The sequence below is a fragment of the Paenibacillus sp. MSJ-34 genome (genome assembly GCF_018918005.1).
In the GTDB taxonomy this organism is placed as follows: domain Bacteria; phylum Bacillota; class Bacilli; order Paenibacillales; family Paenibacillaceae; genus MSJ-34.
Genome location: NZ_JAHLPR010000006.1, coordinates 57,672 through 115,342, shown reverse-complemented (window position 1 = coordinate 115,342; position 57,671 = coordinate 57,672). Strand labels below are relative to the sequence as shown.

At 53.0% G+C, this 57,671-nt stretch carries 49 protein-coding genes (2 of these 49 cut by a window edge); 19 read left to right on the top strand and 30 right to left on the bottom strand.

From position 1 onward, the window contains the following. From KQI79_RS04635 to KQI79_RS04625, 3 genes are all read left to right on the top strand, one after another. Positions 1-462, top strand: the end of a protein-coding gene (locus tag KQI79_RS04635; protein WP_216537054.1) for an FAD-dependent oxidoreductase. Its footprint begins 2,070 nt before the window's first position; only the last 462 of its 2,532 coding nucleotides appear in the window; the start codon falls outside the window, past its left edge; its stop codon occupies positions 460-462. A gap of 117 nt (positions 463-579) precedes the next feature. Continuing rightward, positions 580-1,386, top strand: coding sequence for a pyridoxine/pyridoxal/pyridoxamine kinase (gene pdxK, locus KQI79_RS04630; RefSeq protein WP_216537053.1), 807 nt, complete (start codon positions 580-582; stop codon positions 1,384-1,386). 15 nt (positions 1,387-1,401) lie between these two features. After that, positions 1,402-1,815 carry a sigma-70 family RNA polymerase sigma factor family protein gene (locus KQI79_RS04625; protein ID WP_216537052.1) on the top strand — a complete coding sequence of 138 codons (414 nt, stop codon included), beginning with the start codon at positions 1,402-1,404 and terminating at the stop codon, positions 1,813-1,815. A 230-nt stretch (positions 1,816-2,045) separates the two neighbouring features. Here the strand turns inward: KQI79_RS04625 and KQI79_RS04620 are convergent, their stop codons facing one another. From KQI79_RS04620 to KQI79_RS04565, 12 genes are all read right to left on the bottom strand, one after another. Next, positions 2,046-3,128 (bottom strand): acyl-CoA dehydrogenase family protein, encoded by a 1,083-nt coding sequence (locus KQI79_RS04620; protein WP_356711075.1) that lies wholly within the window; start codon positions 3,126-3,128, stop codon positions 2,046-2,048. Between the two features lie 37 nt (positions 3,129-3,165). After that, positions 3,166-4,038, bottom strand: coding sequence for an SDR family oxidoreductase (locus tag KQI79_RS04615; RefSeq protein WP_216537051.1), 873 nt, complete (start codon positions 4,036-4,038; stop codon positions 3,166-3,168). Between the two features lie 18 nt (positions 4,039-4,056). Continuing rightward, positions 4,057-5,211 carry a GNAT family N-acetyltransferase gene (locus KQI79_RS04610; protein ID WP_216537050.1) on the bottom strand — a complete coding sequence of 385 codons (1,155 nt, stop codon included), beginning with the start codon at positions 5,209-5,211 and terminating at the stop codon, positions 4,057-4,059. Next, the gene (locus KQI79_RS04605; RefSeq protein ID WP_253297948.1) at positions 5,201-6,541 is read right to left on the bottom strand and encodes a F390 synthetase-related protein; all 1,341 of its coding nucleotides are present in this window, start codon (positions 6,539-6,541) and stop codon (positions 5,201-5,203) included. The genes KQI79_RS04610 and KQI79_RS04605 overlap by 11 nt, the downstream gene beginning before the upstream one ends. After that, positions 6,526-7,509 (bottom strand): NAD-dependent epimerase/dehydratase family protein, encoded by a 984-nt coding sequence (locus KQI79_RS04600; RefSeq protein WP_216537049.1) that lies wholly within the window; start codon positions 7,507-7,509, stop codon positions 6,526-6,528. Before KQI79_RS04600 ends, KQI79_RS04605 begins: the two co-directional genes overlap by 16 nt. Next, positions 7,506-8,729 (bottom strand): ATP-grasp domain-containing protein, encoded by a 1,224-nt coding sequence (locus KQI79_RS04595; protein ID WP_216537048.1) that lies wholly within the window; start codon positions 8,727-8,729, stop codon positions 7,506-7,508. Before KQI79_RS04595 ends, KQI79_RS04600 begins: the two co-directional genes overlap by 4 nt. Continuing rightward, entirely contained in the window at positions 8,719-9,717 is a 999-nt protein-coding gene (locus KQI79_RS04590) for a beta-ketoacyl-ACP synthase III (protein ID WP_216537047.1), read from the bottom strand. The genes KQI79_RS04595 and KQI79_RS04590 overlap by 11 nt, the downstream gene beginning before the upstream one ends. 161 nt (positions 9,718-9,878) lie before the next feature. Continuing rightward, the gene (locus KQI79_RS04585; protein ID WP_216537046.1) at positions 9,879-10,949 is read right to left on the bottom strand and encodes an AI-2E family transporter; all 1,071 of its coding nucleotides are present in this window, start codon (positions 10,947-10,949) and stop codon (positions 9,879-9,881) included. Positions 10,950-11,074: 125 nt separating this feature from the next. Then, positions 11,075-12,457, bottom strand: a complete 1,383-nt coding sequence (locus tag KQI79_RS04580; protein WP_216537045.1) for an ABC transporter substrate-binding protein — start codon at positions 12,455-12,457, stop codon at positions 11,075-11,077. Between the two features lie 320 nt (positions 12,458-12,777). Next, positions 12,778-13,602, bottom strand: coding sequence for a carbohydrate ABC transporter permease (locus KQI79_RS04575; RefSeq protein ID WP_216537044.1), 825 nt, complete (start codon positions 13,600-13,602; stop codon positions 12,778-12,780). After that, entirely contained in the window at positions 13,599-14,504 is a 906-nt protein-coding gene (locus KQI79_RS04570; protein WP_216537043.1) for a carbohydrate ABC transporter permease, read from the bottom strand. Before KQI79_RS04570 ends, KQI79_RS04575 begins: the two co-directional genes overlap by 4 nt. 196 nt (positions 14,505-14,700) lie before the next feature. Next, positions 14,701-15,183, bottom strand: coding sequence for a DinB family protein (locus KQI79_RS04565; protein WP_216537042.1), 483 nt, complete (start codon positions 15,181-15,183; stop codon positions 14,701-14,703). Between the two features lie 146 nt (positions 15,184-15,329). Here KQI79_RS04565 and KQI79_RS04560 point away from each other — a divergent pair, with 146 nt between their 5' ends. Then, a complete protein-coding gene (locus tag KQI79_RS04560) occupies positions 15,330-15,890 on the top strand; it encodes a CGNR zinc finger domain-containing protein (protein ID WP_216537041.1) in 561 nt (186 codons plus the stop codon). A gap of 323 nt (positions 15,891-16,213) precedes the next feature. On the opposite strand, the gene KQI79_RS04555 is transcribed toward KQI79_RS04560, so the two are convergent. The 9 genes from KQI79_RS04555 to KQI79_RS04515 form a co-directional block, all read right to left on the bottom strand. Continuing rightward, positions 16,214-16,468 carry a YuzB family protein gene (locus tag KQI79_RS04555; protein ID WP_216537040.1) on the bottom strand — a complete coding sequence of 85 codons (255 nt, stop codon included), beginning with the start codon at positions 16,466-16,468 and terminating at the stop codon, positions 16,214-16,216. 40 nt (positions 16,469-16,508) lie between these two features. Continuing rightward, positions 16,509-16,787, bottom strand: a complete 279-nt coding sequence (locus KQI79_RS04550) for a HesB/YadR/YfhF family protein (protein ID WP_216537039.1) — start codon at positions 16,785-16,787, stop codon at positions 16,509-16,511. A gap of 185 nt (positions 16,788-16,972) precedes the next feature. Beyond that, positions 16,973-17,290, bottom strand: a complete 318-nt coding sequence (locus tag KQI79_RS04545; protein WP_216537038.1) for a cupin domain-containing protein — start codon at positions 17,288-17,290, stop codon at positions 16,973-16,975. Positions 17,291-17,427: 137 nt separating this feature from the next. After that, positions 17,428-17,937 (bottom strand): mismatch-specific DNA-glycosylase, encoded by a 510-nt coding sequence (locus tag KQI79_RS04540; RefSeq protein ID WP_216537037.1) that lies wholly within the window; start codon positions 17,935-17,937, stop codon positions 17,428-17,430. A 95-nt stretch (positions 17,938-18,032) separates the two neighbouring features. Continuing rightward, positions 18,033-19,046 carry a siderophore ABC transporter substrate-binding protein gene (locus tag KQI79_RS04535; RefSeq protein WP_367398135.1) on the bottom strand — a complete coding sequence of 338 codons (1,014 nt, stop codon included), beginning with the start codon at positions 19,044-19,046 and terminating at the stop codon, positions 18,033-18,035. 42 nt (positions 19,047-19,088) lie between these two features. Continuing rightward, the gene (locus KQI79_RS04530) at positions 19,089-19,847 is read right to left on the bottom strand and encodes an iron ABC transporter ATP-binding protein (protein ID WP_216537036.1); all 759 of its coding nucleotides are present in this window, start codon (positions 19,845-19,847) and stop codon (positions 19,089-19,091) included. After that, positions 19,841-20,791 (bottom strand): iron chelate uptake ABC transporter family permease subunit, encoded by a 951-nt coding sequence (locus tag KQI79_RS04525; RefSeq protein WP_216537035.1) that lies wholly within the window; start codon positions 20,789-20,791, stop codon positions 19,841-19,843. The genes KQI79_RS04530 and KQI79_RS04525 overlap by 7 nt, the downstream gene beginning before the upstream one ends. Further along, entirely contained in the window at positions 20,781-21,734 is a 954-nt protein-coding gene (locus KQI79_RS04520; protein ID WP_216537034.1) for an ABC transporter permease, read from the bottom strand. The genes KQI79_RS04525 and KQI79_RS04520 overlap by 11 nt, the downstream gene beginning before the upstream one ends. 395 nt (positions 21,735-22,129) lie before the next feature. Beyond that, positions 22,130-22,885, bottom strand: coding sequence for an AraC family transcriptional regulator (locus KQI79_RS04515; RefSeq protein ID WP_253297947.1), 756 nt, complete (start codon positions 22,883-22,885; stop codon positions 22,130-22,132). Between the two features lie 119 nt (positions 22,886-23,004). Between KQI79_RS04515 and KQI79_RS04510 the strand changes: the two genes are divergently transcribed. Beyond that, positions 23,005-25,302, top strand: coding sequence for a glycoside hydrolase family 65 protein (locus tag KQI79_RS04510; RefSeq protein WP_216537033.1), 2,298 nt, complete (start codon positions 23,005-23,007; stop codon positions 25,300-25,302). 692 nt (positions 25,303-25,994) lie between these two features. After that, a complete protein-coding gene (gene pgmB / locus KQI79_RS04505) occupies positions 25,995-26,681 on the top strand; it encodes a beta-phosphoglucomutase (RefSeq protein ID WP_483311366.1) in 687 nt (228 codons plus the stop codon). Positions 26,682-26,735: 54 nt separating this feature from the next. Here pgmB and KQI79_RS04500 read toward each other — a convergent pair whose 3' ends face one another. From KQI79_RS04500 to KQI79_RS04480, 5 genes are all read right to left on the bottom strand, one after another. Next, positions 26,736-27,785, bottom strand: a complete 1,050-nt coding sequence (locus KQI79_RS04500) for an ABC transporter substrate-binding protein (protein WP_216537032.1) — start codon at positions 27,783-27,785, stop codon at positions 26,736-26,738. Between the two features lie 199 nt (positions 27,786-27,984). Then, entirely contained in the window at positions 27,985-28,947 is a 963-nt protein-coding gene (gene yjfF / locus KQI79_RS04495) for a galactofuranose ABC transporter, permease protein YjfF (protein WP_216537031.1), read from the bottom strand. After that, positions 28,940-29,968, bottom strand: coding sequence for an ABC transporter permease (locus tag KQI79_RS04490; RefSeq protein WP_216537030.1), 1,029 nt, complete (start codon positions 29,966-29,968; stop codon positions 28,940-28,942). The genes yjfF and KQI79_RS04490 overlap by 8 nt, the downstream gene beginning before the upstream one ends. Before the next feature lie 4 nt (positions 29,969-29,972). Further along, positions 29,973-31,484 (bottom strand): sugar ABC transporter ATP-binding protein, encoded by a 1,512-nt coding sequence (locus KQI79_RS04485; protein ID WP_216537029.1) that lies wholly within the window; start codon positions 31,482-31,484, stop codon positions 29,973-29,975. 88 nt (positions 31,485-31,572) lie between these two features. Beyond that, entirely contained in the window at positions 31,573-32,643 is a 1,071-nt protein-coding gene (locus KQI79_RS04480; RefSeq protein WP_216537028.1) for an ABC transporter substrate-binding protein, read from the bottom strand. A 244-nt stretch (positions 32,644-32,887) separates the two neighbouring features. Here KQI79_RS04480 and KQI79_RS04475 point away from each other — a divergent pair, with 244 nt between their 5' ends. The 3 genes from KQI79_RS04475 to KQI79_RS04465 are packed head-to-tail and all read left to right on the top strand — an operon-like array spanning position 32,888 to position 37,313. Beyond that, positions 32,888-34,699 carry a sensor histidine kinase gene (locus tag KQI79_RS04475; RefSeq protein WP_216537027.1) on the top strand — a complete coding sequence of 604 codons (1,812 nt, stop codon included), beginning with the start codon at positions 32,888-32,890 and terminating at the stop codon, positions 34,697-34,699. Continuing rightward, positions 34,696-36,330, top strand: coding sequence for a response regulator (locus KQI79_RS04470; protein ID WP_216537026.1), 1,635 nt, complete (start codon positions 34,696-34,698; stop codon positions 36,328-36,330). Before KQI79_RS04475 ends, KQI79_RS04470 begins: the two co-directional genes overlap by 4 nt. Positions 36,331-36,332: 2 nt before the next feature. Then, positions 36,333-37,313 carry a sugar ABC transporter substrate-binding protein gene (locus KQI79_RS04465; protein WP_216537025.1) on the top strand — a complete coding sequence of 327 codons (981 nt, stop codon included), beginning with the start codon at positions 36,333-36,335 and terminating at the stop codon, positions 37,311-37,313. A gap of 286 nt (positions 37,314-37,599) precedes the next feature. On the opposite strand, the gene KQI79_RS04460 is transcribed toward KQI79_RS04465, so the two are convergent. Then, positions 37,600-43,959, bottom strand: a complete 6,360-nt coding sequence (locus KQI79_RS04460; protein WP_216537024.1) for an S-layer homology domain-containing protein — start codon at positions 43,957-43,959, stop codon at positions 37,600-37,602. A gap of 500 nt (positions 43,960-44,459) precedes the next feature. Between KQI79_RS04460 and KQI79_RS04455 the strand changes: the two genes are divergently transcribed. The 4 genes from KQI79_RS04455 to KQI79_RS04440 all read left to right on the top strand — a co-directional run bounded on the left by KQI79_RS04455 (position 44,460) and on the right by KQI79_RS04440 (position 47,065). Further along, positions 44,460-44,651, top strand: coding sequence for a WCX domain-containing protein (locus KQI79_RS04455; RefSeq protein WP_253297946.1), 192 nt, complete (start codon positions 44,460-44,462; stop codon positions 44,649-44,651). Positions 44,652-44,717: 66 nt separating this feature from the next. Beyond that, on the top strand, positions 44,718-45,239 hold the full coding sequence (locus KQI79_RS04450) for a DinB family protein (RefSeq protein ID WP_216537022.1): 522 nt from the start codon (positions 44,718-44,720) through the stop codon (positions 45,237-45,239). Positions 45,240-45,380: 141 nt separating this feature from the next. Continuing rightward, positions 45,381-45,881, top strand: a complete 501-nt coding sequence (locus KQI79_RS04445) for a sigma-70 family RNA polymerase sigma factor (RefSeq protein WP_216537021.1) — start codon at positions 45,381-45,383, stop codon at positions 45,879-45,881. Further along, the gene (locus KQI79_RS04440; RefSeq protein WP_216537020.1) at positions 45,878-47,065 is read left to right on the top strand and encodes an anti-sigma factor; all 1,188 of its coding nucleotides are present in this window, start codon (positions 45,878-45,880) and stop codon (positions 47,063-47,065) included. Before KQI79_RS04445 ends, KQI79_RS04440 begins: the two co-directional genes overlap by 4 nt. An 85-nt stretch (positions 47,066-47,150) precedes the next feature. Here KQI79_RS04440 and KQI79_RS04435 read toward each other — a convergent pair whose 3' ends face one another. Further along, positions 47,151-48,434: an S-layer homology domain-containing protein gene (locus KQI79_RS04435; protein WP_367398137.1), complete on the bottom strand. Its 1,284-nt coding sequence runs from the start codon at positions 48,432-48,434 to the stop codon at positions 47,151-47,153. A 796-nt stretch (positions 48,435-49,230) separates the two neighbouring features. Here KQI79_RS04435 and KQI79_RS04430 point away from each other — a divergent pair. Genes KQI79_RS04430 through KQI79_RS04420 form a run of 3 tightly spaced genes read left to right on the top strand, consistent with a single transcriptional unit; the run spans position 49,231 to position 51,600 of the window. Continuing rightward, positions 49,231-49,485 (top strand): FeoA family protein, encoded by a 255-nt coding sequence (locus KQI79_RS04430; RefSeq protein ID WP_216537018.1) that lies wholly within the window; start codon positions 49,231-49,233, stop codon positions 49,483-49,485. Then, positions 49,482-50,216, top strand: a complete 735-nt coding sequence (locus KQI79_RS04425; RefSeq protein ID WP_216537017.1) for a FeoB small GTPase domain-containing protein — start codon at positions 49,482-49,484, stop codon at positions 50,214-50,216. Before KQI79_RS04430 ends, KQI79_RS04425 begins: the two co-directional genes overlap by 4 nt. Further along, on the top strand, positions 50,194-51,600 hold the full coding sequence (locus tag KQI79_RS04420; protein ID WP_216537016.1) for a nucleoside recognition domain-containing protein: 1,407 nt from the start codon (positions 50,194-50,196) through the stop codon (positions 51,598-51,600). Before KQI79_RS04425 ends, KQI79_RS04420 begins: the two co-directional genes overlap by 23 nt. Positions 51,601-52,110: 510 nt before the next feature. On the opposite strand, the gene uxaC is transcribed toward KQI79_RS04420, so the two are convergent. Beyond that, positions 52,111-53,523 carry a glucuronate isomerase gene (uxaC, locus tag KQI79_RS04415; RefSeq protein ID WP_216537015.1) on the bottom strand — a complete coding sequence of 471 codons (1,413 nt, stop codon included), beginning with the start codon at positions 53,521-53,523 and terminating at the stop codon, positions 52,111-52,113. 107 nt (positions 53,524-53,630) lie between these two features. Between uxaC and KQI79_RS04410 the strand changes: the two genes are divergently transcribed. The 3 genes from KQI79_RS04410 to KQI79_RS04400 are packed head-to-tail and all read left to right on the top strand — an operon-like array spanning position 53,631 to position 56,273. After that, on the top strand, positions 53,631-54,308 hold the full coding sequence (locus KQI79_RS04410) for a GntR family transcriptional regulator (RefSeq protein WP_216537014.1): 678 nt from the start codon (positions 53,631-53,633) through the stop codon (positions 54,306-54,308). A gap of 25 nt (positions 54,309-54,333) precedes the next feature. Continuing rightward, complete coding sequence (uxuA, locus tag KQI79_RS04405; protein WP_216537013.1) at positions 54,334-55,422, top strand: mannonate dehydratase; 1,089 nt, start codon at positions 54,334-54,336, stop codon at positions 55,420-55,422. Further along, positions 55,419-56,273, top strand: a complete 855-nt coding sequence (locus tag KQI79_RS04400) for an SDR family oxidoreductase (protein ID WP_216537012.1) — start codon at positions 55,419-55,421, stop codon at positions 56,271-56,273. The genes uxuA and KQI79_RS04400 overlap by 4 nt, the downstream gene beginning before the upstream one ends. Positions 56,274-56,866: 593 nt before the next feature. On the opposite strand, the gene KQI79_RS04395 is transcribed toward KQI79_RS04400, so the two are convergent. Continuing rightward, a protein-coding gene (locus tag KQI79_RS04395; protein ID WP_216537011.1) for a PCI domain-containing protein crosses the window boundary here: on the bottom strand, positions 56,867-57,671 show its 3' portion. Its footprint extends 23 nt past the window's final position; the window shows 805 of its 828 coding nt (coding positions 24-828); its start codon lies off the right edge, out of view — the gene reads right to left on this strand; the stop codon is at positions 56,867-56,869.

The window sequence follows — 57,671 nt, the reverse complement described above, 5'->3', positions numbered from 1 at the left end:
AGCACAATGGTTGTCTTCAGCGGCGATTTGGACAAGGCGATCGCATCGTTTATTATCGCGAACGGCGCGGCGGCCAGCGGCAAAAAGGTCACCCTGTTCTTTACTTTCTGGGGGCTGAACATCATTCGGAAGCATCATAAAGTTCCGGTTTCCAAAACGATGATCGGCAAAATGTTCGGCGCGATGATGCCGCGCGGAAGCCGCAAACTCTCTTTGTCGAAAATGAATATGATGGGCATGGGCGCCAGAATGATCCGGGCCGTCATGCAAAATAAAAACGTCTCTTCGCTGGAAGAACTGATCGAATCCGCGATACGGCAAGGCGTTGAAATCGTCGCTTGCCAAATGTCCATGGACGTGATGGGCATCGCCGAGGAAGAATTGATCGACGGCGTCCGCGTCGGCGGCGTCGGCTATTATTTGGGCAAAGCGGATCGATCCGGAATCAATTTGTTTATATAATTTTACCGCGCCCTCGACCGAAATCGATACTTTTCTCTTTTCCGTCAAATTCAGTATAATAGGAAAAGGACATTTCAAACAGCGTCTGTACCCGCTGCCTTTGTAGGAGGAGATCATATGAGCATAAAAAAAGTATTGACGATCGCAGGTTCGGATACGAGCGGCGGCGCCGGAATACAAGCGGATTTAAAAACGTTTCAGGAACGGGACGTATACGGAATGACGGTATTGACGACCGTTGTGGCGATGGATCCCGATCAAGAGTGGAACCACCAAGTGTTCCCGATCGAACTCTCCACGATTCGTACCCAATTGAAGACGGTATTGGACGGGATCGGCATCGATGCGGCCAAAACCGGGATGCTCGGTTCGGTCGAATTGATCGAGATGATTGCGAATCAGGCGGATTCGCTCGGCGGCATGCCGTTCGTCGTCGATCCGGTCCTGGTATGCAAAGGAACGGACGAAGTGCTTCACCCGGAAACGGCGGTCGCCCTGCGCGAATTGCTCGTGCCGAAGGCGACGGTCGTAACGCCGAACTTGTTCGAAGCGTCGCAATTGGCGCAGCGTCCGCCGATTCAAACGTTGGACGATATGAAGCAAGCTGCCGAAGCGATCTTTGCCTTGGGCGCCAAGAACGTCATCATTAAAGGCGGCGCCAAGCTGAACCATGACAAAGCGGTCGATTTATTGTTCGACGGCAACGAATTCGAACTGTTCGAAGCGGAGAAAATTGCGACAACCTACGTTCACGGCGCAGGCTGCACCTATTCGGCGGCGATTGCGGCCGAACTGGCCAAAGGACATACGGTTCGCGAGGCTGCGAGCATCGCCAAAGACTTCGTCTCGGCAGCCATCCGCGGCGGGTTCCGGTTAAACCGTTTTGTCGGCCCTACTCTGCATGCGGCCCATCGCATGGCATAGCGGAAGGACGCAACTATGGATTTGGAACAGGGCTATACCGACTATCGGCCGCTGCTCTTATCCATCGCGTACAGGCTGCTCGGAACGGTGTCGGAAAGGTACGCCTACGGCTGCGAGTATGCGGAAATTGCCGATATCGTAGGGAAATCCGCGGACAACTGCCGGAAAATATTCAGCCGCGCCGGACAAAAGACGAACCGGCTTCCAAGCGAACCGGTTCCTTCCTCCGGGCACGATGCGATCGATGCTGAGCGCGGACGAAGGCGAACCCGCAGATTTAGCGCGGTTCCCGAGACGAAGGGGCTGTCCCTGCAGTCGTTGCGACTGTGGGCGCAGCCCCTTCTATGCGTTGCGGGAGCGAGGCTCCTGCATTCGCCGGTTTTCCGCCATTGGAAAATGTCCAGCAAATCATGCGGAATTGCCGATTAAAACGGGAATCCATTGGAAAACATCCGGTATATTCCTCTCTTTTCGGCCATTCGGCCGCATTTCCGAAGATTCCATTGGAACAATTCCAATGAAAAGTCGAAGGATGGAGTGTTTATCGAAAAAACGTTGGACAATATCCAATGGACATCAGGATTCGGCAGCCTGCCCCACCGGTCGATCGCCCTGCTAACGGCTAACGGTTCGAAAGGGGGCCGCCCTGCCCCTAGTCCCTACATCTCGTAAAACGGCACGAGCAACGAATGCTGGCAGGCCGTATGCAGATCGCGCCAAATCCGATTGATCGGCGCGTCCTCCATAACAGCGCCGATGCCCATATACGGGAACACCGATTGCGCGCCTTGCAAAGCCGCTCTCGCCGTTTGATGGCATTGCCGGGAAACCAGCTGCAGTTCTTCGTCGGACAGCTCGTTCCCTGCCGCATGCCTCGACCAAGACGAATTCACCGTGTCGTAAAATTCAGCCACGCTGTGCCGCAGCCGCTCCTCATGCCGTTCGACGGTTTGCCGTACAAACTCGTATCGATCCGCGCCTTGCCACGCTTCCCGCTTCTGCCGCAGTACCTCCCGGGCTTCCTCGAAGAAATGGCGTCCGATCCCCGCGGCGACCGCGGCAAAGGTAGCTTGCGCAAACTGCAGGAACGGGTAGCGGTACACCGGATGGTCATAGTAATAATGATCGCTGAAAATGCTAAATGTCATTTCTTCCGGCACGAACGCCTCCGTTACTTCGATCGTATGGCTCTCCGTCGCTTTTAAACCGAACGCGTTCCAATCCCGCACAATATGTACTTGATCCGGCCAAAACACAAACGAACGCACCTCCGCATTCCCATCCGGCCGCGCTCCCTCTTCCTCGATGATACAATTAGCCGTAAAAACGGTCGCATGCGTCGAGCCGCTGCAAAATTTCCATCGGCCGCTCGCCACATAACCGCCTTCCACCCGTTTAGCCGTTCCGCCGGCGGTTCCGCTCCCGGCAATGACCGCGTCTCGGGGAGCAAACATCCGCTCGGATACCGGCGGCTCGATGAACGGAGCGAAGAAACCGCCCCCGGCGCCGATCGTAATCAACCAGCCGAAATTGCCGTCGATCCGCGAGGCCTCTTCGTAGATGCGCAGCGCGTCCGGCAACGAGCACATTCGTCCGCCTAGCGCTTCGGGCACGAACAGCTTAAACAAGCCTTGTTCATAAACGGTATCCAGCATTAGCCGCGTGGGTACGCCGGTTCGATCCGCTTGTATCGATTGCTCCCTGACGGCTTTTACGGTTTCATCGGTAAACAAAGTCATCATGCATCACTCTCCAGTTTGTCGTACCTTTACTATGACACTATTTGGACAGAGATTTCAACATGTTCATGACGATTCGCTCGAACCATTTCCATGGGAGCAGCGTTTTGCCGAGCAAAGAAATGCGATTGCCCTTGCCTAACGTGTACCGAAGTCTCGGGGCGGGATCCTTCGCCAGCCGGACAATGAGATCCGCTACTTCCTGCGGATCGGAAGCTTCGGAGGCGGTTTTGCGGGAATAGCGCAGAACGGCTTGCAGTACGGGGCGATACGGCGAATCGGGACGGGATCGAATCTGATCGAACCCTTTCTCCCAGATCGCGGTGTTGTAAGCGCCCGGCTCGATCAGAACGACATGAACGCCGAACGGCAGCATTTCCAGGCGCAGCGCCTCGCTGAAACCTTCCACCGCGAACTTGGACGCCGCATACGGCGCATAGCCCGGAAAACCGATCCTGCCGCTGATGCTGCCGATATTGACGATCAATCCTTTGCCCCGTTCGCGCATAGAGGGAAGGACTGACTTCGTGACGGCGATTAAGCCGAACACGTTCGTTTCCATCTGGCTTCGCCAAGCGTCCATCTCAATCTCCTCGACCACGCCGCCGACGGCGAAACCGGCGTTATTGACCAACACGTCGATGGCGCCGTATTGCTCAATGACGGAGGAGACGGCCTCAAGGGCGGCCCGGCGGTCGGTTACATCCATCTCCAGGACGCGGATCGATTCGCTTACGCCATGAGCCGACGCCTGCCGCAGCAATTCATGCCGCTTGTCCGTATCTCTCATCGTCGCCATGACGAGATAGCCGCTCCGGGCAAGCGAGACGGAAGTAAGCAGGCCGAAGCCGCTCGAGCTTCCGGTCACGAACGCGACCGGTCTCGCCGCATGATCGTCCCGATGTTTACTCATAACATCTTTCCTTTCCGTTTACAATTTATATTTCCGAATAATCGGTACGCCGATCCGCTCCAATACCGCAGCCAGCCCCCTCCAGCACCAGCGCCGCCGCAGGGGCAGGTGCCGCTCGTACACCGCGCTGTACTCGATATGGGCGACCGCGCCGCGGTTGCGTTTGAATTGGGCGGCCCCGGAGCTTTCGTGCAGCAGGCAGCCGTTCCGCCCTGCGATATCGATCAAGACGGCCGAGAGCATGCGATACAGGCCGGTTTCCTGCGGCAAATCGGTATCGTACCCGAACAACGGCGTCGTCATCTTCCCGTGGCGGACGTAATATCCGAGCACGGCATCGATTTTGCCGTTTTTGCGCAGCGCGCAAAGCCGCAAAATACCGTCCCGCCGCGCCAGTTCGATGAAGCGTTCCTGAAATTGCGGATTATGAAACGAATATTTATGCAAATATAGCGCATTGTACAGTTCCGTTATGCGCGGGACATCGGATGCCTGCAAACGGTCCGCCTCGACAATTTCGTAGCCTTGTTTTTCCAAAAGCGAATAATCCCGTTTCAGCAGCCAACGCGCCTTCGCGTTGCCATGTCCTTGCCCGTTCGGGGGCAATATATAAATTTGGCGGCTCGGCACCATCGTACAGCCGAGCGTCCGCATCGTTTGGAGCAGCGGACCGTCCGTCGCCCCGTTCAGCGAACGGAAAACGATCGCATAGTTCGGGAATTTCCCGACAAGATAAGAGACAATCGCTTCGTACAGGCCGTCGTCCATATCCGGGTATAAGTTCGTAGAGAGCAGCCAGTTGTTTACATGTACCGTCCGATTCATTTTCCCGGCTTTCAGCAGCCATCCGATTCCGCTTGCCACAGGCTCCAGAGCCTTCCGGACGAGCCGGCTTCGCAGCATGGCGAGCTCTTCTTTGGCATAGCTGACATAGTGAGTATATGGGGAACAGACGTAAGAATTGCTATATTCCTCCTCGTTGACCGTAACCGGCAGCACATGTCCGCGGACAACGAGCGCGTACAGGCGCGTTCGGACATTCGCAATGTAATGTTGCGGCGTTTCCTTCATCAGCGGCAGCAAAAAACGCCGGGCATAACGGCCGTCATCCGTATCGGGCCACGGCAGGCGATCGATCGTATCGCGGTCGTATAAAACGATGCTAACGTTCAACGGCGCATCTCCTCTCCACTCTGCGCAGCTTCCGCACGCCGGGAATAAACCGGTACGCCGAGAACGCGATATCCGGCACCCGGCAATCCAACTTGCGGCATAGTTCGGCGATTCGATCCGCGACCTGCCCTTGAACCTGCGCCCGGGACCGATCTGCGGTCCGCAGCGAAATTTCGATCTTGTCCGGCGAATGCTGGACGATTTGATATTCTTCAATTTCCGCCGAGGAACCGATCACCGCTCTGGTAAGGAAATCGGGAAATACCGGAATCAACCGAGCGAACCCGCCGCGAACCGGGGGAAAATAAAACAGGTCGTCGCATCTCCCCTCGATCGATTCGATCGCCGTCATCACCGAACCGCACGGGCACGGCTCGAGCCGCTCCGTCAGCAAATCGTTCAAGCGGTATCGCACGATCGGCTGCGTCGTCCTGGAAAAATCGGTGACGATCGGAACGAATTTGCGCAACTTCTCGTCCGCATATTCCTTTTGGATACAGACGACATCCTCGTTGAGATGAAGCGTGCCGTGAGCGCATGTTGCCGCCAGAAACCCTTCCGTACATTGATATACTTGATGAGCCGCCTGCCCGAAGGCGTCTTCGATATAACGCCGGTCGATCGGGTCGAGCACTTCGGCGACCGATATCATTTTACGCGGCGTTACGGCAAGCCGGGAATCGCGAACCGCGCCCGCCAACATGCGCAATACGGATGGCGGAGCGATCAACAGCGTCGGATCGTACTGCTGCAATCTGGCCAGATGCTCTTCGAACGGATCGAGCAAATCGAAGAAGGCGAACTCCAGTCTGCTGCTGCGCACGGTACTGTATAAATTGTTGTTTGCCCGAAGGAAGAAGGCGATTCGCTCGCGCCGCAGGAGCCCTCGCGGCAGCGTCTTGGCTAGCACGGTGCCTGCCCAGGCGAGCCGTTCGCGGCCGCTGATCAGGAAAATGCCCCGGTTGCCTGACGTTCCGGAGGAAAGACCTACGCTGACGTCGCCGATCGCCGGCGTGAAATCCCGCGTCTCCTCCGCTTTCCGCGCGATGTCAAACGCTTCGTCTTTGCCGATCCCCGCCGTATTCAACCGATCGAAATGCTCCATCATGAGCTCTTTGTCGATCGCAGGAAAATCCCTCCACTCCGAAAGGGGGCGGTTCCCCCACAGCTCGGCGTAAAAAGGCGACGCGCGGCGCACCCATTCCAAATGACGGAGAACGCGCGATTCCTGCCATGCTTCGAACGCTTCTCTGCCGCTCCAACGATGGCCGTATTTGGTTCGCATATAATGTTGTATAACGGTCCATTTGCCTTTCATGACATCCACCATTCCGCGAACGCCTCCAATCCCGCCTCGATACCGATCCGCGGACGGTAACCAAGCAGCGTTCTCGCCGCGGTAATATCGAGCGTTTGGCTGCGTCCGAGCAAGCCGACCGAGTAGCGGGTCAATTGCGGCTCGCTCCCCCCCGGCCGAAGCTTCGCCGCCGCTTCCATCGCCGCGGCAAGCAAATAGGCGGCCCGATAGGGCATCGGCCTTAGCCGCAGCGGCTCGTCAAGCATAGCGAACAGCCGCTCTACCACGTCGATAAAGCGGACCGGCTCGCCGTTCGTAATGTTAAACGTTCTGCCGAGCGCTTGCCGCGGCGCTTCGGAGCATCGAACGAGCGCCTCCACCACATTGTCGACATAGGTCAAGTCCATCTCGATGTTCCCGCCGCCGAACAGCGGCACGCCAAAGGAGCGATTCGCCCGGATGAACCGCGGCAGAATCGTGCGGTCGCCGGGACCGAATATAGCGCGGGGCCGTAGGATGATCGCGGGCAAACCCGCATCGTGCGCGCGATCCACCGCCAGTTCCGCAAGCCGTTTCGTATGAGCATAGGCATTGGCGAACACCGCGGGCAGCGGCGAGGATTCGGTCACCATGAACCGATGCGTGCCGTCATAATAGACGCTCGGCGTCGAGACATAGACCAACCGGCCGACTCCATGCCGCCGACAGCCTGCGATCACATGCTCCGTTCCCCGGACATTGCAATCGTAAAACTCGCGGTAGGGCCCCCACAGCGACGACAGCGCGCCGCAATGAAAGACGGCGTCTTGGCCGGCGCAGGCGGCGGCGATCCGTTCATCGTCCCGCAAATCCGCGCGCACAAAGCGGATCCCTTCCCGTTCCAGCGACGCGCCCGCTTCTTCGTTGCGTCCCGAAGCGCTCACGTCCCAACCCGCTTGGACAAGCCGCTTTGCCAAGCGGCTTCCCAGAAACCCGGTTCCACCGGTTACGAATGCTTTCATCGCTCACCATTCCATTCAATATCGTAAGTCGCCGCTTCGAGCAAAGACAGGCGGCGCCGTTTGCCGACGCTCCGCAGCGTCCTTAATACGTTGACCTGCTCCCAGAAAGGCAGCGGATCCGACCACCGAAAGACGACATCCTTCCCGCGGACGAACGACTTGATCCACTTCCCCCAGGCTTTGCGGGAAACGCCGCCCCGCAAGCCGAACGCAAGCATAGCGATCCCGACCATCGAACCTTCCGCCGTACGCGGGACAAGCGGCGGCCCCTCATGCGTCTCGGGCGCTAGCAGCACCCTGTCCAATCCGGGCGTCCCGCGAAACAAATGAATCCCGCTCGTCGCGCGGGGATTGCACTCGAGCGGCAGCAATGCGCCGGCGGGCGTTTCGATCAAATCGAAAGCGATTTGCCCGGTAAAGCCTTGAGCGCGGACGAAACGTTCGACCCATTGCATCGCGGCCGGATGGGACAGCGGTTCGAAATAGATGCATGCGCCCTTCCCCATCGTATATTGCGCCGCATAGGCCGCATGCGCCAGCAGCGTCCCGCGGTACGCGACGCTGTACGTACATATCGCCCGGCCTTCCACGTACTGTTGGGCGACCCAAGGCCGTTCGGGCGTCGCCGACCGCCCCGCTTCGTCCCATTCGGGCGCCTGCCGGCCCGGGGCGGCGGTTTCGCCGGGGAGCCGGATCAGCACGTTGGCCGCGGCCCGCGAATAGACCGGCTTCATGACGAGCCCGTCGCGGACGGGATATCGCTTGACCGCATCCGCCCATTGCTCCGGCGAAGCGATCAGCGAAGTTCGCGGCACGGCGAACCCGGATCGGGCGGCCGCTTCGATGAAAGTCCATTTATTGTGGAGACGCAGCAATTTGTCGAACGAATCGGCCACGACCGTGCAATGCTTCGATAACCGTTCCAATCCGGCGGCGATGTAGAAAATCTCCTCACAGGTCGGAATCAGGATATCGATTCGATGCTCCCGGACCATGTCCTCCAATGCCGCGACATACGCTTCCGGATCGTCCGCCGGCTTCGGCAGCGCAAACCGTTCCGCAACGTGGCGGGACAACCGGCATAAATGATAAGGCTGGCTCTCCGCCGCGGATACCCGGTGACCCGCTTCCGCCAGCATTCTCGCCAGCTCAAGCGTCGCCGGCGCCCTCCCGCCGGTTAGCAACACGCTCAGCTTCGCCATACCGCTCTTAATAGTCAAGGATCATTCCTCCGATCGACAGCCCTGCCGACGTTCCAAGCAGCAATACCCGATCGCCGCGGTTGATGCGGCCGCGCCTTATCGCTTCATGAATTCCCATCGGAATCGAGGCGGCGATCGTATTGCCGTGATCGGCCGTAATATCCATCAACTGATCGTCATGAATCCCAAGCTTCCGGCACATTAGCCGCATCGCCATGGCGCTGCCTTGATGCGGAATGACCGCGCGGAAGTCGCCCATCCGGACGCCGGCTTCGCCGAGCAGCCGATCCACGAAGCCGGGCAGCAGCTTCGACGCAAACTTGAACATCGCCGGGCCGTTCATATCGAATAAATAATCCGCTGCGCCGGCTTGCTCGTAACGGCTCGCGTGCAAGCTGCTGCCGCCGCCGCGGATTTCCGAGAACGCCGCGCCTTGCCCGAACGTTTGCATGGAAGAATGCACGATACCGGACGAGTCTCCTTCCCCGGAGCGCTCGACAATAACCGCGGCCGCCCCGTCGCCGAACAGCGCCGCACTCTCCTTCTGCTTCCAATTCAGTCCGGCGGAGGCGATCTCGGTGGCGACAAACAATACGCGCCGGTAACGCCCCGCTTGCACCAAATAGGACATCACATCGAGTCCCACCACAAAGCTGAGGCAAGTGGAGTTGATATCGAAACACGGCACGCCGGATTGCTCCTGTCCCATCGCTTTCTGTATAAGCGCCGCCGTGCATGGGATCGGCTGCTGCATCGTTCCGCTCGTGCACACCAGGCAATCGATATCGCCAAAGGCAAGGCCGGCATTCTCCAGCGCCGCATATGCCGCTTGAGCCCCCATTTCGGACGCCGTTTCACGTTCGGCGAAATGGCGGACGCATACATTCGCTTTGCTGCGCACCCATCCCTTCGCGACGCCGAGCAAACGGTCCATTTCTTCGTCCGTCACCGTTCGTTTCGGCAAATATTTTCCCGTTCCGACAATTTTCACCTTGCGCAATTGCATGACATGATCCTCCTTGGTCGTTCAAGTTATGACTTAGTTACAATTGTAGTCGGATGTTCGGGAACCGTATAGTACCAAGTTTCTCTAGTACCGTTTCGACAAAAAACGGACCCGGAAAGCAATCTCTCCGGGCCCGAACTATGTTTCACGGATAGTAACCATCACTTGTCGTTTTCGATCGTTTGCGCCTTCCGATCCCGCTTCCTGCCGTCGTCCAATATCGGGACTTCGATAATATCCAGCAAGAACATGAAAATCGGTATGCCGAGAATCAATCCCCATACGCCGAAGAAATGCTCCCCGACGATCAACACCATAAACGTATAAAATATCGGCAAATGCGTTTTATTCGACATCAGCTTTGGATTGAGGACATAAGCTTCAAAGGCGTGCAGCAGCGCAATCATGATAAGCACGTAGACGACTTTCAGCAGCCCTCCGATTTTAAACGCAATCGCGCATAACGGGATGAGCGAGACGATGACGCCCATGACCGGAATAAGGCCGAGCAAAAAAATCATGATTCCGAGCGCGAACAAGCTTGGAAAACCCAGCATCCATAAAAACAGAACCGAGAATACGCTGTTCAGCAGCGCGATCAAAAATTGCACTTCGATCACTTTCCCGAAGGAATGAATAAATTTGCGGCCGAAAAATTCGATTTCATTATAGATGAAACCGATTTTGCTCGATTTGAATTTCGCGGTGAATGCCGTCACTTTCTCCTTCTGAAGCGAGAAGAACAGGCTCATAATGATCGCGATTAGCAAATTCAAGCCCCATTTGCCGATGTCGGATATTTTCTTCAGCAAAAAGTTCAACCCTTGGTCCACATAGCTCGCCACATCGATGTTGCGCAGCGATTCCATGATATAATTGAGGATCGGATTGTCGTACGGTTCGAACGGCTTGCTGTAAAAGGTCATAATAATTTGCACGAGTTCGTTCAGTTGCTGAATCAAACGGGGCAAATACATGTACGATCCCCAGAACAGCCCCGCCACGAGAATGACATATAGAAAAATAACCGTCACTTTATTGTTGATTCTCACAACTTTGCTTACACGCCTAGTAATCGAGGAGCTCAAACGGTTCATCAAATAAGTAAGAATGAACGTAATCAAGATCATGTTGAGCATGCTATGTAAAGCATAGATGAGCAAAGCGATAATCGCTAATGCAACGAGCCTCTTAAACCCCCGGCTTTGCAAAAATTCTTTAAAAGTCATCATAGATTCGAAGCTCCTTAGTTCATAAGTTCGGCGTTATAACCATCTTAAATCAAAAAGAACCCCATCCGCAAGGGAATGGGGGCCGAACTCGCAAAAATTATATTACTTCGATCCGGATACCATGATTATTGTACCGTTTTGTTATATTGCTGAATTTTCGAGGTAATTTCTTTCGCCGCTCCGTCAAGCGCGTCCTGCGGCGATTTTTGATTGTTCAACACCTCTTCGATCGCCCCTTCCACCAATTGGCGCGCTTCGGGGAATACGCCCATCACGGCTCCTTGCGTCGCCGTGCTTAGCTCCGTCTGGTGCAACTGATCGACCGCCGTCTGGAATTGCGGGAATTTGGCCATATTGTCTTTGACGCTTTGTTCGTCATACGCTTTCTTCGTGATCGGAAAATACCCGGTATTAATATGCCAGTATGCTTGCTCTTGCGGCGACGTAACAAACTTCACGAATTCCCAAGCCGCCTTCTGTTCGGCTTCCGGCCTGTCGTTCATCATCCATAAGCTTGCGCCGCCGACAATGACGCCGCCCCCGCTCGCATCCGCCGGTTTCGGCAGAAAGCCGGTGCCTACCTCAAACTTCCCTTCCGCGTTGTCGACGAGCCCTTTCAGCGCCGCGGTCGAATCGAGAATCATCGCGACCTGGCCGGCGGAGAACGCCTTTTTGGAATCGTCGGTTTTGCGGCCGAGGTTGATCATCGCTTTCGAGTCGATCATATTTTTCCACCAGGTCAACGTTTTGACCCCCGCTTCCGAATTTACCAACGATTCCGTTGCCAGCGCTTCGCGTCCGTTGCCGTTATTGACATAGTCCGCGCCTTGGTTCGCAAAGAACTGTTCCATAAACCAGCCGTATATCGCAAAATTCGCTCCGGTCGCTTTGCCCGATTTGGTAATCGTATCTGCCGCCTGCTGCAATTCCTCGTACGTTCTCGGCGGTTTCTCCGGATCGAGACCTGCGGCTTGGAACAGATCCTTATTGTAATACAGAATCGGATTGGACGTATTGAACGGCATCGAATACAGTTGGCCTTCGAACGTGTAATAGCCGATAATGTTCGGCTCAAGCTGGGTTAAATCGTAATTGTCGGCGTCGATGAACGTCTGCATCGGCGTGATCAGCTTCGAATCGATCATGAAGCGGCTGCCGATTTCATACACTTGAACGATATGCGGAGCTTCCTTCGTCCCCATCGCCGTCTTCAATTTGCTCAGCAAATCGTCGTAGGTTCCCTGAAAGATCGCTTCGACCCGGATTTTGTCCTGGGATGCGTTAAAATTAGCGACCATCTGGTCGACCACTTTCGTATTCGCCCCTCCCATCGCATGCCAGAAGACGACTTTCGTCGCTCCCCCTGAGCTTGAACCGTTGCTTTGCGCCTCGCCTTGGCCGCCGGACTCGCCTCCGGCGTTTCCTGCGCCTCCGCCGCCCCCGCTGCATGCGGTTGCGACGAGCAGCATCGCCGCAAGCAGCAAACCGATCCACCTTTTTTTGTTCATACGTTTCCTTTGCCTCCCCCGATTACGAAATTTTATGATAAATCCGTCGCCATGCGCGCCCGCCATTCCAAAACGCTCGGAGATGAAGCCGACCGCATGATTCGGACGGGTTTACCGACATGAAAGTTTTTAATTGTTGAATGTTCAAAAAGTCAACTTTTCAGCACCGAGAAGGTTGCGAGAGAACCCGAAGAAGGAGGAGCGCAGTGTAGGCAAAACCTACATGAGCACCGGACTTCGAGGGTGAACGCAAGATTCGATGCCGAATCCGCCTCAAGATATACTTCGTGATCAAAAGGGGACTTTTTGAACTACCTCTATTACCCTTTGACGGCTCCGGCGGTTATGCCGCGAACCAACTGCTTCACGCCGAACGCAAGCAGAAGCAGCGACGGCAGCAATACGAGCGACACGCCCGCCAGAATCAAATTCCACGACATCACTTCCTCGAATTGCAGCATGGCGACGCCGATTTGCACCGTGCGCATCGTGGCGCGGTTCGTAATGAGCAGCGGCCATAAATAACTGTTCCAATGCGTCAAGAACACATATACCCCCAAGGTGGAAAGAGCGGGTTTGGACAGCGGGAGAACCATCGTAAAGAAGTTGCGCATATGGCCGCAGCCGTCGATTTTCGCCGCATCGAACAATTCATGGGGAAGCTGCATAAAAAACTGGCGCAGCAAAAAGACGCCGAAAGCGCCGGCCATAAACGGGACGACCAGCCCCTGGTAGCTGTCCATCCAGTTCAAGCTTTTGATCGTTAAATAGTTGGGGATAATCGTCACTTCCCACGGAATCATCATGGTCGACAGGAACAGCATGAACAGGGCGTTCTTCCCCCGGAAACGAAGAAACGAAAAAGCGTAGGCGGCCATGCTGGACGTCACGATCTGGCTGATCGTAATCGCCGCCGAAACGATAAAGCTGTTTAATACAAACCTCGGAACCGGTACGGTAGCGATCGCTTTTAGAAAATTGCCCATATACAATTGGCTTGGAAAGATCGGCGGCGGATAATTCGACACTTCCCGCTCGGTCATAAAGGAGGAGAAAAAAGTGAACAAGAGCGGGTATAGAACGATAAGCGCGAGCACGGTCAGCAGCAAATACAGCAGCGTATAGTTCAATCTTCTTAGCGTCACTGGTAGTGCACCTTCCTTTCCAATATTTTGAATTGGAGAGCGGTCAACAGCAGAATGATCGCGAATAACACCAGGGCCTGTGCGCTCCCCGTCCCGAAGCGGAAGTTGATGAACGCGTCTTGATAGATGGAGTAAACGACGACGTTGGTCGCCCCCGCCGGCCCGCCTTTCGTCAAGATGTGGATTTGGCCGAACGCCTGAAACGCCCCGATCACCGAAACGATTAATGCGAAAAAAATAACGGGCGACAGCAATGGCAGCACAATGCGGACGAACGTGCGCACCGGGCCGGATCCGTCGATTTTGGCGCTTTCGTAAATTTCGTCCGGCACACCCTGCAATCCGCTCAGCAGCAAAATATAAATGAACCCCATGTTCATCCAAACAGTCATCAAAGAAACGGATAACAGCGCTACGGACGGATCGATCAGCCAAGGAACCGGACCGATGCCGGCCAGACTAAGAAAATAGTTGAGCATCCCCGCCGTAGGATGAAACAGAAGCAGCCATATAATCGATCCCGTCCCTACCGAAATGACGATCGGCAAAGAGAAGATGAATTGAAACGCTTTCATGCCGCGCAATTTATTATGGGTGATGAAAGCGAGAAACAGGCACCAAACGATGCATGTCGGCACGGTAAACAAAATAAACAACAGCGTAACTTTCATGTTGGACATAAATTGGCCGGACTGAATCATCTCCACGTAATTGTCCAGTCCGACAAAGGCGGCGACTTTGCCGCGCGGGTCTGTAATCGTCAAGCTAAGGTAGACGGATCTGATCATGGGATAGAATAAAAAGAAAAAAAAGATCAGCAAGGAAGGCGCAAGAAAAGCATATCCCAACAGCCCCTCTCTCCGCTTCCTCCTCCGCAAAGCGCTCGATTGTTCCGTCGTCATCGGCTGCACTCCTTTCCGCAATTTGAAAACAAAAAAACACATGCAGCCGCCGGCCCCATATCGGGGCAACAACCCATGTGAATGTCTCCAAGTCTCTTTCACAATTGTTATAGGTTATTAACCTTTCATAGAAATTATGCCAAAAAAAAGTCCCCGCCAAAGACGAGAACAGATTGAGCGGATATGATGAACGGCGTTATTCGAACGAGCGGCGCGCCGGCCACGATCCTTGCAATTTGCGGATTTGCACGATTTGCCCCGTGTGATATGCGTCATGCCTGACGAGGCTGGCAACTTGTCTCGCTATGGGAAGCGTCGGCATAGGGCGATCGAGATCAGCTTCCGTCAAGTTCGCCAGAATATCCCGAATTTCCCGATGAGCCCGTTCGATGTTGGCGACAGTTTCCTCCCATCCTTGCGATTCGTTCAGAAACGTCTCGTCATTGGTGCTCGCATCGAAACGGGACGCGTCTTCCCCTTTCAACCTTCGCAGCAACCGCTCCTTGAAAAAGAGCAGATGACTGACGTTCTCCCGAATTGTATTGGAAGCTTCCCCTTGCGGCCTCCAATCGGCTTGCTCCGCGGTCAATCCGGCCAACGCATCCGCCAGCGGGGGATGCCAATCCTCCGTCACGTAACAATAATCCCATTCTTGCAGCAGCACATCGATTTTATTCATCGTTTCTCCTCCTCACAGAAATATGTAACCATCAAATAATAATTAGATAGTTACAACGAAAATGTACCATACCCATCTCGCTCGCGTCAAGCAGTTGGCAAAAACGATATTTCATTGTTACTATGTAACAAAGGAGTAGAATCGATATGTTATGGGTTGACTTTCTAAACAGCGAATGGCATGACTGGCGCGGCAGCGGCCGATACGAGGACCGGCTCGACCAACCTGCAGTGGTGGAACAGTTGCTGAAGGAGCACGGCTTGCCCTCGATTCCTTCGCCCGGCGCCGAGGAAATGGCGGAATTGAAGCTGCTCCGCTTCGCCATGCGCGAGATGGTGAAAGCGATCGTACGCGGACAAGAGCCGGAGTTGGAAGCGTTGGAGCTGTTAAACCGTATGATGGCGCGGGGCCCGGTCATTCGCCGCATCGTCAGGACGGACGAGCGTTTCCGGTTGGAGCAGACGGCGGAACGGGCCGATTGGGCGCATACGATGGCGGAAATTGCGGCGTCTTTCGCCCGTACGCTGGCGGAAGGAGAGACGTCCCGCATCCGCATTTGCGACAATCCGGATTGCAAATGGATTTATTATGACGACACCCGCAACCGCTCCAAGCGGTATTGCGACGATAAAGCTTGCGGCAACTTGCTGAAAGTCCGCCGTTTCCGCGCACGTCAAAAAGCGTCGAAGGAACATCCTTCGACGTAGTAACGCAACATCGGAGTCGCAGCTTATTCGCCCTTTTCTGCTTCCGGCTAATCATCGCCCCCGGCATGGGACGGGACAAGTTGTAAGAAATACAACATACTTAGGGTTGCAAAGCCGATATGGGCCATTATGCTGCACATTGTACAACATCATCGCGAACAGAATGGCGAAACCCCACGTTCCGACCCCAATATGTTGTACAAACTACAACATACTTAGGGCTACAAAGACGAAACGGGCCGATATGCTGCACTTTGTACAACATAATCGCCCCTTCAACCGAAAAAAGGACAGAAGAAACGGTTCATTTCTTCTGTCTTTCCTTATTCCTCGTAAAAAGCCGCCAATTCCGACTCGATCGTTTGCTTGATGCGTTCGACGCATTCTTCCGTCGTTTTGGCGAACACTCTCTTCCCGTTAACGATGGCATACGGCCGAAGCCGGCATAGGCCGCAAAAACTTAAACAATCCAATCTTAAGACGGAAACTTCGGGATACAACGTCTCGAGATCCTCCAGTTCCAGCGCGCTGAGCAGATTGCTGTCGCAAACTTCCACTACGACAATGCCCAGTCCCATAGCGTATCACCTCTTTGCGTCGGCCCCGATGTATTGCAATTCAACCGATTCGAAATTCAATATCTTCGCCGCCGCTGCAGTCGATCGTTATATTATTCCCTTCCAGGAACCATATATCATGCCGTTCCATATAAAATGTAATCTTTCCGGCTTCCGTCGTCAACAAAGGATCGCGCGGTTCGTCGCGGCCGATTCCGAGCGCGAACGGTTCGCCTCCCCCGCCGCTGTATCTAACGAAAACCCGAACATGATCGCCTTCCTGAAAGTCCCACTCGTTGACAAGGCAATCGACTGCCGACGGGGTGACATTGATTTGCATTACAAGCACCTCATTTTTATTAGAATCATCTATCAATGCGAAACATTCCATCATTCATTCATCATACTTTTTAAATATTATTATTTCATAATTATGATAATGTCTCGCCGATTTGTCAATTGCGGTACGTTCAACGGCAAACCGAAAAACCCGGAGCGATGCCCCGGGCTTTTCCTTATTGTCTTCTATCTTTTGATCAAATCTTCGCGAACCGGCGTAAAACAATCGAGCAATATGCTGGATTCCAGCGCCTTCGCCCCGTGTTTCGCGCCGCTTGGGATACATATATGTTCCCCTGCGCGAACGACCGTTTTCACGCCTTCGATCGTAAATTCCACGCTTCCCTTTAAACAGTAGGACATTTGCTCATGCGGATGCGAATGCTCGTATCCTTCCGCAAGCGGTTCAAAATGAACTTCCATCATCATGAGAGACGTTCCCGGCTGCATCACTTTCCGTTTGACGCCTGGCTCCGCATTTTCCCAAACACCGATATTGCTCATGGCCACACACTCCCTTAGCGTTTATTTACATTCGAGCGATCGTTCGGCGATTTCGCATTCCATGTACCTTACAGTCCATTATAGACCAACTGGCATACATGAAGGGAGGGAGCGAATTCAGGTCGGCTTGTGTTTTTTTACGAATTTTGCTCCGGATCGTTCATCTGCAAATAGATGTGAACAATCTCGTCCAGCTTCATGCGTACGAGGCCGCTGGACGAAGGGGCGACGAATTCGCGTACGCCCGGAACGACAGGCTCGGCCTGGAAACCCCAAGCGACGTCTCTCCGTCCGCTATACGCTTCATAGACGCCTTTGCCGACAAAACAAACGATGCGCGGACGATACTTCTCGATTTTGCGGCGCAACGCTTCTCTCCCTTCGGCATATTCCTTCGCGGTAATTTCGGCGGCCGTTCGCGTCGGACGGGCTACGATATTCGTGAACCCGTACCCCAATTCCAGCAAACTGCCGTCCTCGTCCGCCTTATAAAGGCGCGGCGTCAGTCCCGCGCGGTGCAATATCGTCCAGAAGCGGTTGCGCGGGTTGGCGTAATGATGCCCGGTCTCCCCCGACCGTATGCTCGGGTTGTATCCGACGAACAGAATGCGCAGCCCCGGCGCGATATGATCCGGTATGTTCGGCATCGTTGACCCTCCTCTTTTTATCGTTTATCGTCCCGCTTGGAAACGCAAAGCGCCCGCTCCCATCGCAATGCCAAGGGAACGGGCGGCATTCGTTTTTACTTGATGCCTTCTTCGACCTCTTTCAACATTTCCGGAACGGACAGCAATCCGCCGCCGGACAGATACCAGTAGCTCGGGTCAAGATAGATGATCTTGCCGTCTTTATACGCATTCGTCTTTTTCACCAGATCGTTCTCGACGATTTCTTTCGCAGGCTTCACATTTTCGCCGCTAACGACCGCGTCGCGATCCACTACGAAGAGATAATCCGGATTTTTTTCGACGACATATTCGAACGAAATGCTGTCTCCATGCGTAGTAGCGGAAATCGTATCGTCAACCGGGGCGACTCCGACCACGTCATGAATAATGCCGAATCTGGAACCCGGGCCATAAGCGCTGACTTTGCCGCCCGTCGTTAGAATGATCAAGCCTTTTTTGCCGCCGGCCGTTGCCGTCTCGTGAATCTTTTGAATGGATTCGTTAATGGCTGCCAATTCCTTCTGCGCTTCGTCTTCTTTGCCGAAAATCGAAGCGATCGTGTTTACGTTCTCCGTAAAGGATTCCATATATTTTTTCGTATCGACGCCCATGTAAATCGTCGGAGCGATTTTGCCTAATTCCTCGTATGCTTCGGATGTTCTGCCGGAAATGATAATCAGCCCCGGTTTGATGGAATTGATCTTTTCAAAGTCAGGTTCTTTCAAAGTGCCGACATCCGTATATTTCGCGTCTTCGAATTTTTTCAAATGCGGCGGAAGAGAGCTTTTAGGCAATCCAACCACTTCAACGCCCAATTTATCCAATGTTTCCAAAGCGCCATAGTCCAATACGACGACATTGCCCGGATTTTTCTTCACAGGCGTCTCGCCCAATTGATGCGTAATCGTAATCGTTTCATCCTCTTGCGGAGCCTCGGCCTCTTTCTCTGTACCGTTCACGTTCGTTTCGGCGGCGGTTGTTTGCGCGTTCGCATCGCCCTCGTTTCCGCCCGAATTTTTAGCGCCGCATGCGGCGATTACCAATATGAACAAAACAGTCATGCACAACATGGTTAGTTTTTTAGTCACTCGAAACACCCCTAATTATTTTCATTATTTTCATTTGATTCATTATGAAAAATACACGCAAATTTTATTGCCGTTGATTTCTTGAATATGAATGTCCATCCCGTACACTTCCTTTAAGACGGACGCATCGATAATTTCATCGGTAGTGCCTTCCTTCACGACTTTGCCGTTTTTGAGCGCCACAATGTAATCGGAGTAGCAGGAGGCAAAATTGATATCGTGGATGACGATAATGACCGTTTTCCCCAGTTCATCCGTCAAGCGCCGCAGTACCTTCATGATTTGAACGGAATGCTTCATATCCAAATTGTTTAACGGTTCGTCCAGCAGGATGTAATCCGTATTCTGGGCGATAACCATGGCGATAAACGCCCTTTGTTTCTGACCTCCGCTCAGTTGGTCCAAAAATTTATCCTTCATGTCCCCAAGTTCCATATATTCTATCGCTTCGTCGATATATTTCCGATCCTCCTTCGTCAGCCTTCCTTGCGAATACGGAAAGCGGCCGAAGCTAACCAACTCCTTTACCGTTAATCTGATATTAATATGGTTTGCTTGTTTCAAGATGGAAATCTGCTTGGCAAGATCGTTGCTTTTACATTGCCCGATCTCCTTCCCTTCAATGAAAATGTCCCCTTCATCCTTGGAGATCAGACGGCTGATCATCGCCATCAGGGTGCTCTTCCCCGCCCCGTTCGGGCCGATAAAAGAGGTAATCTTCCCCTTGGCTATATTCACGGATACTTGGTCAACAACGTTTTTGTTTCCGTACCGTTTGGAAACGTTTCTGACTTCTACCACGACTTGTTCTCCTTTAACAGAAGGTAAATAAAATATACGCCGCCGATGAAATTGATAATGACGCTTAAGGAGGTGGAAAAGGTGAATACCCGCTCAACGATGAGCTGACCTCCGAGCAAAGCGACGATGCTGATCAGCATGGAGCCTGCGATGATATATTGATGACGGTACGTTTTGATAAACTGATAAGCGATATTGGCGACCAGCAAGCCCAAGAATGTAATCGGCCCGACCAAAGCCGTCGACACGGATGTGAGAACGGCGACGATAATCAGCATTCTTTTGACAACGTAGTTATAATTGACGCCGAGATTGATGGCATGCTCTTTGCCGAGAGACAGGACATCCAAGTATTTATTGAACCTGTAAAAATAGGCCGCCGTTGCGAAGACGATAATGAACGCTAGTATGAGAATGTCCGTATTGACATTGTTGAAGCTGGCGAACATTTTGTCCTGAATCACCAGAAACTCGTTCGGATCGATAATCATCTGCATGAAAGACGAGATGCTCGAGAAGAACGTCCCGAATATCAATCCGACAAGGAGCAGGAAGTAGATGTTTCTCCCTTCTCTTTTGAACAAAAATTTGTACAATAATCCGGCGAAAAAAATCATAAGACCGACAGAGATGAGAAAATGTACGTTTTTGCTCATCATCGTCAAGGCCGTGGAGCCGAAGAAGAAGACGATGAACGTCTGAATCAGCATATACAAGGAATCCAGCCCGATAATGCTGGGCGTCAATATTTTATTGTTCGTCACCGTTTGGAACACGACGGTCGAGAAGGCGATGCTTCCGCCGGTCAACAGAATGGCCAATATTTTCTTGGTTCTTCGCTCCAGGACGTAACTCCAATTGCCCCCAGCATCGATGGACAGGAAGACGACGATTAACAACAGCGCCGCAGCGGCCAGGATATACAGCTTCGTTTTATGACTCATGTGACTTTCTCCTCAATAGCAGATAAAGAAAAATGCCGCTTCCTATGACGCCGACGGTTAAACTGATTGAGATTTCATACGGGTAGATGACGAGACGGCTGAAAATATCGCATGCCAGAACGAACACAGCCCCGAGCAGCGCCGTATGGGAAAGATTTTTCTTCAAGTTATCGCCCTGATAAATCGACACAATGTTCGGAATGATCAAGCCAAGAAACGGGATATTGCCGACCGTCAAAATCGAGATGGCGGATACGAGCGCGACAATGACCAGGCCTGTATTGACCACCCGTTTATAGTTCAGCCCCAAGTTGACGGAAAATTCCTCGCCCATCCCGGCCACGGTAAACTTATTCGCAAACAAATAGGCGGCGGCGACAAGCGGAATGCTAAGATAGAGCATTTCATAGCGGCCTTGCATAATCATGGAAAAACCGCCATGCATCCACGAATTCACGCTTTGGATCAGGCCGTATTTCAAGCCCAGGAACGTTGTGATCGAACCGATGATGCTCCCGAACATCAGACCGACTAGCGGAATGAAAATCGAGTCTTTATATTTAATTTTGTCTAATACCTTCATAAAAATGAAAGTCCCTGCCAATGCGAACGCAAAAGCGACGATCATTTTCAACATCATGCTCGCTGAGGCGAAGATCAGTAAGGAAACCAAAACTCCCAAGCTCGCCGAATCCATCGTTCCGGCTGTCGTCGGAGAAACGAATTTGTTTCTGCTGAGCTGCTGCATGATCAAGCCGGCAATGCTCATGCTTACCCCGGCGATAATAATGCTGATCAAACGGGGAATTCGGCTGATCATCATAATTTCCAATTGATCTTCCGTTAACCGGAATATGTCGAACACGGATATATCGATTACGCCAATCAATAGCGAGATGAAGGACAAAAGGATGAGAGCGATCACCAGATATCTTTTTTTCATAACGTTTCCCTTACGTGTAGCCATATTTTGTTATGTAATTGCATGTACGGCGGGTAATGCAATTGTTAATGCGTTGCAGGTACTTTAATGTTGCCGCATTTCCGTATTTCGGTATTGCAGTGCTAAAGCAATTTGGCACGGCAGCATTTCCGTCTTGCAGTTATGCCAGTTTATTGAAAGTTTGGCTTTTCTTTAGATAATGATAATCATTATCAATTACAACAATTATGATTATACCTGTTTCTCCGCAATTGTCAACGTATTCGGGGAAAAATCTCGTAAAATTTCAAAGCGGGATGCGGTATAGCCTATGAACGGCCTTATGAAGCCCAATGTACGAGGTAAGCCCCCGAAAGCGCGCCATTTTAACAAAAGCCTGCCGCGCGGCAGGCTGTTTACGGTTCCGCATGGCTTGCTTCCTTGCGGAATTGTTTGGGGGTCATTCCGGTGCATTTCTTGAATAAATGCGAATAATAGCTTTGATTGCAAAACTTGAATAGAAGGGCGATTTCCGAAATCGAAATATTCGTATGGGTCAAAAAATTTTTCGATTCTTCTATTTTTCTTCTATTTATATAGGCGGTAATGGTCCAGCCCGTCTCCTTCTTGAACCGGTCCGACAAATAGCTTGGATGCACATACGCATGCTTGGCGATCCGTTCAAGGGACAACTCCTGGAAAATATGCTCCCGAATATAGTAAATCGATAATCTCACGAGATGGCTGTAATCCAGGGTCTCTTGTTCCCTCTTCATCACGGCGATAAACTGCGTGATCATCTCGTATTCGAAATAAGCCAATCTCTCCATAGTACCGATTCTTTCTATTTCCTGAATAAACGTATCGCTTAACTGGAATGCCGTCTCCGGATCGAGCCCGCCTTTGATGATCGCCCTGGTGAAGAGCGTACACGAAGCGATCAGCGCGTTTTTTTTCGAACGGATCGGTTCTGCGGCCAAAGTCGCCCCTTCCAATTCGTTGATTTTATTCATCGTGCTCATCGCTTTACTCTCATCGCCGAGCCTGATCGCCTCGAGCAATTCTCTTTCGTAATCCAACGGCGGGTGAACGAAGCTTTGCTCTACGTTTTTCATGCGGGCGGATAGAAATTGCCGTACTACGGGAGAATATAATGACAAATCTATACCCATCGTCTGCACCTCGCCATACCTAAAAATTTTAACAATTTCCTAAAAAATTTAATATCATTTTAAAGCGTTCGCGGATAAAATGCAAATCATAAGAACTATCTTTGGAGGGAGCAGCAAACATGACTTGGAACATATCAAATTCGGGCTTACGCGAAGATCAACTTTTAAATCTGGAAAGTCTCTTCGCGCTAGGAAACGGCTATTTGGGCGTTCGAGGCAATTTCGAAGAAGGTTATCCCGAAGGAATGAACAGCATCCGCGGCACATATCTGAACGCCTTTCACGACCGCACCGACATTCCGTACGGCGAGAAGCTGTTTGCCTTTCCCGATACGCAGCAAAAGCTGGTCAACGTGATCGACGCTCAAAGCATACGCATCTATTTCGGAACCGAAGAGGAAATGTTCCGCTTCGATCAAGGAAAGATTCGTTCTTATGAACGGAATTTTCATATGGACCGGGGATATTCCGAGAGAATCATTCATTGGGAATCGCCCTCCGGCCAAGAGATTAAATTGCATTTTCGCAGAATCGTTTCTTTCGAATATAGAGAGTTGTTCGCGATCGACATCCGGATCGAATCTGTCAACTTTACAGGCCCCGTGAAAATCGTCTCCTCTGTCAACGGCGATGTAAGCAACTATACGAATCCGAACGATCCGCGCGTCGGAGCCGGACATGCCAAGCGTTTATCCGTCGCGGCTTGCGGATATCAAGACGATTACGCTTATGCGATGGACGAGACGCAAGCGTCCGGGCTGCAAGTAGCTTGCGTAACCGCGCACCGGTATGAGCAAGAGCGCGCTCCCGAGGTGCAAGTCCTCGCTTCAGGAACCGAAACGGTGAGTACTTATACGTTCGCGATAAAGGAATCGGAGTCCGTTTCTTTTGCAAAATGGAACGTTTATACCGATACGCTGCGCCATCAAGACCGACTGATCGACCGGGGGGTTGCGTTGCAAGAAGAGCTTGCCGGCGTAAGCTTTGAAGATTTGTTAGCGAAACAAAAACAGTATTTGGACGAGTTCTGGAAAACGGCCGATATCGTCATCGAGAACGATGCGGCATTGCAGGAAGGCATCCGGTTCAACCTGTATCAATTGCTGCAATCCGCCGGAAGAGACGAATTCAGCAATATTTCCGCCAAAGGCTTGTCCGGCGAAGGCTATGAAGGGCATTACTTCTGGGATACGGAAATCTACATGTTCCCGGTGTTCCTGATGACCAAGCCGGAGATCGCCCGCCAACTGCTGCTTTACCGTTACTCCAAGCTGGATCAAGCGAGGGCGAGAGCGCGGGAAATGGGGCATAAGAAGGGCGCGTTATATCCTTGGCGCACGATATCGGGAACGGAATGCTCCTCCTTCTTCCCGTCGGGTACGGCGCAGTACCATATTAGCGCCGATATCGCGTACAGTTATATCCAATATTATATCGCGGAACAGGACAACTCCTTCTTGCTCGAATACGGGGCGGAAGTGCTGTTCGAAACGGCGCGGCTATGGATGGAGATCGGGCACGAATATCAGGGCAAGTTTCATATCGACGAAGTGACAGGGCCGGACGAGTACACTTGCATGGTGAACAACAACTATTACACCAATGCGATGGCCAAACATAATTTGAAGTGGGCCGCCAAGAGCTTCGACATTTTGCGGGAATACGACGATCAAGGCTTCAAAGCGCTCTGCGAGCGGCTGCAAGCAACCGCCGAAGAAGCGCAAGCATGGGGGAAAGCGGCGGATGCGATGTATTTGCCGTACGACGAGGAGCTTGGCATCAACCCGCAGGACGACACGTTCTTGCGCAAGGCGGTATGGGATTTCGCAAATACGCCTGAAGAGCATTACCCGCTGCTGCTGCATTATCATCCGCTGACGCTGTATCGTTATCAAGTGTGCAAACAGGCGGATACCGTGCTCGCTCATTTTCTGCTGGAGGACGAGCAGGATTCGGATACGATTGTTCGTTCCTACGATTATTATGAAAAGATTACGACGCATGACTCGTCCCTATCGTCCTGCATCTTCAGCATTATGGCTTCCAAGATCGGTTACCATGCCAAAGCATACGATTATTTCATCGAAACCGCGCGGCTCGATCTGGACAATACGCATGGCAATACGAAGGACGGGCTGCATTTGGCCAATATGGGCGGAACGTGGATGGCGATCGTATACGGCTTCGCCGGCATGCGATTGAAGGAATCCGGCCTGTCGTTCGCGCCATCGATTCCGGACGCATGGGACAAATATGCGTTCCGCGTACGTTACCGCGGCCGGTTGATCGAGGTTCGCATCGGCAAAGAGCGAGTCCAACTGGAATTGTTGGAGGGCGGGGAATTGAGCCTGAAGCTGTACGGGGCTGAAACGACCTTGCAGCTAAGCCAGCCTGTGGAACGCGCAATCGCACAGTAAGGCGAACTAAACGCGGCGGAAGCGACTGTCTAGTAAGCTGCTTGCTGCGAAATCGACGACCACACTAACTGCAAAAATACAGCTAATTTCATATATTTTGCTTCCATGGAACTAAATAACTGAAAATATCCAGTTATTCCGGCTATTTCTGGTTGAAATTACACTAGCGTTGCACCGGATGTTTTACTGCGTTTCAAGCCGATGATTGCGATAGGGATGAACAAGGTTAACGGATTTTGGAGGCCTTATTTGATCCAATAACGCAATTTTGGCGGAGTTAGCGGATTTTGAGGGCTCTATTTTTGTCGAAACTTCACAAAACCAAGGATTCTCAGCCGATCGCGACATGGTAACGGTTCGAAAATCCGTTAATTCCAAATATTCGACTGGAATTTAAAAAATAAGACCTCGGAAATCCGTTATATTTCCATGGTACCGCATCCCAGCTAGAAGATTTAATGCAACGCTAGTGTTGAAATTATCGAAAATCGAACTATTAACTGGATATTTCAGGCTGTCGATAAACCCCGTTTTCCGCAAAGGGGGAGGCGCAAAAACCCAGCAATGACGCGATTTCCCATTCATAGTTTTTGCCCAAAAGCACTTTTTCAACAGCCTGATTATTGCAGTTATTTCTCTTGCCATCGTTCAAAAATACCTGCGCCACATACCGTTGAGAGGAGAATCACCCTATGATGAAGGAACAAATCCAAGCCTTTATTTTCGATTTGGACGGCGTTATTACCGACACTGCAGAATATCATTATCTTGCCTGGAAAGCGATCGCGGACGAGCTTGGCATCGAATTTACCCGGGCATTCAACGAAAACTTGAAGGGCGTTTCGCGTATGGACTCCCTGAAATTGCTGCTTAGCCAAGCCAAAGATCGGCGCGAGTACACGGCACAAGAAATGGAAGAACTCGCCGACCGGAAAAACAAACTGTACCAAACGATGATCGAGAAAGTGACGCCAAGCGACATTTTGCCGGGCATTAACGAGCTGCTCTCCGAGATCAAGCGTCGCGGCATCAAGCTCGGACTCGCGTCCGCCAGCAAAAACGCCTTCTTCGTGATGGAGCGTCTCGGCTTGAAGAGCGAATTCGGCGCCATTGTCGATTCCAGCAAAATCGCCAATAACAAGCCGGATCCGGAAGTGTTCCTGAAAGCCGCCGAAATGCTGCAGGTCGATCCCGCTTATTGTATCGGCGTCGAGGATGCCGTTTCCGGCGTCCAGGCGATCAAATCGGCGGGCATGTTCGCCGTCGCCATCGGCGACAGAGAAGCGTTTCCCCACGCCGACCTGGTGCTGGAACGCACTTCGCAGCTCGACTTCGCGCAAATCGCGACGGCATTCGCAAGCGCTGCAAACGGCAATTAACGGTCGGGCGCCGTCCCAAGAACGCAGAAAGGGCTGTTTCCGCGAAAACAGCCTTTAATATTTCCGGTTGTGCACCTCCCGTTCCGCCGTGACTTCCGTAAACACCGTTTCGGGAGTCACGATCCGCTTCGGCAGCGTGCGCCCCTCCATCAATTCATTGACGGCCTGCATCAGGTTCGGGCCAAGCAGCGGATTGCATTCGACCACGCAGTTGATCTTCCCTTGGACCATTTTCTCCAGCGCCTTGCGAGTGCCGTCTACGGAAATGATAATCATATCTTTGCCCGGCCGCAGCCCGTACTCTTCGATCGCCTCGATGGCGCCGAGCGCCATATCGTCGTTGTGGGAATACAAGACTTGAATTTCTTCCCCCAATTCCTGCAACAACGAGCGCATCACTTCCCGGCCCCGCTCATGGGTGAAATCGACATATTCGCTCTTAAGCACCCGGAACTTTGATTGTTCCCCGATCGTATCGTGAAAGCCCCGGCCCCGGTCGATCGAAGGAGTGGAACCGGCCGTCCCTTTCAATTCGACGATGCCGACAGGACCCGGCGAATTCGCCATTTTGTCGAGCAAATATTTCCCGGCCTTCCGGCCTTCCTCGTAAAAATCCGAGCCGATTAACGTCACGTATTGCGACGCATCGAGAATGTCGACAGCCCTGTCGACAATAATGACCGGAATGCCCGCCAGTTGCGCTTCCTTCAAAATATCGTCCCATCCGGACTGCACGACCGGCGCGACGGCGATTAAATCCACTTTCTTGTCGATAAAACCCCGAATCGCTTCGAACTGCTTCTCCTGGGACTGCTCCGCATTTTCGAACAATAGCTCGATCCCCGCTTCCTTCGCCGCTTCCTTGACGGACAGGCTGTTCGCGTTACGCCAATCGCTTTCCGTGCCAAGTTGGGAAAACCCGAGCACGATCGGCCGCTGCGGCGCTATCGACTCGTCGGATGAATCCGGACTTCCTTCATCCCTATCGTATTCGCCTCTTGCCACGCCGGCAGGCGCGCTATCGGGATGATTCGATTCGCAGCCGAACAAGACGATCAATAAACAAAGCGGCAGCCAAAACAGCGCCTTCCCCCGGAAATACATCGGCCCGCCTCCCCCCACCTGAAAAATCGAAATGCCGCGTTCGCTGAACGACGATTATTTAAGATTATAGAGCGCTATCAATCGTTTCGTAAACTATTATCTCCAATGTCCTCACCCGCTCCGCTAGCTAGCAAAAAGAAGGAGATTTGCGACAAACGGCTCGTTGTCCTCAAATATCCTTCTTTCGCATCCCCTTCGATCAGCCTCGCCCGGCAAACCGGCGTTCGCTGAGCAGCCTTTGCAGCAAAATGAACAACAGCAGCAGCACGCCAATTACGATTCTCGTCCACCACGAGCTGAGCGTGCCTTCGAAGCTGATAATCGTTTGAATGACGCCTTGGATCAACACGCCGAAGAACGTGCCCACGACGTATCCGACGCCTCCGGTCAACAGCGTTCCGCCGATGACGACGGCCGCGATAACGTCAAGCTCCATCCCGTTCGCATGCAGTCCGTAGCCTGACAGCATATAGAACGTAAATACGACGCCGGCCAGGGAAGAACAGAACCCGCTAAAGCCGTAGACGAGCATTTTCGTGCGTCCTACCGGCAATCCCATCAGCAACGACGATTGCTCGTTGCCGCCGACGGCATACGTATTGCGGCCGAACTTCGTATAATGGGCCAAGTAAATCCCCATCGCAACGACCAGCAAAGCGATAATGACGCTGATCGAGATGAAATTGCTGCCGGGGAGCTTTATTTTCGTCTGCGCTACGGAAGTGTAGAAGGCGTTGTCGATCGTCATCGTATTGATGCTGATCACATAGCATAATCCTCTGGCCAGGAACATGCCGGCCAATGTGACAATGAACGGTTGGATTTTAAAATAATGGATGATCGCCCCCATCGCGGATCCGAGCAAGACCCCAATTGCCAATACGATCGGAATGACGAGATACGGCGGCCATCCTTGCTGCAGCAGACTGGCGGACACCATCGTTGTGAGCGCGATCATGGAACCTACGGACAGATCGATTCCGCCCGAGACGATCACAAAAGTCATACCCACTGCCGCAATTAACAAGAACGCGTTATCGATCAACAGATTCAGCAACACCTGCATGGAAAAGAAACCCGCATACCGAAAAGAACCGGCAATGAAAATCAGCATGAACAAGCCGATCGTGACGAAGAGCGGAACATATTGGCGTTTAAGCATGCCGCTTCACCTCCCGCTTCGCCGAATGGGCCCCTCTGCCCCAACCTCCGCCGAGCATGCCGCGGAATTGCTCCGATTGAATCAAACATACGGCCAAGACGACGACTGCTTTGACGACAAGCGTAATTTCCGGGGGAACCCCGACCATGTAGATCGTTGTCGTCAAGGTTTGGATAATTAGAGCTCCGACCAGCGTCCCCGTTAAATAAAACCGCCCCCCGTTCAACGAGGTTCCGCCGATGACGACGGCCAGAATGGCGTCCAACTCGTACCACAGTCCCGCGTTGTTTCCGTCGGCGCTTGAAACGTTGGAGCTAAGAATGAGACCGGCAATGCCCGCGCATAATCCGCAGAACAAATAGACCGCAAGCATGACCGTTTTCGAACGCACGCCTGCCAAACGGCTGGCGGTCGGTTTGCACCCGACCGATTCGATGAACAAGCCAAGGGCCGTTTTCCGGGTCAGGAACGACGCGGCGGCAAACACGGCGGCGACGATAAAAATCGAAAACGGCAAGGTGAGCAGCGAGCCCGCGCCGATATATTGGTATTTCGAACTGTTGACGGTAATGATCTGCCCGCCCGTAATCAACTGGGCGATCCCGCGTCCGGCTACCATCAAGATCAGCGTGGCGACGATCGGCTGGATGCCGGCGCCGGCAACCAAAAGTCCGTTCCATAGCCCCAGCGCCGCCGATAAAAGGACGGCAACGGCGACGGCGGCAAGGACGACGACCAGCGCATTTTGATCGGCGCTGCGGCTGATCATGAGGCAAGCCATGGCGCCCGTAATGGCCACGACGGAACCGACGGACAAATCGATGCCTTTCGTCGCGATGACAAGCGTCATTCCGATGGCGACCAAAATGAGCGGCGAACCGAAATTCAAAATATCGATCAGACTGCCGTACAGATGGCCGTCCCGCATTTTAATCGAGAAAAAATCGGGCGAATAAATCAAATTAAACAATAAAAGCGCGGCTAAAACGACAAGCGGCCAAAACAACCGATGCTTCATCATACCGTTACCCTCCTGCTATCGCCTGCATAACTTGCTGCTGATTCATTTCCTCGCCCTGCATTTCCTTGACCTTGCGGCGGTCGCGCAACACGGCGATCCGGTCGCTGACCCGGAGCACTTCCTCCAGTTCGGAGGAGATGAACAGAACGGACATTCCTTTTTGCGCCAAAGACAAGACGAGCTTCTGAATTTCCGCCTTGGCCCCGATATCGATGCCTCTTGTCGGCTCGTCCAGAATGAGCAAGCTCGGTTCGGTCAGCAGCCAACGCGCGAGCAGCGCCTTCTGCTGGTTGCCGCCGCTCAGATTGCGGATCAATTGTTCCGGGTCCGGCGGATTGATGTTTAACAGCTTGATATACTCGTCCGCAATCTCATCCTGCCGTTTTCTGGATATCGTCCGGAACCAGCCTTTACTCGCCTGCAGGGCGAGAATGATATTTTCCCTGACGGATAAATCGTCGATAATGCCTTCGGTTTTCCGGTTCTCGGAACAAAAGGCGATTCCTCGGTCGATCGCTTGCCTCGGGGTATGCGGCATGCCGTTCTTGCCGGACATCCGCAGCTCGCCTTGATCCGCGCGGTCGGCGCCGAAGAACAGCCTCGCCATTTCCGTCCGGCCGGAGCCGAGCAGTCCCGCAAGCCCCATAATTTCACCCTTGCGTATCAGCAAATCGAACGGTTCGATGGAGCCTTGCCTGCCTAATCCCGTCGCTTCCAGAATGACTTCGCCTTCCGGCTTTGTCCCGTCCGCCGCCGGTTTGGGCAAATGTTCGAGCATATCGAGCTCTTTGCCGATCATTTTCGATACCAATTCTATACGGGGAAGCTCGCTCGCCGCATACTCCCCCACAAATTCTCCGTTGCGGAGAATGGTTATTCGATCCGAAATTTCATACACTTGATCCAGAAAATGCGTAACGAACAAAATGGCCAAGCCTTCGTCCTTCAACTTATTCGTGACGGCAAAAAGCTGCCGCACCTCGTTCTGGTCCAAACTGGATGTCGGTTCGTCCAAAATAAGCACTTTGGCGGAAATGCTCAAAGCTCGCGCAATCGCGATCAATTGCTGCACCGCAACCGAATAGGTTTGCAGCGGCTGGGTCACGTCGATTTGCAAATGCAATCTTTCCCGAAGCAGCCGTTCGGCCTGTTCGTTCATCGTTTTCCAACGAATGCGTCCGAAACGGCGCGGTTCGTTGCCGATATAGATGTTCTCGGCGACGGACAAATTAGGACATAAATTCACCTCTTGATATACCGTGCTAATTCCGGCCTGCTGCGCTTCCTGCGGGTTATGAACGGCGATTTGCCGGCCGTCCATGACGACCGTTCCCCGGTCGACGGAATAGACGCCGGTCAACACTTTGATCAATGTGGACTTCCCCGCTCCGTTCTCTCCCATCAACGCGTGGACTTCGCCCGGGAAGAGACGGAAGTCGACGCCGGACAGCGCCTTGACGCCAGGAAACTGCTTATGAATATCCGTCATTTGTAAAATCGGCTGAAGTTCCTTCATCTGGCACATTCTCTCCCTTCAAGAAAATCCCGCTCCGGCGCACAAGACAAGCTTCCCGCGCGGAGCGGATTCTCCCGTTACTCGCAAATTAATACTGACGGTTCGGCAGCTCCCGTTTGGCATCTTCCGAAGTGAATACGCCCTCTTCGGTAACGATTCGTTTCGGCACTTCCTTGCCGTCTACAACGTCTTGCACCGCCTGCATCAATTGCGGGCCGAGCAAAGGATTGCACTCGACGATAAAATTGATCTTGCCTTCGCTGGCAGCGATAAATCCGTCCTTCACGCCGTCGACGGTAATGATGATGATGTCTTCGCCCGGTTTCAGCCCGGCCGCTTCAATCGCTTGAATCGCTCCTAGTCCCATATCGTCGTTATGCGCGTATAATACGTCGATTTTTTTGTGCGCTTTCAGGAATGCTTGCATAACTTCTTTCCCTTTGGCGCGGGTAAAATCGCCTGTCTGAGACGCGATCACTTTCAATTTCGGATTCGAAGCGATCACTTCCGCGAAACCGGCCTGACGGTCAATCGCCGGAGCGGAACCGGTCGTTCCTTGCAATTCCACAATATTGACGTCTTCCGTCGCATCCTTGTACTGATCTACAAGCCATTGTCCCGCCCGTCTTCCTTCCTCGACAAAATCCGAACCAATAAACGTCTCATACAGCGAAGTGTCTTTGGAATCGACAGCACGGTCGGTCAGAATGACGGGAATGCCGGCATCCTTCGCTTCCTTCAATACGGTGTCCCAGCCCGATTCGACGACCGGCGAGAAGGCGATCACATCCACTTTTTGCTGAATAAAGCTGCGGATCGCTTTAATCTGGTTCTCTTGTTTTTGCTGCGCATCGGAGAACTTCAGCTCAAACCCGGCTTCTTTGGCCGAATCCTGGATCGATTTCGTGTTCGCCGTTCTCCAGCCGCTCTCGGCGCCCACCTGGGAGAATCCGAGCGTAATCTTCTTATTGACGGAATTCTCCTGCTCTGTTTGCGTATCGCCCGATTGCTGGCCGCTTCCTTGCGTTTCGCCGCCGGTATTCGTCGACGCCGGCGCGCTATCGCCCGATCCGCTGCCGCCGCTGTTGCCGCAAGCCGCCGCGAACAACAGCATGAACGCCGCAGCCAGCACAACCCCTGTTTTTCTCCATGTTTTCATGTCTATTCCTCCCCTACGATTTCACCAACGTATCTGGCGTGTTTTGATTATAAAACGCTTACAAACGCCCCGGATACGGAGTTTCATCGTTGTTCGTTGCAATTTTTTATCGATTTGGCGGCATGGCGGAGCGATGGTTCGATTTCTTTTGCCGAAGGTGCGATTTTTTGTTTATGATTGCGTTTTCAATACGGATCATTCATAATTTTTAACATTAAGAAATCGTGGAAGGGCCGAGAAATCGATGAAGCTGATCGATTGGATTTCCTCCAGCTTGCGCGCCAAGCTGCTTACCATGTTTGTTATCTTGACCGTTATTCCGCTGATCGGAATCGGACTCATTTCGTACCAGAAATCGTACAACACCGTGTATGCGAACAGCAAAGCCGGAGCGGTATTAGTGGCCGACCAGCTCGCGCAAGAGATGGAAACCGTTTTCACGGATACCGGCAAATTGCTGGAGCTCGGCAAGCATCCGCGCGTGCTCCATTTTCTCTTTTCCCAGAGCGATACGTACGAGGATGCCAAAGAAATATTGCGAACGATGGATTCGTACCGCCAAACGTATAAATACGAAGGCGTTCTCAATATTACAATGATCAATTTATACGGCCGGGGCATCAGCGAACGGAGAGGCGTATTCCAACTGGACAAAAATCCGCTGCGCAACCCGCATTTCGCTTACTTGACCAATCATCCCGACGCCGTGCTCAACGTTCCGCCGCCCGACGCCTCCCCTCTGGACAGGCTGGACGGGCTGCCGTACGAGGACCGAGACGTCATCTCCATTATGGCCGCCGTCAAACAACGCATCACGCATGAAGTCATCGGCTTTATCGTGATCGATTTGGACGTGTCCGTAGTCAAGCAATTTTGCGACAACGTTTCCATCGGCAAAACCGGCTTTTTTTATATTGTCGATCAAAACGGCCGCGTCATTTTCACGCCTTCTCAATTGGAACGAAGCGTTCATTTCCCGGAACAGTCCGTTCTATCCGGTTTGGCGGTAGGTTCGCTTACCGGATATGTCGACAGCTCGAAGGGAGTCCCGAAATTCATTTTCGCATCGGCCTCGCCGACGACAGGCTGGAAAATCATCGGCCAGGTGCCGCTGCAAGAAATCGTGGAAGAAGCGAATTCGATCAGGCAACTGATCATCGTCAGCGTCGTCTTAAGCATCGCGTTTGCGGTAACGCTCCATTTCTTCATTTCCTCCAGGCTAACGCGCCCGCTTCAATTGCTGAAGAACAAGATGAAGCTGGCTGCGTCCGGGTTTCTGGAAGCGAAGGTGAACCCTACGGGCAAAGACGAGATCGCCGATCTGGGCAAAAGCTTCAATATTATGCTGGGAAAAATCAAATCGCTGCTCGAGCGCAGCATTAAGGAACAGGAAGAAATCAAGAAAGCCGAATTGCGCGCATTGCAGGCACAGATCAACCCTCATTTCCTGTACAACACGCTGGACTCGATCGTTTGGATGGCCGAAGCGGGCAAAAACGATAAAGTGATCCGTTTGGTCGAATCGCTGTCGCGCCTGTTCCGCATCAGCCTGAGCAAAGGGCTGGACTGGATCCCCCTGGAGCAGGAGATCGAACATGTGCATAGCTACTTGATCATTCAACAAATGCGCTATCGCGACATTCTCGATTATGAAATCGACGTGGATCCGAATATCCGGTCCCATTCGATCTTAAAAATGACGCTGCAGCCGATCGTTGAGAACGCGCTGTACCACGGCCTGAAGAACAAACGGGGCAAAGGAATGATCCGCGTCACCGCACGCGCCGCGGGCGGGCAGTTCATCGAGCTGGCCGTGCAAGATTCCGGCATCGGCATGACGCCGGAGAAGCTGGAGACGCTGCGCACCAACTTAACGAATCGGCATATTCCTGCGGAAACCGGGGAGGAAGTGTCCGGCGGATTCGGGCTCCATAACGTGCATCAGCGCATCAGGCTCTATTACGGGGAACATTACGGGGTACGCGTAGAAAGCGTTGAACTGGAAGGAACGACGGTGACGATTCGAATACCGACGAAAGCGAGTGATGACGGATGAAAAAATTATTGTTGGTCGACGACGAAATTTTGATCAGGGAAACGATACGGGACTGCATCCAATGGGAGAAGGAGGGGTTCGAGTATTGCGGGGACGCCTCCGACGGCGAAGTCGCGCTGCCGATGATTGAGCAGTTGCGGCCGGACATCTTGATTACCGATATTAAAATGCCGTTTATGAACGGCTTGGAGTTAAGCGAAATTGTACGCAAGCGGATGCCTGAGGTGAAAATCATTATTTTGAGCGGACACGGCGAATTCGAATTTGCCAGAAGCGCAATCCGCATGGGGATCGAGGAGTATTGCCTCAAGCCGGTCAGCTCGGCGGACTTGATCGGCCTTCTGCGCAAAGTGGGTGAGAAAATCGACAAGGAACGCAGCGAACGGGAACGGATCGAGCAGTTGCGGCAATCCGAACGGGACAATGCGGCCCTGTCGAAAGCGAAGCTGCTGGGCGATTTATGCAACGGGCTTCTCGCCGCTTCCGATGCGATTCGCGCGAGCGCTGCCTTATCCTTGCAATTGATCGCGCGTTATTACGCCGTAGCCATGCTGGACGTACGCATTCAACAGAACGATATCTCCGCTACCCGCTCGATTCCCGGCGACGAGCCGCAGGAAGCGGTCTGGCCGCTGCCGCAATTTCATGCGGGGCACCGGGAAGAGATATTGGAGTTCAAGGCAAGCCGCACGAAAACGGTCTGGATCGTCAAAGGCAACGATCCGGAAACGATGCGAAGCCTCCTGGAGCCTTTCCGGCAATTTCAGGAGTCCTCATCCGAGCAAACGGGCGATCTGTTCATGGCGGTCGGTATCGGATCGGTTCAAGAACGGCTGCAAGGCATTCACATTTCCTATTTGGAAGCCGAGGAGGATATGCATTGGCGCCGGTTATCCAGGCAGAACCGCCGCAATTTATGGGAGGCGACCCGCGGATCGCTGAATCAGCGCATCTTCCTGGACCGCAATTCGTTCATCGGATTTCTGAAGGTTGGTTCACCGGCCCAGACCGGGTCGTTCGTTCGCGAATTTGCGGCTGAGCTGCGGCTGATCGATTGGAATTCCTCCCTTATCGGCTATTATATTTTGAACGATATTACATTGGAGGTTTTCCGGACCGCCGAGGAGTTGTACCGGAGTCCGAACCCGCATGAAGACTTGCTGCCGCAATTTCAGAAATCGATCGAGGCGGTACGCACGTGGGAGGAGGCATGCGCTTATTTGACCCGGCTCGCGGAGCAATTCTGGCTGTGGCGCTCCCGCTCGTCCGACCGGTACGCCGATCTGCTGATGAAAGTGAAAGAATACGTCCATTCCAATTACGACAAAGACCAAATTTCGCTGCAGGATGCCGCCGAACATGTCAAAATGAGCCCGAGCCATTTAAGCAAAATATTCAGTCAGGAGACCGGCCAAACATTTATCGATTATTTGACGCAAACCCGTATCCGCAAAGCGATGGAGCTGTTGCAATCGACCCAGGCAAAGACATACGAGATCGCTTTTCAAGTCGGGTATAACGACGCCCATTACTTCTCCAATGTGTTTAAACGGGTTACCGGCATGACGACGACGGAATTCCGCAAACAGGGAACGATAGTCGAATCGCTGAATGCCGTCGGAAGGGGATAACGATGAAGGCGGCTATACCTTTTGTTCATATTGTGCCGGCAGCCGTGTTCCTGCTTGCGCTTCTAACGGCGGCGGGTTGCGGGAGCTCGCAGGAAGTAGCGCCTCCGCTTGCGGGGGCGCCTGCCGCGCCAAAGGAAGAGCGTCCCCCGCTCTTCACTTTCGGCATCGTCTATCCGATGGCGCATCCGTTCTATGAAGAGATAACCCAATTAGCGGAGAAAGCGGCCGAGCCCTTTTCCATCCAACTAATCGTGAAAGCGCCGGAAGAAATTAATTTGGAGCAACAAATCAGGATGATGGAGACGATGATCAAGCAGCGGGTAGACGCGATCGCGATCGATCCGATCGACTCGCGCGCGCTCGTTCCCGTCATTAACAAGGCGGTCGAGGCGGGCATTCCGGTCATCTGCTTCGAAGCGGATTCGCCGGACAGCAAGCGCCTCTCCTATATCGGCACGGATCATTTTCAGGCCGGAACGGCGATGGGCGGCGTCATTGAGCGCCTTCTGAAAGGGAGAGGGATGCTGCTCGTCCAGACCGGGCTCGCCGGCATGGAAATTCAACAAGCGCGGCTCGAAGGTTTGCTCCTGTATCTGGAGGAGCATACGGATATCCAGGTGTTGGAGATTCGATACCATGAGGGAAGCAGCGAACAGGCTCTGGCCGATATGGAGGCAATGATCGACGATCATCCGCATTTTGACGCCTTGGTCTCCATGGACATCATCTCCGGCTCGACCTCGGTGCTCGTCTGGAAAGCGAAAGGATTGAACCGCGACGCCGTCGCTTTCGGCCTGACTCCCGAAATTAAGGAAGCGGTCCATAACGGACAAATCGCTTCCGTCATCTCGCAGAACGAGCAAGACTGGGGGCATCTGCTGATCGACCATCTGTTGAAGGCAACCCAAAAAATCGCCGTGCCCGCGTTCGTCGATACCGGAATTCAGGAAATAAAGAAAGAGAAACAGGCTGTCGCCCGCTGACGGAAGGCAGCTTGTCTGCGTTTTGCCTTAAGCCTCGGGTGTCTCCTTAACGATCCTTCTGTCGAAATTCCGCTCGCTCAGGATGGCAATCGGCAGCAACTTTTCCGCATCTACCGATTGATTAGCCGCATACATTTACAGAATCAATGCTCGAAATCGCGATTTGTGTATGATATTTCGAATAAACTTGCTTCAGGGTTGCAAAGGCAACTCGGACTATTGGGGTAAAAGAAAGGCGAACCAGCGCCATGTCTGGCGCCGACTCGCCTACGCAAATCAGCTTTGCCTAATCCAGAAGATTCGAAATCACTTGTGCGCTTTCCGCTCGCGTCATTGTCTCTTTCGGGGCAAACAGGTTATTCCCGCGTCCTCGAATGAGCTCCCATGCCTGCGCGGCTCCCACAGCGTCCCGAGCCCAAGCTTGAATTCGATCGGTATCGCTAAACGAGCTTGAATTTGCCGCGGCTGCCTCTGCGCCGTGCAAATAATTATACGCACGCACGATCATAACGGCCATTTCTTCCCGGGTTATGACGGCATTCGGCGCAAATGTGCTCGAATCGCGCCCAAGCACGATTCCGGCGCTGCTTGCCTTCGCGATCGCTTCGACATACCATGCATCGGGATCCACGTCTGTAAACGTCATGCTCCCTGCGGCGGTTAACCCCAACGCGCGTGCCAGCATCGCTGCGAATTGCGCTCGCGTTACATTCCCTTGCGGATCGAAACGAGTCGCGTCGACCCCTTCGATGATGTGTTTTGCCGCCAGTTTTTTAATGGCTTCCATCGCCCAGTGGCTCTCTCCTACATCGGCAAACGTTTTGTTGTATTCCAGAACCGTATATTTCCCTAAACGTTGAATCTTCGCAGTTATGATGCCGTCCGCCAACGTTCCGCCCACGTACTTAAGGGATCCGTCTTCCGCAATATAGTAAATGCCCAACAGATCGGGATCGGCATTCGGATCGACTTGAAACGCAATCGTTAATGGCTCGGCAAAGGTTGTTACCGGTACGGAAGCTCCGTCCGCACCAACGGCTTGCATGTTAACATCATACATATCGCTTGCCGTCGTCAAATGAGCCGTACGATGGGCAGCAGAGTTGCCAACAATCCGGGCGGCTTCTTCCTTCGGAACGAGCCGCATCGAGAAATGAATCTGCGCCTCTTCGGCCTCATCTCCTAGTACAGCGGCTTGGATGGTCTTCAGAGATTCGACCGGGAACTCGATGGTCATATTCGGCCTCGCAAACCGGAGACGGTTATCTCCGAGAATTTCCGCAATATTGCCCGGAAGAATGACGGTATCTTGATTCTCCGAAATACGGACGATCACCGTGCCATCGACTGCGTCTCGCAAATCGTCTGCGTCAAGCACCAGGGTCGTCGATGGGATCTCGGGCTTCGCCGGACTCTTAGGCTCTGATGGTGCTGCCGGGGTACTCGACGACGAAGTCGTTGCCGTGTCGTCGCGATCCGTGTTATAGACGATTACGGTTCTTGTCACCTCGTCAGCCGCATTGCCCGCTGCGTCGCTTACATTGTAGCGGAACGTATACGTTCCCGCTTTCGCTGTATTGAGCTTTGTTTCGCCATTTACGCTGCTGGTCACCGTAATCGCGATGCGATCCGTAATGTCGCCGTCCCGATCGTCCATCGCCGTTGCCCCTGCATCCGTATAGCTTGCGCCGACGGGCAAGCGAACAACCGGTTCGCCCAACAAGCTAATGACCGGCTTCGTCACATCTGCTTCGACATCTTCCGATACGATGACCGTTCTTGTCACTTCGTCGGCCGCATTGCCCGCAGCATCGCTCACATTATAATGGACCGTGTAAACGTCCGGAATCGATGTATCGATTGCCGTTAGTCCGTATGCGCTGCTAGTTACCGTAGTCACGATGCGGTCCGTAATGTCGCCGTCCCGATCGTCAAGTGCCGTCGCGCCCGCATCCGTGTAGTCCGCGCCGACTGGCACATGGACAACCGGCTCGCCAAGCAACGTAATGACCGGCTTCGTCGTATCCGCTTCCGGGCTCTTGACCGGCGCAATTCCCACAAAGGACAGCATCGGCGACTGGTTGCTTTGCACTGCCTTCAGCTTCAGTGTCAATGGTCCGGCTTCCGCCATAGAGAAGGTATACCCTTCTACTGCGTCGAACGAATTGTTGTCGAGCGTAACGGTGCCCACAAGCACGCTTTGATTGCCGTACTCAAGGTACACTTCTTCGGTGCGGGAATAATCAGGCCACCAACTGTAAGTGCCGAGAGTTAGCATATGCTCGCCGGCAGGCAAATTGTCAAACGTATAAGTAAGGGCAGCTCCGATCTGATTGGCGGTATAGATCCCCGTCGTGGTTTGCTTGCTGTACGGGCCGCTTGAAATCCCTTTGTACGATATGGACGGCGTGCCGCTAGCGTTGTAACCGCTATGGCCCCAACCGTTGGCCGTATCGTAAATCCGGTCCGGGGCATCGTTGAGAAGCGGCTTGCCGGCCGCAGCGGCAAGAGCCGCGACAGCAGTGTATGCGGGCGAATCGTAGCCCAATGTGTTGCCCGCCGTATGTCCAGGCGTCAGGCCGTTTGCCGTAGCGTTAAGATCCACGAAATACAGAATGTCCTCAGGTACGACTTCCACATAACAAACGGTTTCAAGGCTTCCGTAAGTGCCTGTTACGGTTACCGTTTCATAGGCGGTGTCGAAACGGACGCCGTCCAAATTCCAATTGACGGTCACGAACGATTTCGATCCGTCTTCATGTGTCGCCTCCACTTTCTCGGGGAGATTTGGCGCCCCGCCGACGTAGACGGCGGCATAATGAGGCGAGCTAAGCTCCCGTATATCGCCCGTAAACAACTGGTTCCGGGCAAAAACAAGGCGTGCCGCGAGTTGTTCGGCCCCCTCTTGATCCAATCGGTAGGAAACAGGATGATCCAGCGCTTCCTGACCGGCGTTCCGCGCGGCTTCAAAAAGCTGCCAGTCGCTGTCGCGGAATTCGTCCAGCTTGTCGATGCCTTGCGCCTCTGCTACCGCCTCTTGGAGAGCAGCCGTATCGGGCGTACCTTTCACTTCGCCGGAAACAACCGCCACGGCGTCCACAACCAAGGTGCCGCTTAATACCTTGATCCGAACGGTATGCTCGCCATATGCAAGCCCGCGAAGCGTAAAGGTTTGGTACAATTCCTTAGAGGCCGTCGCAATGGCTGAAGCCGCTACGATCTGCCCGTCCACCGTCACCTCCAGCTTCGCCGAACCGTCGTTGGGGCCCAGAATATCCAGTCCGGTGCCTACAAACGTGTATTCCAGCGCAGCATCAGCGCCTTGGCTGGTAGAAAGGGAGCGTTGATAATGGAACATGCCCTTGCCGTTATCATGCGCCCACGAACCGCTGTAAGTCAGCTTAGGGGCGGGGGCGGAAGCCAGATCGTGCATCTCAAGATCGTCAAGCGCCTCGGAATAGTACGGCGCGTAGCCTTCCACCGTTTCAACCAGCAAATTGTCAAAACGGACGTGATAATATCCGCTGCCAAGATCCACCCGGCCGGACAACTTGGGATTCGGATCGGTATAGGAGGCAAGCTCCACGCCGTCCAGGTAGGCTGTCACTTGATTGCCCGCAACTTGAACGGCAATGTTATGCCATGCGTTATAAGCGTCGTCAAAATCGTCGATCTTCACGCCGCCGGAACCGCTCGCGACATTGCCGTTCGCCACGGAACGGCCATCGACCAGCAACTGCCAGCCGCCGTCGAACCAAAATTTCAGTACATAAGGCGTGCCGTTGATCGTATGGGAGCTGCCGCCGCCCTGATATCGGGCGCCAATCGCGGCGTAATTTGCGCCGCCTTGCGTATTGTTCGTTTCGAACGAAACGTCGACACTGGCCTTATAGTTGGTCCACCGGTAATCGCCGATCGCTGTGACGGGCTCGCCGTTGTTCCACGTGCCGCCAAGTCCCATAAGCCCGCGATCCAACTGCTGGCGCAGAACATAGTTTCCGGATTGCTCGTCCAGATACGCCTCAAACGCGCCGTTGCGATCATGGCTGTAGCGGGGTATTGCGCCTTTCGGGCCGCCGCGTGATTCGATATAGCTTTGATAGCCCGTAATTTGGCCGCCTTCGCCGATCACCGGAACCGTTTTGTCGGAATAGTCAAAATCGTCTGCATACAATATACGATCCTCGGTATTTTGAACCGACCCTGTCGCATCAGTGTCAAGCACCGTGCGCTCGCCCTCAACGGGGAGCGGTATATGATATGCATCGTTCCCGTTATTTTCCAATGTCGTAACGGTCACAATCGAATAAGGTTTGACGCGCACGGTGTAAACGCCCCCGCCATCGGCCGATATCTTTCCGAGAAACTTCATATAATTGCTGTTGAAGGCTTCTCCCTCGTCGGCCGCGCGAGTTTCCCATACTTCCAGGGAAGGAGTGCCCGTATAGCCCATATTCACCGCCTGGAGCTTGTAAATTCGTTCATATTCGCTGTCATTCACGATAACAGTCGAAAAGTCGCTTTTGTCCGGAGCCGCGAGCGTCATGTAGCTCGGGGTGCCGTTGCGTCCGCTGACGGGATTCGTGCCTGTCGCGCCGGTGTAGCTGGCTTGCGCAACCGCTCTCCAGATCCCCTCGTTATTATTTTCGTTCTCCCAACCTGCCTTCGCAAACCAACTGAAATGCCGGAGCACGAGTAGGCCCGCGTCATAGTGAATCCAGCCCGACCACGGATCGCGCGCGCTGACCAATTCTTTGAAGGAATATTGCCCGCCTTCGTAGAAGGAGCCAATGGCCGGTTGGTACACAAAATGCGTCCGGCGGGAATTGACGAACCCTTTAATAATGGTGTTGCCCATTTCCAGCGCGCTGCCTGTACCGCCTATGCCGGTGCCCGCCACTGCGGGGTCCTTCGTATTGTTGTTGGGACGGAAGGACGAGTTGCTGAAGGTAGCCTGCGCCTCGCTGTTCCAAACCTCAATGTCAAATTGCTCCGCGAGCCGTTTGAAATTGCCCGCACTGTCGTCATCGGTGTTGTAATGGTAGGCGGCGACCGCCACCGCATCCCGCAGGGAGGCATCGTTCACCATGCTGCCGCCGAAGGAGCCGATCCCGACTTCATCGGAAATGATAACTTCGATGCGATGATAAAGCGCTTTCTCTTCTTCGTTCGCAAAACTTTCGTTATCCGTTCTGACCCGCTCGGCGTATTGTTTCGTCCACGTCAAATCCGGCGCATGCTCGTTAATATGGGGATTGACGTAATCGACCATATAGCCGTACTCGCGATAAGCGGCCAGAATGGTGTTTTTATACCAAGTATAGATTTTGTCGTTGCTGTCCGCCCAAGCGGGAGCGCTCCAGCGCAGAATGCTCACTTTGAGATTCGGGTTCACCGCCTTGGCGTCGGCCGCAAGCTGGAACCCGGGATGCCGGGTCACGTTGGCCTCTTCGTCGGCCGTACGCATCGTGGCCGGATCCGGACCGGTGGAGTTGTTGCGGTCGTTGCCCATCTCGATTTTCACATGCGTCATGATGGGATTTTCTCCGCCGAATAGAATCTGCAGCAATTCCGCGTAAGCCTCGGGATGCTCGGCCTTATAATCCATCAACAGCGCGCTGGTGCTGTTGGCGCTCAGCACGCCGAAACCTTTGAACGTCAGGCCGTTGACATTGTCGGCTTTAATATCGTTGCCGTCCAACAAAATCTTGACCATGGACGCTGCGTTCTGCCGGGCGTCTTCGATCATGCCTTTGATCCCGCCCTCGGCAATGGAGAACCAGCTCAAGATCGGTTTTTCGCCGGACACGTAAGCGTAGGTCAACGTCATGGGAACGCTCGTGTCAATGTCCTCGGGAATCGTAAATTCGCTTGAAATGAACCGGGTCGCATTGGTATTGAACTGGTCAAGATGGACGGTCTGCGTACCGCCGCCTAGATCCTGATACTGAATGCTGGGCCGTATGACGCGGGAGCGGTTGCCGTACCAATCGTGGAAACCGCTGCTGAGCGTGTAGGTTCCGGCTTCAGGAGCTTTTAATTGATAAATGATATGGTCGTTGGCGGCACGCAGTCCGACAACCCATATCGATGGGTCGGCGGCCGGGTCCGTATGTCCCCCGTCTTTGGAGTTTTTCACCTTGTGTACGGAATCGTCGAACCCCCAGCCGTTCGTTCCGCCGGCATACTTCTGATCCGGCGCTTGGTTGAGCAAATGTTCGCCGGTCAGCTCTTTGACCGCTTCATACAGCGGCGAGACAGCAGGGCCGTTGCCTACGGAATCGCCGCCTCTGCCGCTATCCACGAAGTAAACCAAAGGATTGCTCGCGGGCGGAACAACTTCCACATTGGCGACGACCGCCCTGCCCCCCGCCGTACCGGTAACCGTCACGGTATCGTAAGGCACGGCAAAGGTGTCCTCGCCAATATGCCAGGTTACAGGCGCACTCTGGCCGTCAACTTCCAGATTGTCAGGCAAAGTCGTTCCTGCCGTTGTCTTCGCCCCCATGTAGGCGGCCGCATAGACCGTATTCACGCTATCGGCGAATGCGGTCGGCAGACCGAATGCGGGAAACAAACCAAACAACAGCAAAGCGGCCATTGCGATAGAGCATATCCTGTTTCTGGCGGTATGCTTTCTGCTCATTCATACATCCTCCTTTTGATTTACAGCCGTCGGCCTTAGCGGTACATGGCACACATTGAAACCGCTGTCAAAAATAACTTCGTCCGATGGCCGGATTCAGCTTTTCCGGGTGTCAGTGATCCGATCCATTTTCGACTAGCCTTTGAATACACGCCTCCTCTCATCGCCGATACCGCGATTCGCCAGCGGCCTTCCCCCTGAAAGCGTTTTTTTAAAGCTCAATAGCTGTTATATCATACCTCCTCACAAGGGGAACATGTACTTTTCCATGGACATCCTGCAAGATTTTAACGGATCTTTTGTGAATGATAATCCGGTCGGGGCAAGTAACAACAATTTCGAACAGAACATGTAATTTTGTTTGCTATTGATAAAATCCAACTCTCCCGCGCGAAGGTGTGTACAAAAAGCCGCCAATTGGTTAATGTGAAAGCATGAGAAAACAACGGCAAATATAATGACGGACATAGGGAGGCCTCCGTTATGGGAAAATGGATTACTTGAAAGAACGCTTCGATCGGGAAGTACAATTTGCTATCGACGCCCCCACCTTGGAAAAATACATTCCAATGTATTTAATGACATTCGGGACGAGAATCCGCGTGCTGGAGCCGGAAAGAATTAGAAAGTTAATGGCTGAAACGGCTAGAAAACTGGCCATCTTCTACGAAACGGAGTCGCAGCTTCACTGACAGGCTTTGTCAGGGGGGCTGGCTTATGATTGAACAAGGAAAACAATTAAAGGAGGACTACATCAGATGAAACATCATGCATTGGAATTGTATCGTTATCACGTTTGGGCGAACCAAAAGGTGATTGACCGCCTGAAAGAGCTTCCGAGAAATATTTGCGATATGGAAATTCAAAGCGTCTTCCCTACCGTTTCCCAGGTGCTCGCTCATATTTATATTACCGACAACTTGTGGTTCGCGGTCGTTTCCGGTGAAGAAAATAATGAGATCTTTCCGAAGATCGCCCGTTGGACGGAGGAATCGAAGGACATCGGACTAGAGGAGACCGAGAAGCTGTACGCGGCTATAGGGGAGCGGTATCAATCTTTCCTGTCGGGACATCCGAATTTGGACGAGGCCATGACCATTCATCATCCCAAATATGGGTCGCTGGATACCCGTCCTTCGGAAATTATTCAGCATGTCGTCAATCACGGAACGTATCACCGCGGCAATATTACGGCGATGCTGCGCCAGTTGGGCCACGCCGGCGTTCCGACGGATTATGCCTTCTATTTGTTTGAAATCCGCAATGGGGAGCGATTTTAACCGACAACAGTTAAAAGATTTCAGTAAAAAGAGCGAGGCTAGTGGTCAATTTCCGCTAAATTCGCTCTTTTTTTTCATCATTGCCCAAGGGGCTGTAACTTTTGCCGAAATAAAACGTGTATAGGGTGAAGGGGGGAGTCAATGGAACGAAATTCGTTGGATGCGATATATCAGCAATACATGAAAGACGTATACCGTTATTTGCTCTCCCTTTCCCGCGACCATCATATAGCTGAGGAATTGGTTCAGGAAACATTTTACCGGGCGTACTTATTTTTGGAACAGTGCCGGGAAGAGAAAATCAAACCATGGCTTTTTAAGGTAGCTTATAACGCATTTATTGATTTCAAGAGAAGAGAAAAACGAAGCGATGCGAAAGAAACGGATTTTTTCGAACAGCTTGCCGATGGCAACACCCCGGAAACGGAGTTGATGCGGCAGGAATACTGGGACGGCATGGAACGGACGATTGCCGGCCTGCCCGACAATCAAAAGCAAGCTTTACTGCTGTACGATTTTCATCAGCTGTCCTATAAAGAAGCCGCCGACGTGATGGAGATCAGTTTGTCCCATTTTAAAATATTGCTGTTCCGGGCGAGGCAAAAACTGCGGCAAAATCGGGAAAGGAATGATGTCGATTGACCGAACGTTTTAAACGGCAGCTGAAAGATTATGCCGAGGGCAAGCTTTCAGACGAGGAAAAGGCAGAAGTGGAAAGAGAGCTTGGGAAGATGGAAGCCTATCAAGCTTATTTGGACGAGGTCATGGGAGAAGAAAAACGGCTGGCCGGACAAGAACCTCCGCAAGACCGGAGCGATCCCCAAGCGGCCCGAAGAGAAAGAAAGATTATTCGGAAAGGGAAGTGGCGGGCAAGAATCGGCAATGCGTTCATGGCGCTGGCGATTTTTATCGTCTTTTCGATTGTCAGCTCGGTCGTTACCGCCTTGTTTTTCAGTACGGGTACTCCGAACAGGATGGAACTGTATCGGGACATCATCCGTTCGGCCATTGCCGTTACCCAACCGAATATTTCCGTCAATTTAAGTTCTCATACAAATGCTTATTACAACGTCGATTACAAAGGCCAACTGAATAAACAAATCGGCGATGCCCGCATCAATATCGGCGATTTTTCCATGAATATGTTCTTGGGCCTGCCGCGCGGCAAAGATATCATATGGCGAACGGAAACGGAACCGCAAAATTACGTCTTTGTTAATCCTGACCGCGATCGACTGCAGCAAGGGGAAAAGAAAAAGAGCAAGGAGCCTTCGTCCGAATGGGCGACCCTCGCCAAGCTGCCTGAAGGTACGGTGGCGGAAGCTTTTCTTTCATTGGACCGATTTTATTCGACCGGGGAGCTTCTGAAGCTGTTCGAGGATAAAAATATGTCCCCCGTATGGTTTGCCGTATACACCGGAGAAGATTCCGGATCATTGGGTCCGATAGGTTTTCCCTATTATCCGATGTGGCATCATGACGACTGGAAGATGACGGATGAGACGGTAGAGAAACGCGGAATATTGGGGAAAGTTGTCACAAGGGGCTATTCCGCTCCTCCGGTCGACTCGCTTGACGGAACCATCCGGGAAGAAAATTTTATGAAGACGCTGTACTTGCTGCAGAAGTATAAAAGGATTGCGAATCATGCGGCGTTTGACCTGAAATTGGATGAGCGGATTCCCTATCTCGAGGAAAATGGAGTCAAGCTGTATGGGGTAGCTGTTACCGGCCCGACCAAAGAACTATTAAAGCTGCAGCGCGAAGACTGGATTGCCGCGATTCGCCTGGGCGAAGTGCGGTTATGGAACTGGAGCGACCGTTAACCGTCGCTCCTTCTTTGAACGGAGAAGGGGCTGCCCGGAGATCATCTTCGATGATTTACGGGCAGCCCATCTTCTTGAAGTTACGTTATGGCAAAAAATATATCAGTACCGCCGCCGCTTCGGCACGGGTAATATGCCCTTTCGGTTGCAGCGTGCCGTCAGGATAACCTTTGACGGCTTGCGCTTGAATCAGCGCCTGAACCGCTTCCTCCGCCCAAGCGGAAATGTCTTCGTGATCGGCAAAGCGAACGGTTTCGCGGTTCGAAACTTCCAATCGCTTGTTCAGCGCTCTATACAACATCGCGAACGCTTCTTCCCGCGTCACATTGCGGTTCGGCTGCAGCGTTCCGTCCGCATACCCTTGCACAATTCCCGCTTCATGCGCCGCATTGGCAAATCCGGCATACCATGCGTCCGGACGGGTATCCGTAAATGCGAATTCTCCTTGCACAGCTTCCAACCCGAGCAATCTGCAAATGACTGCAATCAGTTCCGCTCTGCTCATCGGGCGGTTCGGTCCGAACGTGCCGTCAGGGTAGCCTTCCATGATGCGGTTGCTTGCCAGTTTGGCAATATAGCCGGCCGCCCAATGCCCTTTCGTGTCGGCAAATTCGGTTCTCACTGGCGGCGTTTCCGGTTCGCTGCCCGGCTCCGGCGTTTGTCCGGACTCTTGCTCAGGCTCCTGCTCCTCCGCCTTATCCTCTGCCGAATCCGGCTGGCTGCCTGTCGTACCGCCTCCGCCGCCGGAGCCGGATCCGCCGTCTCCTCCGCCGGACGAACGTTTCTCTACCGTCACTACGCATTCGGCTTGATAACCGCCGTCAGCCGTCGTCACCGTAATTGTGGCGGTTCCCGCGCGCAATGCCGTTATTTTCCCGGTTGCGTCCACCGTCACCGCTTTTTCATCGCTGCTCGCCCATGTCACGGTTTTGTCGGTTGCGTCTTGAGGCAAGACCGTTGCCGTCAACTGCAACTGCGCTCCTTCCCGCAAGGACGCTTTCGTTTGATTCAACGCGACGCCCGTGACCGGAATGATCTCCGGCGTTGCGTCTTGCTTGACGACGATTTTGCCGATCGCCGTGAAGCCGCCGTCCACCGTGGTCACACTGACATAGGAGATGCCTTCCTTCAGCGCCGTAACTTTGCCCGCCGCGTCCACAGCCGCTACCGTTTCGTCGCTGCTCGACCATACGACGGACGGATCGTCCGCATTGCTCGGCGAAATCGTCGCCGTTAGCTGCAATTCCTTCCCTATCGCAAGCTCCGCTTCTTCCCGGTCCAACGTTACGCTCTCGACTCGAACGCCCGGATGAGGCTCCTCGACCCCAGGGACTTGCGCGCATAGCCGATCGTATTCGGACTGCGTTATACGAACGACAACAAGCTTTTTCTTCTCATCTTCCGCTTATACCCTCCTTTATTTCCGCTCTCCTCGGCATCATCCGCATTGTTGCGGAAATACCTTGACAGCGCTTCCAATTTTTCCTATCCTTTGTTGCCTTCTCTTCTTTGTCTCCGTCCTCGCTTCGTACCCCGCATAGCCATTCGATAATGACGGTCATCCTCCCCTTTTCTTCCGCAATTCGCCGAACGATCGTTGCAACCCCGCAGCATTGCCGTGGCGTAACCCGAGTATATAGCGCTTTCACGGGAACTTGAATAGAATCGTTTACGGAAAACATTCATTATATTTAGATCATTTTGCGGCGGGCGGCAACAAGCGGGGAGAAAGTTCGTTTTTTTGCGCGAAAAGTTTAATTTTTTTCTATGAAAAAAACCGCTCAAGTGAGCGGCTCCGTTTCTTCATCTTTCATTTTCATAAACGCCCTGTCGGTCATATTTGGTGACGGCGCGGAAAAAAGAGGCATTTAGGCTCAAACTTTTTTAGAACCGTTTCGCCGCATGATCGGGACATATGAAACCCACCGCTTATCGAATATTTTTATTTAGCCAATCATCATCCGACGCCATCCCTTCGTATAATGGAACTACAATGCGGCAGGAGAAGCTTGAAACCGAACGCCAATGTTGCTTTAGGGAAAATTTTTGTTGCAAAGGAAACACTATTGACCTATACTAAGTTATAGGAAGCAATGATCTATTGTTGCTTAAAACTTGCCTTAAGTAAACATTTTGTCTTTAGGGAAAACAGGAGGATGAGCTTGATGTCTTTATCCGCAATTCCGTTATCCGAAGCGAAAATTGGAACCGAACTGCGATTGAACCGCATCGATGTCCAGGGCGTGCTGCGCAGACGGCTGCTCGATCTGGGATTCGTCCCGGGCAATGTCGTCACCGTGCTGCAGAAAAGTCCGCTTGGCGATCCGATCGCATTTCGGGTGAATAATACGACGATCGCATTGCGCAAGGAAGAAAGCTCTCTAATATATGGGGAAACGATAGGAGGCGAGCATCCATGAATCGATACACCGTCGCATTGGCGGGCAATCCGAATACCGGAAAAAGCACGTTGTTCAACACGTTGACGGGACTTCGCCAACATACCGGAAACTGGGCGGGCAAAACGGTCGACATGGCGGAAGGGGAATTCGTCCGCGGCGAATCGACTTTCCGCATGATCGATCTTCCCGGCACTTATTCTCTTTACTCCAACTCCGCCGACGAGGAGGTGGCGCGGGATTATATCATTTTCGAACAGCCGGACGTAACCGTAGTCGTGCTGGATGCCACTTCCTTGGAACGAAACCTGAACTTAGCGCTGCAGGTGATGGAAATGACGAACCGCGTCGTCGTTTGCATCAATCTGATCGACGAAGCGAAGCGGCTCGGAATTCGAATCGATATTGCGCAAATCGGCAAGCGGCTCGGCGTGCCTGTCGTCGCTATTTCCGCACGCAACAAAATCGGGATCGACGATCTGCTCGACCGGATGGAACAAGTCGCATCGGGCGCGATCGTTCCGTCGCCGCTGCAAATTCAATATAACGACGCTATCGAGCGCAAGCTGGCCGAGCTCGAGCCGATCGTTCGCGAACAGCTCGGCACCCGGTTTCCGACGAGATGGATCGCGCTTCGTCTGCTGGACGGCGACGAAAGCTTGCTGGACTCGATCAAGGCGAGAATAAACGGAACGCATGAGAAACGCGTCGCGGAGGAGGTTGTCGGCTATGGGCGCACCGCTTGCCACTAATTCGCCCGACCCGCTCGATGCGCTGCTCGGCCTGGCGCGAAACGCCGCGGACGGGGATGCGATTCGGGACGGCATCGTCAGCGATATTTACCGGACGACGCACGATATATGCAAAGAAGCCGTCCGTTACGAAGATAAACGCAAATTGGCCGCCACGTACAGCTTGGACAAAATCGTCACGTCCAAAATTTGGGGCTTCCCGATTATGCTTGCAATATTAGGGATCGTGTTCTGGATTACGATTGCAGGGGCGAATTATCCTTCCAGTTGGATCGCCAGCCTGTTCGGAATTGTCGAAGGGTATCTGACCGCCGGTTTCCAAGCACTGAACGCGCCGGAATGGCTGCATGGCGTTCTTGTCCTCGGCTTCTTCCGCGGAACCTCATGGGTCGTTAGCGTGATGCTGCCGCCGATGGCCATCTTTTTTCCGATTTTCGCCCTGCTGGAGAATTTCGGGTATTTGCCGCGCGTCGCGTTCAATATGGATCGTTTGTTCAAAAAATCGGGCGGCCACGGCAAACAGGCGCTCACGATGTCCATGGGATTCGGCTGCAACGCCGCTGCGATTTTGTCGACGCGCATTATCGAATCGCCACGCGAACGCATGCTGGCCATTCTGACGAACAACTTCGTGCCCTGCAACGGGCGCTGGCCTACGCTCATTTTGCTGTCGTCGCTATTTATGGCGGCCGGCGTCGCCAGCGGATTGCAGACTTTCGCAACCGCCCTCGTCGTGATGGGGATGGTGCTGTTTGGCATCGTCGTCACGTTGACCGTATCCTGGGTATTGTCCAAAACGGCATTGCGCGGCGTGCCGACCCATTACACGCTGGAACTGCCTCCGTACCGCCGTCCGCAAATATGGAAAACGATTCTTCTCTCTTCCCGGGACAAATCGTTAAACGTGCTGACGCGTGCGGTGATCGTAGCCGCGCCGGCCGGGATTATTACCTGGATATTAGGAAATATATATGTGGGCGGAGACAGCGTGCTGAACCATATGGCCGCGTTTTTCGATCCGTTCGCCCATGCGATCGGTCTTGACGGATTTATTTTGATGGCCTTCATACTCGGTCTGCCGGCGAATGAAATCGTGCTGCCGATTTTGTTGATGGGATATTTGTCTTCGGGCGCGATGGTCGATGCCGACGGGCTCGACAATATTAAAGGCATCTTCCTGCAGCATGGCTGGACTTGGCTGACGGCGCTAAACATGATGCTCTTCTCCTTGCTCCACTATCCTTGCGGAACGACGCTCTTTAATATTTATAAAGAGACGAAAAGCGCGAAGTGGACCGTGCTTTCCGCGGTCATCCCGCTGTCGATCGCGATCGCCGTCACTTTCGTTGTCGCCCAAACGGTTAGAGCGCTAGGCTGGGTGTAGCGACTGTAGAGCCGCCGCGTGCCGCGGTGTGATCGTGCCGGCAAAATGGGTAACGGAACTGGAAGACCTTAAAGTGGAAAAAAGCGGTGCTTGCGAATTCTAACGGATCTCAGCGCACTTATTCGTTGCTTTTCTAGCGAAAATTGGACGAAGCACCGTAAATAAGGTTTCTCATTTCCGTTACATTTTGAAACGTCTCAATGTTGCTCAGATAGCGTCCCATGGATCCGTTAGCCGCAAAAGACGTTGCTTACCGTAGGTTCATGTTGTACGTTATACAACATCATGGAAGGTATGAGCCGATGATGGGCTGTCATGTTGTATTTCGTGCAACAACATACAGGAATTTCGCCTGAAACGGCCCGTTTTTGCTGAAAATGATGTACTTTGTACAACATAAGGCGAATAAAACAACGTTGGCAGGCTGGAATGTTGTATTTTATACATGCTGCGTTTTGACATATAAAAAAGACAGGCTCCGCAATCGAGCCTGCCTTCTTATTTCATCTGTCATTCGGACGATCCGATGCCAAAGTAACGATTCGCATTATGATAGCAAATATTCTCAACAATGCTGCCGATAAACGGATAATCGCGCGGCAGTTCGCCCTCTTCGATCCATGTGCCGAACAGATTGCACAACAGCCTGCGGAAATATTCATGCCTCGTAAACGACAAGAAGCTGCGCGAGTCCGTCAGCATGCCGACAAATGTGCCGATCAGCCCGATACTTGCCAGCGCCTTCATCTGCCGGAGCATTCCTTCCTTCTGATCGTGGAACCACCAGCCCGAACCGAGTTGAATCTTCCCTTGGATGCCGGCCGCTTGGAAATTGCCGATCGCGGAAGCAATCATCTCATATTGGTTCGGATCCAACGTGTAAACGATCGTTTTCGGCAAGTTTCCGCTGCGGTCCAACTCGTTCAAGAAGCCGTTCAAAGTGCGAGCCATATGAAAATCGAGTATGGAGTCGAAGCCGCTGTCTTTGCCTGTTTGCGCGAACATTCTCGCATTATTGTTCCGGATCGCCCCGATATGAAGCTGCATCGTCCAGCCTTGCGCATGATACAACCGCCCAAGCTCCAGAAGCGTCCTCGTTTGGAATACGCCCGCTTCCTCGACGGTAATGTCCTCCCCTTGCAGCGCGCGGCCGAAGATGACGGCCGCTTTCCCTTCATCGCCCATAACAAACGGAAATTCGCCGAAGCCATGATCCGACAAACGGCAGCCTTGTTCGTGGAAATAACGAATGCGCGCGCCCAATGCAGCGATAAATTGCTCGTAATTCAAGATCGGCGCCCCCGCCGCTTCGCTTAACTTGCGGACGCTATCCGCGAATTGGCCGTTGCGGATATCCAGCAGCCGGTCCGGCCTGAACGTCGGTGCGACGACCGTTTCGATCGCATCGGTTGCCCGAATGGCGCGGTGGTCGTCCAACGAATCGGCCGGATCGTCCGTCGTGCACACGACTTTGACGTCGAACCGTTTCAGAATGCCGCAAGTCCGCATAGAATCGTCCTGTAACCGCTCATTGCATCGCTCCCAGACGGTTTCCGCATTATCGGCCGTCAGCAGTTCCGTCACGCCGAAGTACCTTGTCAATTCCAAATGCGTCCAATGATAAAGCGGATTCCCAACCGTTTGCGGAACGCAGCGCGCCCATGCGAGAAACTTGTCCCTATCCGACGCTTCGCCTGTAATGAGGTGTTCCTCCACGCCGAGCCAACGCATCGCCCGCCATTTGTAATGATCTCCGGAAAGCCAAATATCCGTCATATTGCGAAATTGCTTATTCCCGGCGATCTCCGCAGGGTTCAAATGGCTGTGGAAATCGTAAATCGGCATACGATTCGCATAGTCATGGAACAAAATTCGTGCGCTGCCGTTCTGAAGCAGCCAATCGTCATGAATCAATGGGGCCATTGCCTTCCCTCCTAACGATTAGAATCATTTTGCAATTTGATACTTCCATGCTACCACACTTGTATGGTAGTATGGAAGTATCAAATTGCTGCCGCGGAGGTGAACAAATGAACTTTTCGGTGAAGCCGCAGCCGGTCTCGACCCGGGACGCCGTTTACTTAACCTTGAGAGAGCAAATTTTGCTCTGCGAGTTAGCCCCCGGCACTGCGATCTCGGAAAAAGAAATATCGCTCAAATTCGGTGTCAGCCGGACGCCGGTACGGGAAAGCTTCGTTCGTCTGGCCCAGGAAGGGCTGCTTGAAGTTTACCCTCAACGCGGCACCTTCGTATCGCTGATCGATCCGGAACTGGTCGAGGAAGCAAGATTTATGCGCGAACAGTTGGAGAAAGCGGTCATCCGGCTTGCTTGCGAGAGCTTCCCCGACGACAGGCTTGCGGAACTCGATACGAACCTCGCCGAGCAGAACGCATGCATCGTTCAACAGGATTACCGCAAAATGTTCGAACTGGACGAAGCCTTTCACCGGACGCTATTCGAGGGATGCCGGAAAAGCAATACATGGGCGGCCATGCAGCATATTAATGCGCATCTGAACCGGAGCCGCATGTTGAGGCTCGCTGCCGATCATCACTGGGATCACTTGTATTTGCAGCATCTTCATATGGCGGAAGCGATTCGGGAACGCGATGCGGAACGGGCGGAGCGGCTAATGAAGGAACATATGAGTTTGACGATCCAAGATCAGGCGTTGTTAAAGCAGAAATTCCCTACTTATTTCAAGTAAGCGCAAAAGCGGAGGTGTGTCATTCATGAAGATGGTATTTCGATGGTTCGGCGAAGGGAACGATACGGTTACGCTCGATCAGATTACACAAATACCGGGCACGGAAGGCATTGTATGGGCTTTGCATGACGTCCCTGCCGGAGAAGAATGGCCGATGGACAAAATTATGGCGGTCAAAACGGCGGCGGACCGGGCCGGCCTGCATATTAAAGTTGTGGAAAGCGTTAATATCCACGAAGATATCAAGCTTGGGCTTCCATCCCGGGACAAGTATATCGAAAACTATAAAAAAACGATCGAGAAGCTGGCCCAAGCCGGCGTCAAAGTGATCTGCTACAATTTCATGCCGATATTCGATTGGCTTCGCACCGATCTGCATAAGGAAACGAGCGACGGTTCAACGGCGCTTTTCTATGAGAAAAGCCGAATCGACAACATCGACCCGTTCGAACTTGTGAAGCAAATTAACGAAAATTCCAGCCTGACGATGCCGGGTTGGGAGCCGGAGCGGCTTCAATATTTGACGGAATTGTTCGAGGCGTACCGGGGCGTCACCGAGGAGCATCTATGGGCGAACGCTCAATACTTCCTCGACGAAATTATTCCCGTGGCCGCCAAACACGACATTAAAATGGCCATTCATCCGGACGATCCGCCATGGCCGATCTTCGGTTTGCCGCGCATTATTACGGGCCAAGACAATATACGCCGGTACCTGCAAATGCATGAAAGCCCTTATAACTGCATTACGTTATGCACCGGATCGCTCGGCGCTAATCCTAATAACGATATTATCGCGATGATCCGCGAATTTGCGGACCGCATTCCGTTTACGCATATCCGCAACGTACGCGTATATGAGAACGGCGATTTCATCGAAACTTCGCACCGGACCGAGGACGGAACCGTCGATATTGCGGGCGTCGTGCAGGCATATCACGACTTGGGCTTTGATGGGTTCGCCCGTCCCGATCACGGCAGACATATTTGGGGCGAACAATGCAGACCCGGCTACGGGCTGTATGACAGGGCGCTCGGCATCATGTATTTATGGGGCTTATGGGATGCGTACCGGAAAAAGAAAGCCGGCATGACGGAGGTGGCGCCGGTATGACGGAACTAGCCAAACATCGTTCGCTTGCGGGCAAAGTCGCCGTCGTTACGGGCGGTGCCGGCGTATTATGCCGGGCGATGGCGTTGGAGTTGGCGCGGCAAGGCGCCCGCGTCGCAATTCTAAACCGTACGGAAACCAAGGGCCGTGCGGTCGTGGAAGAAATCGAAGCGGACGGAGGGGAAGCGATCGCCGTCGCCTGCGACGTCACGGACCCGAGCAGCGTCCGGCAAGCGGCCGAAACGGTGCTGAACCGGCTCGGTTCATGCGATATATTGATCAACGGCGCCGGCGGCAATCATCCGAGCGCGAATACGACGAACGAAATTTTTGCATTGGAGGACTTGGACAATCCGGAAGTCACCACATTTTTCGATATCAGCGTAGACGGTTTCCGCAATGTGCTGGATTTGAATTTGGTCGGCAGCTTGATCCCGACGCAAATCTTTGCCAAACAAATGCTGCATAAACAAGGAGCGACCGTCATCAACATTTCGTCGATGAGCGCCCCTTCGCCGATGACCAAAGTTCCCGCTTACAGCGCAGCGAAGGCGGCCATCAACAACTTTACGCAGTGGCTTGCCGTCCATCTGGCCGAAAGCGGCATCCGCGTGAACGCGATCGCGCCCGGCTTCTTCTTGACCCAGCAGAACAAGAAGCTGCTGACGAACGAGGACGGATCGCTCACCGACCGCTCCCGGAAAATTATCGCCCATACGCCGATGCGCCGCTTCGGCAAGCCGGAAGATTTGCTCGGCACGCTGCTATGGCTGGCGGACGAGTCCATGTCCGGCTTCGTCACCGGCATTACCGTCCCCGTCGACGGGGGCTTTATGGCATACTCGGGCGTCTAGCGTTGCGGCCGTCGCGTTACTTTTATGTAACTGCGAGCGATCTGCGCGCGAACGGGAAGTGCGCGTCACTGTTCCGTCGCGAATAGCTCCAAAATGTGGAGTTAATTTATCGCTCCCGCACTCTATATGAACATTAACGGTAAAAGTTGGCGTTAATCTTTTGCAGATCAATGAATTCGTCAAGTCCGCTCAAGCTTAACTCCGCAAAATACCGCTAACTTACATTTTTTACTTGATATGAGAAAAATAGCTCCGGGTTTTACCGCTAATGATGGCACTTCGGGCGGCAACCCCCTAAAAAAGCCGGAAAGAAAGGCATTGCAGCCCTTCCTTCCGGCTTTTTATTACACTCGCCCGTTCCCGTTAGAACAACGACACGCGATGCACATATCCAGGCAACAAGCAAAACGACGCCTGTCACGAACAATCCCATAACCAGCCCCCCGAAAAACAATTTTTTCCATTGTAACACAAGCGAGAGGAAAATAAGACCTTCCCGGGACCGCGAACATTGCAGCCCTAAGCGAATTTCGATCGGACGCGAACAGCAAAAAAACCGCGATCGCAACGACCGCAGCTTTCTGTAACGCATATTACTGCACCAATGAGCCGCAATATTCGCATTGTTTATTCTCGCCGGGATATACTTGGGCGCTCGCGCCGCATCCTTTGCAATTGACGTTCACGGGAGTGCGCGGGGCCGATTCCTTGCCAACGCCAGGGGCCGGTCCGACGCCATTCGAGGAATAATATGTCGTCGTCTGTGTCTGCGTCTGTGACTGCGTCTGTGTCTGTGTCTGCGTCACCGTCTCCGTTCGCCTCACAAAACCGGTCCCTCCCCAAACGTTTGCTCCCGCATTGTTCGTTGCAACATTGTTCATTGCAGCATTGTTTCGCCCCATATCGTTTCCTCCAGCAACGTTTGGTCTTTGATCGTTGAACAGATGAATCGTGCCCGCCGTTTCATCGATCGTCGCTCCAAACAATTTTTGCGTCCGAATCATTTCCTTCAAGTCGTCCGCAACCTGTTGTACGCTCAAGCCGGCCATTTGGGCCAGCGCGGGGACGGAGCGCACGCCATGCATCGTAATCGCTTGATGGTACCAAATATGTTGCTTCTCCAGCTTCCTCTTCTCTCTTGCGTTGCCGACAATAAAGAAAATGAGCCCGGGAATCCAAAGAATAAAAGCTAAACCGATCCCGATGGTGACAATATCCTCTTCCGGTTCGCTCGCCTTGAAGAATATGCATCCTACGATATAGAGGACAAGGAAGACGCTCCCGACAATTTTCAATTCGTCCATCCGCTTTCCTTTGCGAACCGGAAAGAACAAAAGAGGCAGCAAGGCCAGTCCGATTGGAAAAAAAGCAATAAAACCGACTACGCATAAAATACCG

What these genes read in the sequence shown, in the direction of transcription:
- KQI79_RS04590 (WP_216537047.1), bottom strand. Translation starts at nt 9,717, where the DNA reads ATGCAATTGCGCAAGGTGAAAATTGTCGGAACGGGAAAATATTTGCCG.
- pgmB (WP_483311366.1), top strand. Translation starts at nt 25,995, where the DNA reads ATGATGAAGGAACAAATCCAAGCCTTTATTTTCGATTTGGACGGCGTT.
- KQI79_RS04510 (WP_216537033.1), top strand. Translation starts at nt 23,005, where the DNA reads ATGACTTGGAACATATCAAATTCGGGCTTACGCGAAGATCAACTTTTA.
- KQI79_RS04450 (WP_216537022.1), top strand. Translation starts at nt 44,718, where the DNA reads ATGAAACATCATGCATTGGAATTGTATCGTTATCACGTTTGGGCGAAC.
- KQI79_RS04620 (WP_356711075.1), bottom strand. Translation starts at nt 3,128, where the DNA reads ATGATGACTTTGTTTACCGATGAAACCGTAAAAGCCGTCAGGGAGCAA.
- KQI79_RS04525 (WP_216537035.1), bottom strand. Translation starts at nt 20,791, where the DNA reads ATGAGTCATAAAACGAAGCTGTATATCCTGGCCGCTGCGGCGCTGTTG.
- KQI79_RS04545 (WP_216537038.1), bottom strand. Translation starts at nt 17,290, where the DNA reads ATGAGCAATATCGGTGTTTGGGAAAATGCGGAGCCAGGCGTCAAACGG.
- KQI79_RS04565 (WP_216537042.1), bottom strand. Translation starts at nt 15,183, where the DNA reads ATGAATAAAATCGATGTGCTGCTGCAAGAATGGGATTATTGTTACGTG.
- KQI79_RS04600 (WP_216537049.1), bottom strand. Translation starts at nt 7,509, where the DNA reads ATGAAAGCATTCGTAACCGGTGGAACCGGGTTTCTGGGAAGCCGCTTG.
- KQI79_RS04580 (WP_216537045.1), bottom strand. Translation starts at nt 12,457, where the DNA reads ATGAACAAAAAAAGGTGGATCGGTTTGCTGCTTGCGGCGATGCTGCTC.
- KQI79_RS04485 (WP_216537029.1), bottom strand. Translation starts at nt 31,484, where the DNA reads ATGAAGGAACTTCAGCCGATTTTACAAATGACGGATATTCATAAGCAG.
- KQI79_RS04400 (WP_216537012.1), top strand. Translation starts at nt 55,419, where the DNA reads ATGACGGAACTAGCCAAACATCGTTCGCTTGCGGGCAAAGTCGCCGTC.
- KQI79_RS04410 (WP_216537014.1), top strand. Translation starts at nt 53,631, where the DNA reads ATGAACTTTTCGGTGAAGCCGCAGCCGGTCTCGACCCGGGACGCCGTT.
- KQI79_RS04430 (WP_216537018.1), top strand. Translation starts at nt 49,231, where the DNA reads ATGTCTTTATCCGCAATTCCGTTATCCGAAGCGAAAATTGGAACCGAA.
- pdxK (WP_216537053.1), top strand. Translation starts at nt 580, where the DNA reads ATGAGCATAAAAAAAGTATTGACGATCGCAGGTTCGGATACGAGCGGC.
- KQI79_RS04480 (WP_216537028.1), bottom strand. Translation starts at nt 32,643, where the DNA reads ATGAAAACATGGAGAAAAACAGGGGTTGTGCTGGCTGCGGCGTTCATG.
- KQI79_RS04605 (WP_253297948.1), bottom strand. Translation starts at nt 6,541, where the DNA reads ATGGTGGATGTCATGAAAGGCAAATGGACCGTTATACAACATTATATG.
- KQI79_RS04550 (WP_216537039.1), bottom strand. Translation starts at nt 16,787, where the DNA reads ATGCAAATCAATGTCACCCCGTCGGCAGTCGATTGCCTTGTCAACGAG.
- yjfF (WP_216537031.1), bottom strand. Translation starts at nt 28,947, where the DNA reads ATGCTTAAACGCCAATATGTTCCGCTCTTCGTCACGATCGGCTTGTTC.
- KQI79_RS04470 (WP_216537026.1), top strand. Translation starts at nt 34,696, where the DNA reads ATGAAAAAATTATTGTTGGTCGACGACGAAATTTTGATCAGGGAAACG.
- KQI79_RS04585 (WP_216537046.1), bottom strand. Translation starts at nt 10,949, where the DNA reads ATGATGACTTTTAAAGAATTTTTGCAAAGCCGGGGGTTTAAGAGGCTC.
- uxaC (WP_216537015.1), bottom strand. Translation starts at nt 53,523, where the DNA reads ATGGCCCCATTGATTCATGACGATTGGCTGCTTCAGAACGGCAGCGCA.
- KQI79_RS04425 (WP_216537017.1), top strand. Translation starts at nt 49,482, where the DNA reads ATGAATCGATACACCGTCGCATTGGCGGGCAATCCGAATACCGGAAAA.
- KQI79_RS04560 (WP_216537041.1), top strand. Translation starts at nt 15,330, where the DNA reads ATGTTATGGGTTGACTTTCTAAACAGCGAATGGCATGACTGGCGCGGC.
- KQI79_RS04615 (WP_216537051.1), bottom strand. Translation starts at nt 4,038, where the DNA reads ATGAGTAAACATCGGGACGATCATGCGGCGAGACCGGTCGCGTTCGTG.
- uxuA (WP_216537013.1), top strand. Translation starts at nt 54,334, where the DNA reads ATGAAGATGGTATTTCGATGGTTCGGCGAAGGGAACGATACGGTTACG.
- KQI79_RS04625 (WP_216537052.1), top strand. Translation starts at nt 1,402, where the DNA reads ATGGATTTGGAACAGGGCTATACCGACTATCGGCCGCTGCTCTTATCC.
- KQI79_RS04570 (WP_216537043.1), bottom strand. Translation starts at nt 14,504, where the DNA reads ATGACGACGGAACAATCGAGCGCTTTGCGGAGGAGGAAGCGGAGAGAG.
- KQI79_RS04520 (WP_216537034.1), bottom strand. Translation starts at nt 21,734, where the DNA reads ATGAAAAAAAGATATCTGGTGATCGCTCTCATCCTTTTGTCCTTCATC.
- KQI79_RS04515 (WP_253297947.1), bottom strand. Translation starts at nt 22,885, where the DNA reads ATGGGTATAGATTTGTCATTATATTCTCCCGTAGTACGGCAATTTCTA.
- KQI79_RS04445 (WP_216537021.1), top strand. Translation starts at nt 45,381, where the DNA reads ATGGAACGAAATTCGTTGGATGCGATATATCAGCAATACATGAAAGAC.
- KQI79_RS04500 (WP_216537032.1), bottom strand. Translation starts at nt 27,785, where the DNA reads ATGTATTTCCGGGGGAAGGCGCTGTTTTGGCTGCCGCTTTGTTTATTG.
- KQI79_RS04540 (WP_216537037.1), bottom strand. Translation starts at nt 17,937, where the DNA reads ATGCCGAACATACCGGATCATATCGCGCCGGGGCTGCGCATTCTGTTC.
- KQI79_RS04475 (WP_216537027.1), top strand. Translation starts at nt 32,888, where the DNA reads ATGAAGCTGATCGATTGGATTTCCTCCAGCTTGCGCGCCAAGCTGCTT.
- KQI79_RS04555 (WP_216537040.1), bottom strand. Translation starts at nt 16,468, where the DNA reads ATGGGACTGGGCATTGTCGTAGTGGAAGTTTGCGACAGCAATCTGCTC.
- KQI79_RS04460 (WP_216537024.1), bottom strand. Translation starts at nt 43,959, where the DNA reads ATGAGCAGAAAGCATACCGCCAGAAACAGGATATGCTCTATCGCAATG.
- KQI79_RS04465 (WP_216537025.1), top strand. Translation starts at nt 36,333, where the DNA reads ATGAAGGCGGCTATACCTTTTGTTCATATTGTGCCGGCAGCCGTGTTC.
- KQI79_RS04490 (WP_216537030.1), bottom strand. Translation starts at nt 29,968, where the DNA reads ATGATGAAGCATCGGTTGTTTTGGCCGCTTGTCGTTTTAGCCGCGCTT.
- KQI79_RS04420 (WP_216537016.1), top strand. Translation starts at nt 50,194, where the DNA reads ATGGGCGCACCGCTTGCCACTAATTCGCCCGACCCGCTCGATGCGCTG.